Source organism: Streptomyces sp. CNQ329 (assembly GCF_000482585.1).
This window is the reverse complement of record NZ_AXVU01000024.1, coordinates 56,527-112,112: the sequence shown is the minus strand read 5'-3', so window position 1 is coordinate 112,112 and position 55,586 is coordinate 56,527. Positions and strand designations below refer to the sequence as shown.

Annotated in this window: 51 protein-coding genes, 1 tRNA gene and 1 pseudogene (1 of these 53 running past the window's edge); 24 read left to right on the top strand and 29 right to left on the bottom strand. The window is 72.9% G+C overall.

Going from position 1 to position 55,586, the window contains the following annotated elements:
- From I003_RS0118040 to I003_RS0118030, 3 genes are all read left to right on the top strand, one after another.
- A partial coding sequence (locus tag I003_RS0118040) for an FGGY-family carbohydrate kinase (protein WP_027772783.1) occupies positions 1-616 on the top strand: 616 nt, incomplete at its 5' end.
- A gap of 5 nt (positions 617-621) precedes the next feature.
- Positions 622-2,244 (top strand): glycerol-3-phosphate dehydrogenase/oxidase, encoded by a 1,623-nt coding sequence (locus I003_RS0118035; protein WP_027772782.1) that lies wholly within the window; start codon positions 622-624, stop codon positions 2,242-2,244.
- Positions 2,245-2,414: 170 nt separating this feature from the next.
- Positions 2,415-3,086 (top strand): FadR/GntR family transcriptional regulator, encoded by a 672-nt coding sequence (locus I003_RS0118030; protein ID WP_027772781.1) that lies wholly within the window; start codon positions 2,415-2,417, stop codon positions 3,084-3,086.
- 48 nt (positions 3,087-3,134) lie between these two features.
- Here I003_RS0118030 and I003_RS0118025 read toward each other — a convergent pair whose 3' ends face one another.
- The 6 genes from I003_RS0118025 to I003_RS0118000 all read right to left on the bottom strand — a co-directional run bounded on the left by I003_RS0118025 (position 3,135) and on the right by I003_RS0118000 (position 10,112).
- Positions 3,135-3,962, bottom strand: a complete 828-nt coding sequence (locus I003_RS0118025) for an amidohydrolase family protein (protein ID WP_027772780.1) — start codon at positions 3,960-3,962, stop codon at positions 3,135-3,137.
- Positions 3,963-3,964: 2 nt separating this feature from the next.
- Positions 3,965-4,930, bottom strand: coding sequence for an aldo/keto reductase (locus I003_RS0118020; RefSeq protein ID WP_027772779.1), 966 nt, complete (start codon positions 4,928-4,930; stop codon positions 3,965-3,967).
- Between the two features lie 10 nt (positions 4,931-4,940).
- Positions 4,941-5,990, bottom strand: coding sequence for an ABC transporter permease (locus I003_RS0118015; RefSeq protein ID WP_486584269.1), 1,050 nt, complete (start codon positions 5,988-5,990; stop codon positions 4,941-4,943).
- A gap of 8 nt (positions 5,991-5,998) precedes the next feature.
- The gene (locus I003_RS0118010; RefSeq protein WP_027772777.1) at positions 5,999-7,621 is read right to left on the bottom strand and encodes a sugar ABC transporter ATP-binding protein; all 1,623 of its coding nucleotides are present in this window, start codon (positions 7,619-7,621) and stop codon (positions 5,999-6,001) included.
- Positions 7,622-7,624: 3 nt separating this feature from the next.
- Positions 7,625-8,671, bottom strand: coding sequence for a sugar ABC transporter substrate-binding protein (locus I003_RS0118005; RefSeq protein WP_027772776.1), 1,047 nt, complete (start codon positions 8,669-8,671; stop codon positions 7,625-7,627).
- Positions 8,672-8,792: 121 nt separating this feature from the next.
- Positions 8,793-10,112, bottom strand: coding sequence for an enolase C-terminal domain-like protein (locus I003_RS0118000; protein WP_027772775.1), 1,320 nt, complete (start codon positions 10,110-10,112; stop codon positions 8,793-8,795).
- A gap of 261 nt (positions 10,113-10,373) precedes the next feature.
- Here I003_RS0118000 and I003_RS32585 point away from each other — a divergent pair, with 261 nt between their 5' ends.
- Positions 10,374-11,543 carry a PAC2 family protein gene (locus tag I003_RS32585; RefSeq protein WP_078564138.1) on the top strand — a complete coding sequence of 390 codons (1,170 nt, stop codon included), beginning with the start codon at positions 10,374-10,376 and terminating at the stop codon, positions 11,541-11,543.
- 18 nt (positions 11,544-11,561) lie between these two features.
- On the opposite strand, the gene mshC is transcribed toward I003_RS32585, so the two are convergent.
- The 4 genes from mshC to I003_RS0117975 all read right to left on the bottom strand — a co-directional run bounded on the left by mshC (position 11,562) and on the right by I003_RS0117975 (position 15,167).
- Positions 11,562-12,791, bottom strand: coding sequence for a cysteine--1-D-myo-inosityl 2-amino-2-deoxy-alpha-D-glucopyranoside ligase (mshC, locus tag I003_RS0117990; RefSeq protein WP_027772774.1), 1,230 nt, complete (start codon positions 12,789-12,791; stop codon positions 11,562-11,564).
- Positions 12,792-12,914: 123 nt separating this feature from the next.
- Positions 12,915-13,805 carry an SCO1664 family protein gene (locus I003_RS0117985; RefSeq protein ID WP_051368314.1) on the bottom strand — a complete coding sequence of 297 codons (891 nt, stop codon included), beginning with the start codon at positions 13,803-13,805 and terminating at the stop codon, positions 12,915-12,917.
- The gene (locus I003_RS0117980; RefSeq protein WP_027772772.1) at positions 13,769-14,359 is read right to left on the bottom strand and encodes a DUF3090 domain-containing protein; all 591 of its coding nucleotides are present in this window, start codon (positions 14,357-14,359) and stop codon (positions 13,769-13,771) included. Before I003_RS0117980 ends, I003_RS0117985 begins: the two co-directional genes overlap by 37 nt.
- An 85-nt stretch (positions 14,360-14,444) precedes the next feature.
- Positions 14,445-15,167: a histidine phosphatase family protein gene (locus tag I003_RS0117975; RefSeq protein ID WP_027772771.1), complete on the bottom strand. Its 723-nt coding sequence runs from the start codon at positions 15,165-15,167 to the stop codon at positions 14,445-14,447.
- Positions 15,168-15,223: 56 nt separating this feature from the next.
- Between I003_RS0117975 and corA the strand changes: the two genes are divergently transcribed.
- Positions 15,224-16,219 (top strand): magnesium/cobalt transporter CorA, encoded by a 996-nt coding sequence (corA, locus tag I003_RS0117970; RefSeq protein WP_027772770.1) that lies wholly within the window; start codon positions 15,224-15,226, stop codon positions 16,217-16,219.
- Between the two features lie 33 nt (positions 16,220-16,252).
- On the opposite strand, the gene I003_RS0117965 is transcribed toward corA, so the two are convergent.
- Together I003_RS0117965 and I003_RS0117960 are read right to left on the bottom strand one after the other, a co-directional pair.
- Complete coding sequence (locus tag I003_RS0117965) at positions 16,253-17,044, bottom strand: hypothetical protein (protein ID WP_027772769.1); 792 nt, start codon at positions 17,042-17,044, stop codon at positions 16,253-16,255.
- Between the two features lie 225 nt (positions 17,045-17,269).
- The gene (locus I003_RS0117960; RefSeq protein WP_027772768.1) at positions 17,270-18,349 is read right to left on the bottom strand and encodes an LLM class F420-dependent oxidoreductase; all 1,080 of its coding nucleotides are present in this window, start codon (positions 18,347-18,349) and stop codon (positions 17,270-17,272) included.
- Between the two features lie 124 nt (positions 18,350-18,473).
- Here I003_RS0117960 and I003_RS0117955 point away from each other — a divergent pair, with 124 nt between their 5' ends.
- Both I003_RS0117955 and I003_RS0117950 read left to right on the top strand, forming a co-directional pair.
- Entirely contained in the window at positions 18,474-19,481 is a 1,008-nt protein-coding gene (locus I003_RS0117955; RefSeq protein WP_027772767.1) for an aldo/keto reductase, read from the top strand.
- Positions 19,478-21,952, top strand: coding sequence for a helix-hairpin-helix domain-containing protein (locus I003_RS0117950; protein ID WP_027772766.1), 2,475 nt, complete (start codon positions 19,478-19,480; stop codon positions 21,950-21,952). Before I003_RS0117955 ends, I003_RS0117950 begins: the two co-directional genes overlap by 4 nt.
- A gap of 82 nt (positions 21,953-22,034) precedes the next feature.
- Here I003_RS0117950 and I003_RS0117945 read toward each other — a convergent pair whose 3' ends face one another.
- Entirely contained in the window at positions 22,035-22,805 is a 771-nt protein-coding gene (locus I003_RS0117945; protein ID WP_199784317.1) for a hypothetical protein, read from the bottom strand.
- Between the two features lie 47 nt (positions 22,806-22,852).
- On the opposite strand from I003_RS0117945, the gene I003_RS0117940 reads away from it, so the two are divergent.
- Positions 22,853-23,041 (top strand): DUF5703 family protein, encoded by a 189-nt coding sequence (locus I003_RS0117940; protein WP_027772764.1) that lies wholly within the window; start codon positions 22,853-22,855, stop codon positions 23,039-23,041.
- Between the two features lie 171 nt (positions 23,042-23,212).
- On the opposite strand, the gene I003_RS0117935 is transcribed toward I003_RS0117940, so the two are convergent.
- The 3 genes from I003_RS0117935 to I003_RS0117925 form a co-directional block, all read right to left on the bottom strand.
- Complete coding sequence (locus tag I003_RS0117935; protein WP_027772763.1) at positions 23,213-24,031, bottom strand: chaplin family protein; 819 nt, start codon at positions 24,029-24,031, stop codon at positions 23,213-23,215.
- A gap of 141 nt (positions 24,032-24,172) precedes the next feature.
- Positions 24,173-24,406, bottom strand: coding sequence for a chaplin (locus I003_RS0117930; RefSeq protein ID WP_027772762.1), 234 nt, complete (start codon positions 24,404-24,406; stop codon positions 24,173-24,175).
- 183 nt (positions 24,407-24,589) lie between these two features.
- Positions 24,590-25,924, bottom strand: coding sequence for a M20/M25/M40 family metallo-hydrolase (locus I003_RS0117925; RefSeq protein ID WP_027772761.1), 1,335 nt, complete (start codon positions 25,922-25,924; stop codon positions 24,590-24,592).
- A gap of 143 nt (positions 25,925-26,067) precedes the next feature.
- Between I003_RS0117925 and I003_RS0117920 the strand changes: the two genes are divergently transcribed.
- Positions 26,068-26,155, top strand: a tRNA-Leu gene (locus tag I003_RS0117920).
- 343 nt (positions 26,156-26,498) lie between these two features.
- Here I003_RS0117920 and I003_RS34925 read toward each other — a convergent pair.
- From I003_RS34925 to I003_RS32580, 3 genes and pseudogenes are all read right to left on the bottom strand, one after another.
- Positions 26,499-26,855: pseudogene (locus I003_RS34925) on the bottom strand (FMN-binding glutamate synthase family protein); the annotation flags it as partial.
- 217 nt (positions 26,856-27,072) lie between these two features.
- Positions 27,073-28,296, bottom strand: coding sequence for a SpoIIE family protein phosphatase (locus I003_RS0117910; RefSeq protein WP_027772759.1), 1,224 nt, complete (start codon positions 28,294-28,296; stop codon positions 27,073-27,075).
- Positions 28,297-28,522: 226 nt separating this feature from the next.
- The gene (locus tag I003_RS32580) at positions 28,523-28,849 is read right to left on the bottom strand and encodes a TetR/AcrR family transcriptional regulator (RefSeq protein WP_486584268.1); all 327 of its coding nucleotides are present in this window, start codon (positions 28,847-28,849) and stop codon (positions 28,523-28,525) included.
- Here I003_RS32580 and I003_RS32575 point away from each other — a divergent pair.
- On the top strand, positions 28,834-29,073 hold the full coding sequence (locus tag I003_RS32575) for a hypothetical protein (protein WP_486584267.1): 240 nt from the start codon (positions 28,834-28,836) through the stop codon (positions 29,071-29,073). The genes I003_RS32580 and I003_RS32575 overlap by 16 nt on opposite strands.
- A gap of 37 nt (positions 29,074-29,110) precedes the next feature.
- Here the strand turns inward: I003_RS32575 and I003_RS0117895 are convergent, their stop codons facing one another.
- Together I003_RS0117895 and I003_RS0117890 are read right to left on the bottom strand one after the other, a co-directional pair.
- A complete protein-coding gene (locus I003_RS0117895; protein WP_027772758.1) occupies positions 29,111-30,100 on the bottom strand; it encodes a zinc-binding dehydrogenase in 990 nt (329 codons plus the stop codon).
- Between the two features lie 186 nt (positions 30,101-30,286).
- A complete protein-coding gene (locus tag I003_RS0117890) occupies positions 30,287-30,631 on the bottom strand; it encodes a DUF8129 domain-containing protein (RefSeq protein WP_027772757.1) in 345 nt (114 codons plus the stop codon).
- A gap of 263 nt (positions 30,632-30,894) precedes the next feature.
- Here I003_RS0117890 and I003_RS0117885 point away from each other — a divergent pair, with 263 nt between their 5' ends.
- Together I003_RS0117885 and I003_RS36485 are read left to right on the top strand one after the other, a co-directional pair.
- On the top strand, positions 30,895-31,305 hold the full coding sequence (locus tag I003_RS0117885) for a DUF2795 domain-containing protein (RefSeq protein ID WP_027772756.1): 411 nt from the start codon (positions 30,895-30,897) through the stop codon (positions 31,303-31,305).
- Between the two features lie 30 nt (positions 31,306-31,335).
- Positions 31,336-31,482: a hypothetical protein gene (locus I003_RS36485; RefSeq protein ID WP_199784316.1), complete on the top strand. Its 147-nt coding sequence runs from the start codon at positions 31,336-31,338 to the stop codon at positions 31,480-31,482.
- A 28-nt stretch (positions 31,483-31,510) separates the two neighbouring features.
- On the opposite strand, the gene I003_RS0117875 is transcribed toward I003_RS36485, so the two are convergent.
- A complete protein-coding gene (locus I003_RS0117875; protein WP_027772755.1) occupies positions 31,511-32,053 on the bottom strand; it encodes a cysteine hydrolase family protein in 543 nt (180 codons plus the stop codon).
- Between the two features lie 175 nt (positions 32,054-32,228).
- Between I003_RS0117875 and I003_RS36125 the strand changes: the two genes are divergently transcribed.
- Both I003_RS36125 and I003_RS0117865 read left to right on the top strand, forming a co-directional pair.
- Positions 32,229-32,384 carry a hypothetical protein gene (locus tag I003_RS36125; protein ID WP_158689005.1) on the top strand — a complete coding sequence of 52 codons (156 nt, stop codon included), beginning with the start codon at positions 32,229-32,231 and terminating at the stop codon, positions 32,382-32,384.
- A gap of 146 nt (positions 32,385-32,530) precedes the next feature.
- Positions 32,531-34,048 carry an FAD-dependent oxidoreductase gene (locus I003_RS0117865; protein ID WP_027772754.1) on the top strand — a complete coding sequence of 506 codons (1,518 nt, stop codon included), beginning with the start codon at positions 32,531-32,533 and terminating at the stop codon, positions 34,046-34,048.
- A 77-nt stretch (positions 34,049-34,125) separates the two neighbouring features.
- Here I003_RS0117865 and I003_RS0117860 read toward each other — a convergent pair whose 3' ends face one another.
- The 4 genes from I003_RS0117860 to I003_RS0117845 all read right to left on the bottom strand — a co-directional run bounded on the left by I003_RS0117860 (position 34,126) and on the right by I003_RS0117845 (position 39,256).
- Positions 34,126-34,359, bottom strand: coding sequence for a DUF6480 family protein (locus tag I003_RS0117860; protein ID WP_027772753.1), 234 nt, complete (start codon positions 34,357-34,359; stop codon positions 34,126-34,128).
- A 320-nt stretch (positions 34,360-34,679) separates the two neighbouring features.
- On the bottom strand, positions 34,680-35,993 hold the full coding sequence (locus tag I003_RS0117855) for an NAD(P)/FAD-dependent oxidoreductase (protein WP_027772752.1): 1,314 nt from the start codon (positions 35,991-35,993) through the stop codon (positions 34,680-34,682).
- Between the two features lie 356 nt (positions 35,994-36,349).
- Positions 36,350-38,194 (bottom strand): glycoside hydrolase family 15 protein, encoded by a 1,845-nt coding sequence (locus I003_RS0117850; protein ID WP_051368313.1) that lies wholly within the window; start codon positions 38,192-38,194, stop codon positions 36,350-36,352.
- Positions 38,195-38,656: 462 nt separating this feature from the next.
- Positions 38,657-39,256: a DUF1349 domain-containing protein gene (locus I003_RS0117845; RefSeq protein ID WP_027772750.1), complete on the bottom strand. Its 600-nt coding sequence runs from the start codon at positions 39,254-39,256 to the stop codon at positions 38,657-38,659.
- Between the two features lie 222 nt (positions 39,257-39,478).
- Here I003_RS0117845 and grpE point away from each other — a divergent pair, with 222 nt between their 5' ends.
- The 7 genes from grpE (at position 39,479) to I003_RS0117810 (ending at position 46,686) form a co-directional block, all read left to right on the top strand.
- A complete protein-coding gene (gene grpE, locus I003_RS0117840; protein WP_158689004.1) occupies positions 39,479-40,006 on the top strand; it encodes a nucleotide exchange factor GrpE in 528 nt (175 codons plus the stop codon).
- Positions 40,006-41,616 (top strand): Hsp70 family protein, encoded by a 1,611-nt coding sequence (locus I003_RS0117835; RefSeq protein WP_027772748.1) that lies wholly within the window; start codon positions 40,006-40,008, stop codon positions 41,614-41,616. Before grpE ends, I003_RS0117835 begins: the two co-directional genes overlap by 1 nt.
- A 22-nt stretch (positions 41,617-41,638) precedes the next feature.
- Entirely contained in the window at positions 41,639-41,851 is a 213-nt protein-coding gene (locus I003_RS0117830; protein ID WP_027772747.1) for a DUF2997 domain-containing protein, read from the top strand.
- Positions 41,848-42,417: a 4Fe-4S single cluster domain-containing protein gene (locus I003_RS32570; protein ID WP_051368312.1), complete on the top strand. Its 570-nt coding sequence runs from the start codon at positions 41,848-41,850 to the stop codon at positions 42,415-42,417. The genes I003_RS0117830 and I003_RS32570 overlap by 4 nt, the downstream gene beginning before the upstream one ends.
- A 6-nt stretch (positions 42,418-42,423) precedes the next feature.
- Positions 42,424-44,622: a hypothetical protein gene (locus I003_RS0117820; protein WP_027772746.1), complete on the top strand. Its 2,199-nt coding sequence runs from the start codon at positions 42,424-42,426 to the stop codon at positions 44,620-44,622.
- A 93-nt stretch (positions 44,623-44,715) separates the two neighbouring features.
- Positions 44,716-46,266, top strand: coding sequence for an AAA family ATPase (locus I003_RS0117815; RefSeq protein WP_027772745.1), 1,551 nt, complete (start codon positions 44,716-44,718; stop codon positions 46,264-46,266).
- Between the two features lie 12 nt (positions 46,267-46,278).
- Positions 46,279-46,686, top strand: a complete 408-nt coding sequence (locus tag I003_RS0117810; RefSeq protein WP_027772744.1) for a DUF1257 domain-containing protein — start codon at positions 46,279-46,281, stop codon at positions 46,684-46,686.
- 106 nt (positions 46,687-46,792) lie between these two features.
- On the opposite strand, the gene I003_RS32565 is transcribed toward I003_RS0117810, so the two are convergent.
- Entirely contained in the window at positions 46,793-50,767 is a 3,975-nt protein-coding gene (locus I003_RS32565; protein WP_027772743.1) for a glycoside hydrolase domain-containing protein, read from the bottom strand.
- A gap of 583 nt (positions 50,768-51,350) precedes the next feature.
- Here I003_RS32565 and I003_RS0117800 point away from each other — a divergent pair.
- From I003_RS0117800 to I003_RS0117790, 3 genes are all read left to right on the top strand, one after another.
- Positions 51,351-52,346: a LacI family DNA-binding transcriptional regulator gene (locus I003_RS0117800; protein WP_051368311.1), complete on the top strand. Its 996-nt coding sequence runs from the start codon at positions 51,351-51,353 to the stop codon at positions 52,344-52,346.
- Between the two features lie 70 nt (positions 52,347-52,416).
- Positions 52,417-53,337, top strand: a complete 921-nt coding sequence (locus I003_RS0117795) for an ornithine cyclodeaminase family protein (protein ID WP_027772741.1) — start codon at positions 52,417-52,419, stop codon at positions 53,335-53,337.
- Positions 53,338-53,492: 155 nt separating this feature from the next.
- Entirely contained in the window at positions 53,493-53,894 is a 402-nt protein-coding gene (locus I003_RS0117790; RefSeq protein ID WP_027772740.1) for an SseB family protein, read from the top strand.
- A gap of 84 nt (positions 53,895-53,978) precedes the next feature.
- Here I003_RS0117790 and I003_RS0117785 read toward each other — a convergent pair whose 3' ends face one another.
- Complete coding sequence (locus I003_RS0117785; protein ID WP_027772739.1) at positions 53,979-54,632, bottom strand: endonuclease; 654 nt, start codon at positions 54,630-54,632, stop codon at positions 53,979-53,981.
- 88 nt (positions 54,633-54,720) lie between these two features.
- A protein-coding gene (locus I003_RS0117780; RefSeq protein ID WP_051368310.1) for a transketolase crosses the window boundary here: on the bottom strand, positions 54,721-55,586 show its end. The gene runs 1,006 nt beyond the window's last position; the window shows 866 of its 1,872 coding nt (coding positions 1,007-1,872); its start codon lies beyond the right edge, outside the window — the gene reads right to left on this strand; the stop codon is at positions 54,721-54,723.

Here is a 55,586-nt window from a genome sequence, read left to right as displayed (position 1 = left end):
GGCCGTCTACGCCCTGGAAGGATCCATCGCCATCACCGGCGCCCTGGTGCAGTGGATGCGCGACCAGATGGGCATCATCTCCACCGCCGCGGAAATCGAAACCCTCGCGCTGAGCGTCGAGGACAACGGCGGCGCCTACTTCGTACCCGCCTTCTCCGGGCTCTTCGCGCCCTACTGGCGCGATGACGCCCGCGGCGTCATCGCCGGCCTGACCCGCTACGTCACCAAAGCCCACCTGGCCCGCGCCGTCCTGGAAGCCACCGCCTGGCAGACCCGCGAAATCGTCGACGCCATGACCAAGGACTCCGGTGTCGAGCTGACCTCCCTGAAAGTCGACGGCGGCATGACCGCCAACAACCTGCTGATGCAAACCCTCGCCGACGTCCTCGACGCCCCCGTCGTACGGCCCCTGGTGGCCGAGACCACCTGCCTGGGCGCCGCCTACGCCGCCGGCCTGGCCGTCGGCTACTGGCCCGACACCGACGCCCTGCGCGCCAACTGGCGCCGCGCCGCCGAATGGACCCCCCGCATGGACGCCGAAACCCGCGAACGCGAATACAAAGACTGGCTCAAAGCAGTCCAGCGCACCATGGGCTGGGTCGAAGACAAGGAGTAGGGACGATGACTCTCCCGCAGACCGTCCCGGGGGCGATACCCGCGCTCGGGACACACCCGACGGCCGGCCGCACCCTGGGCCGAGCAGAGACCCGGGACCTGCTCGACCGGGCGACCTACGACCTCCTGGTCATCGGCGGCGGGATCCTGGGCACCTCGGTGGCCTGGCACGCCGCGCAGTCGGGGCTGCGGGTGGCGATGGTGGACGCCGGCGACTTCGCCGGCGCCACCTCGTCGGCGTCCTCCAAGCTCGTCCACGGCGGCATCCGCTACCTGCAGACCGGCGCGGTGAAGCTGGTGGCCGAGAACCACCATGAGCGCCGGGTGCTGGCCCGCGACGTGGCGCCGCACCTGGTCAACCCGCTCCCCTTCTACCTGCCGCTCTACAAGGGGGGCCCGCACGGCGCCGCCAAGCTCGGCGCCGGCGTCCTCGCCTACTCCGCGCTGTCCGCCTTCCGCGACGGCGTCGGGCACCTCATCACTCCCAGCCGGGCGGCCCGGAGCATCCCCGCGCTGCGTACCGAGGGGCTGAAGGCCGTCGCGGTCTTCGGCGACCACCAGATGAACGACTCGCGGATGGCGGTGATGACGGTGCGGGCCGCGGTCGGCGCCGGCGCCGTCGTCCTCAACCACGCCGAGGTCACCGGGCTGCGGTTCACCCAGGGCCAGGTGACGGGCGCGGACCTGCGGGACCGGCTCGGGGGCGCCGAGTTCGGCGTCAACGCCCGGCTGGTGCTCAACGCGACCGGGCCGTGGGTGGACCACCTGCGGCGCATGGAGGATCCCGCCGCCGCCCCCTCCATCCGGCTCTCCAAGGGCGCGCACATCGTGCTCAAGCGGCGGTCCCCGTGGCGCGCGGCGATGTCGACGTGGGTGGACAAGTACCGCGTCACCTTCGCGCTGCCCTGGGAGGACCAGCTTCTGCTGGGCACCACGGACGAGTCGTACGAGGGCGATCCCGCCGCCGTGCGCCCGACCGAGGCCGACATCGCGCAGATCCTCGACGAGGCGTCGCTGTCGGTGCGCGACGACGACCTGTCGCCCGACCTCGTGACCTACGCCTACGCCGGGCTGCGGGTGCTGCCGGGCGGTCCCGGCGGTACGGAGCAGGCCAAGCGGGAGACGGTCGTCACCGAGGGCGCCGGCGGGATGCTGTCGGTCGCCGGCGGCAAGTGGACGACGTACCGGCACATCGGCCGGATGGTGCTCGGCAAGCTCGCCAGGGAACACGGCGGAGCGATCGCCGAGGACATGCAGCCGGTGAAGGCCCTGGTACGGCACGCGCCGCTGCCGGGCGTGGCGAACCCCCACGCGGTCGCGCACCGGCTCCTCGTCGACCGCGACCCGGGTCACCGGATGGCCCCCGACACCGCCCGCCAGCTCGCCACGCACTACGGCTCGCTCTCTTTCGACATCGCCCGCCTGGTCAACGAGAACCCGGACCTGGGCGAGCGCATCCACCCCGACGGGCCCGAGATCTGGGCGCAGGTGGTCTACGCCCGCGACCACGAGTGGGCCGAGACGGAGGACGACGTGCTGCGCCGCCGTACGACGGTGACGATCCGCGGTCTGGACACCGCTGATGTACGGGCCCGGGTGCGGGAACTGCTCGCGCGCAAGCGGGACTGAGCGCCCGCGGCGTGCCGGCTGACCGAGGGGAGAGGCACCATGGGGGGCCTCTCCCCTCGTCCTTTTCCGCGCCCCAGGGGATTCACCGCCCTCCCCGGCTCCCCTCGCTCCGTACGCAGGCATAATGGAAGCGCGCAGACATCGGATGTCTGTGTCAGGGAGGGCACGAGATGGCGGTCACGGACGAGGCGATCGAGAAGATCAAGGGGATGATCGTCTCCGGCAAGCTGCGGCCGGGCGACCGGCTGCCCAAGGAGAGCGAGCTGGCGGCCGAACTCGGCCTGTCCCGCAACTCGCTGCGCGAGGCGGTGCGCGCCCTGGCGCTGATACGCATCCTCGACGTACGGCAGGGCGACGGCACCTACGTCACCAGCCTGGACTCCCAGCTCCTGCTGGAGGCCATGAGCTTCGTCGTCGACTTCCACCGCGACGACACCGTGCTGGAGCTGCTCGCCGTACGCCGCATCCTGGAACCCGCCGCGACCGCGCTGGCCTGCACCGGCATCGAGGAGCCGGAGCTGGACGCACTGGAGGAGGAGCTGGCGGAGCTGGGCCAGGACCCGTCGGTGGAGGAACTGGTCCGGGCCGACCTGGAGTTCCACCGCCGGATCGTGCAGGCGTCGGGGAACTCCGTGCTCAGCTCGCTGCTGGAAGGGCTGTCGGGGCCGACGGCCCGCGCCCGCATCTGGCGCGGCCTGACCCAGGAGGACGCGGTCCGGCGCACGCTCACGGAGCACCGGGCGATCCTCGACGCGATGCGCAGCCGGGACGCCGAGGCGGCGAGGTCGTGGGCGACGGTGCACATCGCGAGCGTGGAGCAGTGGCTGCGCCGGACGCTGTGACGCCGGGGTGCCGGCGCGTCACCGCTGGCACGGCCTGAGGCCCCGGTGTCAGTCCGGGAGGTACATCCGGCGGGCGTTGCCCCCGAAGAACGCCTCCCGCTCGTCCCCGGTCAGGTCCGCCACCGCCTCCTCGGCCAGTTCGACCACCCGCCCGTAGCCCGCCGCCAGCGTGCACACCGGCCAGTCCGAGCCGAACAGGATCCGCCCGGGACCGAACACGTCGATGACGTGCCGGGCGTACGGCAGCACGTCCGCCGGCCGCCAGTGCTCCCAGTCCGCCTGCGTGACCAGGCCGGACAGCTTGCAGCTCACGTTGGGCAGCCGCGCCAGCTCCGCGACGAGGTCCGCCCACGGCTGCCACTCCCCCGCCGCGATCTGCGGCTTGCCCGCGTGGTCGAGCACGAACCGGGTGTGCGGCACCGCGCGGGCCGCGGCGATCGCCGCCGGCAGCTCCCGCGGCGTCACCAGCAGGTCGTACACCAGGCCGCACTCCCCGGCCAGCCCCAGCGCACGCAGCACGTCCGGGCGCACCAGCCACCGCGGGTCGGGCTCGTCCTCCGCCTGGTGGCGCAGCGCCCCGAGCCGCGCGGGGGTACGGCGCAGGGTGTCCGCGTCCAGCCCGGGCGCGGTCAGGTCGAGCCAGCCGCAGACCAGCTCCACCGGCGGGCCCGGCTCCTCGCACAGCTCCAGCGTCTCCTCGTACGACGCCGAACTCTGCACCAGCACCGTGCCGTCGATGCGGTGCTCCGCCAGATGCGGCCCGAGATCGGCCAGCGTGAAGGTGCGCCGCAGCGGGTCGGCCCAGGAGCCGTCCATCCACGGCTGCGGGCGGCGGGTGATGTCCCACAGGTGGTGGTGGGCGTCGATGCGCGGCATGCTCAGCCTCCCGCGGCCGCGGGCAGCGGCAGGTCGGCGTCCAGCAGCCCGAGTTCGACGAGCGCCGGCCAGAGCGCGTCGGGGATGTCGTACGCGAACATCTCCGCGTTCTCCCGGACGTCCTCCGGCCGGGACGCGCCCGGGATGACGGAGACGACCGCCGGGTGCGCGAACGGGTAGCGCAGCGCCGCGGCCTTCAGCGGCACCCCGAACTCGCGGCACACCTCGCCGATCCCGCGCGCCCGCTCCACCACCTCGGCCGGCGCCTCGCGGTAGTGGAACCGGCCGCCGGGCCGCGGGTCGGCGAGCAGCCCGGTGTTGTAGACGCCGCCGACGACGACGGAGGTGCCGCGCCGTGCGCAGACGGGCAGCAGGTCGTCGTACGCGCTGCGCTCCAGCAGCGTCCAGCGGCCGGCGCACAGCACCACGTCGACGTCGAGGTCGGCGACGAGCCGGCCCAGGTGGTCGCTGAAGTTCATGCCGAAGCCGATGGCGCCGACGACCTTCTCCGCCTTCAGCTCCGCGAGCGCGGCGAAGGCGGTCTCGTACACCTGCGGCAGGTGGTTCTCGACATCGTGGAGGTAGGCGATCTCCACGCGGTCGAGCCCCAGCCGCTCCAGCGAGGACTCCAGCGTCGCCCGGATGCCGTCCCGGCCCAGGTCCCACACCCGGCCGCGCGCGGGGGTGTCGACGAAGTCGTGGGCGGGCTCGGTCTCGCCCGGGCCGAGGGGCCGGAGCCGCCGGCCGACCTTGGTAGAGACGGTGTAGGAGTCCCGCGGCCGGCCCGCGAGCGCACGGCCGAGGCGTTCCTCCGACAGCCCGACGCCGTAGTGCGGTGCGGTGTCGAAGTAGCCGTAGCCGTGCGCGAACGCGGTCTCGACGATCTCCGCCGCCGTGTCGTCCGGCATCGCCCGGTAGAGGTTGCCGAGGTTGGCGCAGCCGAGGCCGAGCCTGGGTATGGGGGGCATCCGCCGCCTCTCAGTCCTGTTTCTCGCCGCTGACGAACCGGGAAATGACCAGGGCCACGATGATGATCGCCCCGTTGAGGAACTTCGTCCACTCCGCGGGCACCCCCGCGAGCGTCATCACGTTGATGACGAGCTGGAGGGTCAGCACGCCGGTCAGGGCCCCGAAGAGGGTGCCGCGCCCGCCGCGCAGGCTGATGCCGCCGATGACCGCGGCGGCGAACACCTGGAAGATCATGTCCTTGCCCTGGCCGGCGGAGACCGAGCCGTAGTGGCCGGTGTAGAGCACGCCGGCGAAGGCCGCGAGCATGCCGCCGATGGCCAGGACGATCCAGGTGATGCGGTCGACGCGGATGCCCGCGGCGCGCGCGGCCTCGGGGTTGCCGCCGATGGCGTACAGCGCGCGCCCGTGCCGCAGGTAGCCGAGCACCAGGCCGCCGACGGCGTACAGGCCGAGGCAGACGTAGACGGCGGCGGGGACGCCGAGCCAGCTCTCCTTGCCGAGGTAGGCGAAGGACTCGGGCACCTCGATGATGGACTTGCCGCCCGTGATGCCCTCGTGCAGGCCGCGCAGCATGACCAGCATGCCGAGGGTGGCGATGAAGCCGTTGACTCTGAGCTTGAGGATGAGGAAGCCGTTGAAGAGGCCGATGGCGGCGCCGACGAGGAGGCACAGGAAGATCGACGTGCTGGACGGCAGCAGCTCGATGCCGGTGAACCGGCCGCCCTCGGCGGGCAGCACCAGCCAGAGCGCGATCACCGGCGCGACGCCGATCGTCGACTCCAGCGACAGGTCCATCCGGCCGCTGATGAGGATGAGGGCCTGGGCGAGGACCAGCAGCCCGAGTTCGGTGGACTGCTGGACGACGCCGATGAGGTTGTCGGACGTCAAGAACGCCGGCGAGACGATGAAGCCGATCACGCCGAGCACGAAGATGACGGGTACGAGCGAGAAGTCGCGCCAGCGGCCGAGGTCGATCTCCACCCCGCCGAGCTGCCACTGCGGCTTCTTCTCCACCGCCGCTCCGTCCTCGGCCGCCGCGGCCGGCGGCGCTGTCGACATAGGCCGTGTCATGCTTGCCGCCCCTCTTCCCACCGGTCCTGCCGGTCGGGCTCGTCTGGGTGGTCCGGCCGTTCCGGCCGGCCGCCCGGCTTGTCGCTCTGCTCGTGCTGCCCGGAGTGTCCGGGGGCAATGCCCTCCATGGCGGCCACCAGTTCCCGGTCGCTCCAGCCGCCGGCGAACTCCGCCACCACCCGCCCGTGGAAGAGCGCGAGCACGCGGTCGCAGACCCGCAGGTCGTCCAGTTCGTCCGAGACGATGACGGCGCCGCTGCCGCCTTCCGCCACCCGCCGGACGACGCCGAGCAGGGCGTCCTTGGACTTCACGTCGACGCCCGCGGTCGGCTTGATCGCCACCAGCACGCCGGGGTCCCGGGCGAGCGCGCGGGCGATCACGACCTTCTGCTGGTTGCCGCCGGACAGCCCGCCGACGTCCTGGCCGGGCCCGGAGGTCTTGATGTCCAGCGAGTCGATCATGCGCTGCGCGAACCGGCGGGTGCGCGAGGGCAGCACGGTGCCGTACGGGCCCAGTTGGTCGGCGACGGTGAGCGTGGCGTTCTCCGCGACGCTGCGGCCGGGCACCAGGCCCTGTTCGTGCCGGTCCTCCGGTACGTAGCCGATGCCGGCCTCCAGCGCGTGCGGCACGCTGCCCGTGCGGACGGCGGTGCCGCGTACCTCGACCCGGCCGCTGTCGGGCGCCCGCATGCCGACGAGGGTCTCGCCGATGGCCGTGTTGCCGCTCGCGGCGGCACCGGCCAGGCCGACGACCTCGCCGGCGCGCACGGCGAGGTCCAGTGGCTCGTACGCGCCGGCCACGGCCAGCGCATGCGCCCGCAGCACGGGCCCGGCGCCGCCGGCGTCCGTCGCCTGCCGCGGGAGCGCGGCCTGCCCCGCGGCGACGGGTCTCGCGCCCTCGCCGGTCATCGCCGCGACCAGGTCCTCCTTCGGCAGCCCGGAGACCGGCGCGGTGAGGATGTGCCGGGCGTCCCGGAAGACGGTGACCGTGTCACAGAGTTCGTAGACCTCCTGCAGGTGGTGGGAGATGAAGAGGAAGGCGACCCCCTGCCGCTGGAGTTCGCGCAGCTTGCCGAAGAGCCGGTCGATGCCGCCGGCGTCGAGCCGGGCGGTCGGCTCGTCGAGGATGATCAGCCGGGCGCCGAAGCTCAGCGCCCGCGCGATCTCCACGAACTGGCGCTGCTCGACGCCGAGGTCCTTCGCCCGCACGGCGGGGTCCACCTCCACGCCGTACGCCGCCAGCAGCTCGCGGGCGCGCGAGCGCAGCCGGCGCCAGTTGATGGCCCCGGTGCCGGTGAAGCGGTTGAGGAAAAGGTTCTCGGCGACCGTGAGATCGGGCACGATCATGAGCTTCTGGTAGACGCAGGCGACCTTGGTGCGCCACGCAGCCGTGTCGCCGAACGGCGGCGCGGGCTCGCCGGAGAAGGTGACCGTGCCCGCGTCGGGGCGCTCCATGCCGGTGAGCGCGGAGACCAGGGTCGACTTCCCGGCGCCGTTGCGGCCGACGAGGGCGTGCGCTTCGCCGGCCGCGACCTCCAGGCGCACGCCGTCGAGCGCGAGCGTGGGTCCGAAGCGTTTGACGACGCCGTCGGCGCGTACGACAGGGAGCGCCTCGGGCACGGCTCAGCCCTGCTTTTCGAGCTGGTTGGCCCACAGCTCGGGGTCGTCGACGTTCTCCTTGGTGACCAGCGGTGCGGGCAACTGGTCCTCCAGGCCGTTCGGGATCTTGACGATCTCCGACCCGTGGTCGGTCTTGCCCGGCTTGAACTCCTTGCCCTTCAGCGCCTGCTGGGCGTAGAAGAGGGCGTACTCGGCGTAGAGGTCGGCGGGCTGGGAGACGGTGGCGTCGATCTTCCCGGAGCGGATGGCGTCCAGTTCCTCGGGGATGCCGTCGTTGGAGACGATCGTGATGTGGCCCTCCTCGCCGGCGGGCTTGAGGAGGTTCTTCTGCTCCAGCAGAGCGAGGGTGGGCTGCAGGAAGGCGCCGCCGGCCTGCATGTAGATGCCGTCGATGTTCTTCTCCTTGGCCAGGACGCCCTGCAGCTTGGCGGAGGCGACGTCGCCCTTCCACTCGGTGGGCAGCTCGAAGACCTCGACGTCGGGGTACTTCTGGTCCATGCACTTCTTGAACGCCACCGAGCGGTCGCGGCCGTTGATGGAGGCCAGGTCGCCCTGGAACTCCACGACCTTGCCCTTGCCCTTCAGCTGCTCGCCCAGGTACTCGCACGCCTTGATGCCGTACGCCTCGTTGTCGGCCCGTACGACCATGTAGACCTCGCCCTTGTCGGGGCGGGTGTCGACGCTGACGACGGGGATGTCCTCCTCCGCCAGCCGCTCCAGGGTGGAGGCGACCGCGCCGGTGTCCTGGGGGGCCATGACGACGGCGTCGGCGCCCTGGTCGGTGAACGCCTGCACGTTGGCGACCAGCTTGCCGATGTCGTTCTGGGAATTGGAGATCGGCAGGGCGTCCACCACGCCGTCCGAGACACCCTTCTTCAGGTACTGGTGGTAGGAGTTCCAGAAGTCGGTGTCGGTGCGCGGCATGTCGATGCCGACCTGGCCGTCGGCGCCGGCCGCGTCGTTGCCGCGGTTGCAGGCGGCGAGCGGGGCGATGGCGAGGAGTGTGGTGCAGGCCGCGACGGCGGTCGTGCGGAGTCTGCGAGTCAGCATGGGAGTCCCGTCCCGTCGTTCGTCTCGGTGATGCGGCTGGGGGGTTCGGCTCGGGCCGCGGCGTGCCGGAGGGCCGGCCGCGCGGCGTGGGGTGTGGCGTGCGGTGCACCGGGCATGGGGCTCAGCTCCCCTGGTCCCGCTCGGCCACGGCCCGCCAGACGGGGCCGTCCGGGTAGCGGTGTGCGGCCAGCGACTCGGGGTGCATCCGCGCGGAGAAGCCGGGGGCCTCGGGCGCGCGGTAGCGGCCGTCCACGACGACGACCGGGTCTGTGAAGTGCTCGTGGAGGTGGTCGACGTACTCGATGACGCGGTCCTCGCGGGTGGCGGAGACGGCGACGTAGTCGAACATGGCCAGGTGCTGCACCAGTTCGCACAGGCCGACGCCGCCGGCGTGCGGGCAGACCGGGACGCCGTGCTTGGCGGCGAGCAGCAGGATGGCCAGGTTCTCGTTGACGCCGGCCACGCGGGCGGCGTCGATCTGCACGAAGTCGACGGCGCCGGCCTGGAGCAGTTGCTTGAACATCACGCGGTTGGCGACGTGTTCGCCGGTGGCGACCTTCACGGGCTGCCCGGCGCGCACGGCGGCGTGGCCGAGCACGTCGTCGGGGCTGGTGGGCTCCTCGATCCAGTGCGGCGCGTACGGAGCCAGGGCGGTCATCCAGCGCACGGCGTCGGCGACGTCCCAGCGCTGGTTGGCGTCCACGGCGATGCGTACGTCCGCACCGACGGCCTCGCGGGCGAGCCGCATGCGCCGTACGTCGGCGTCGAGGTCGTCGCCGACCTTCAGCTTGATCTGGCCGAAGCCCTCGGCGACCGCGGCCTTGGAGAGCTGCACGAGCTTGTCGTCGGAGTAGCCCAGCCAGCCGGGGGTGGTGGTGTACGCGGGGTAGCCCTCGGCGCGCAGCCGGGCGGCCCGCTCGGCGCGGCCGGGCTCGGCGGCGCGCAGCAGGGCCAGCGCGTCGTCGGGGGTGAGGGCGTCGGAGAGGTAGCGGAAGTCGACGAGGGAGACCAGTTCCTCGGGGGTCATGCGGGACAGGAACTCCCACACCGGCAGCCCGGCCTGCCGGGCGGCCAGGTCCCAGGCGGCGTTGACCACGGCACCCGCGGCCATGTGGATCACGCCCTTCTCCGGGCCGAGCCAGCGCAGTTGGGAGTCGCGGGTCAGGGCGTTGCACAGCTCGGCCAGCTCGGCGGCGGTGCCCGGTGCGGGGCGGCCCACGACGTACGGGGCGAGCGAGCGGATGGCGGCGGCGGTGACGTCGTTGCCGCGGCCGATGGTGAAGCAGAAGCCGTGCCCCTCGACGCCGGGGGTGTCGGTGCGGATCACCACGTACGCGGCGGAGTAGTCGGGGTCGGGGTGCATGGCATCCGACCCGTCGAGCTCCAGGGAGGTGGGGAAGCGGATGTCGGAGACGTCCACATCGGTGACAGTCGGTCGCATGCAGGCTTCCCTCACGTCTGGAACATCGGATCTTTCATCAGTCATCCGATGTATAGCCGGGTGGGCTTGCCAACGTCCAGAGGCAGTGAGTGATTTATCCGCATCGACGGGCCGCCAACCCTCCTCAAGGTGCACACCTCGGATGAATCGGTACTCGTGCCGTACGGGATACGGCTCGTCGGCGGGGAAGCCTTAGGCTGGGGGCCGCATGTCTCGGAGCATGGGGCCGCACGGGCCGTAACCGCCGGAAGGAGGCGCTGGGTGATCGAGCTGGAGGGGCTGCCCGAGCTGGTCGACCCGGTGATGATCTGCGCCTTCGAAGGCTGGAACGACGCCGGGGACGCCGCCTCCTCCGCGGTCGGCCATCTCGACCGGGAGTGGAAGGGCGACGTCTTCGCGTCGCTCGACGCCGAGGAGTACTACGACTTCCAGGTCAACCGGCCCACCGTCACCCTGCACGGCGGCGTGCGGAAGGTCACCTGGCCCACGACGCAGCTCTCCGCGGTACGGGTCGCGGACGCGGACGGCAAGGGCCACCCGCGGGACCTGGTGCTCGTCCGCGGCATCGAGCCCAGCATGCGCTGGCGCTCGTTCTGCAACGAGATCCTGGGCTTCGCCCACGAGTTGGGCGTCGAACTGGTCGTGCTGCTCGGGGCGCTCCTCGGCGACACGCCGCACACCCGGCCCGTACCGGTGACGGGAGTGACCTCGGATCCGGAGCTGGCCGAGTCGATGGACCTGGAGGAGACCCGCTACGAGGGTCCGACGGGGATCGTCGGCATCCTCCAGGAGGCGTGCACGCACGCGGGCCTGCCGACCGCCAGCCTGTGGGCCGCGGTGCCGCACTACGTCTCCCAGCCGCCGAACCCGAAGGCCACGCTGGCGCTGCTCAACCGGCTCGACGACCTGATCGGCGTGCGCATCCCGCTCGGCGAGCTGTCCGAGGACGCGCGGGCCTGGCAGGTGGGCGTGGACCAGTTGGCGGCGGAGGACAGCGAAGTCGCCGAGTACGTGCAGACGCTGGAGGAGGCGCGCGACACGGCGGAACTGCCCGAGGCGACGGGCGAGGCGATCGCCCGCGAGTTCGAGCGCTATCTGCGGCGCCGCGACCCGGGCGCGGGACCGTACCTGCGCGATCTGTCCGGCCCTCAGCCGCTCGCGGAGCGGGACGAGCCGCGCGGGCCGCGGGCGCCGGAGGAGGGCGACGAGGACCACGGGGCCGGCGACGGCACGGACGCGGGACGGGACGCCGCGGAGCCGAAGGACGACGCCACCGGCGAGGGCGACACCGGCTCCGCCGAGGACGCCCAGGACTCCGAGGACACGGACCGGGCCGCCGGCGACGACGGCGCCCCCGGCGGCAGTGCCCCGGACGGCGACGGGCGCCCCGGACGCGACGACACCGACGGCGGGGCCGGCGACACGCACTGACGCCCGCCGTCGGTTCGGCTACAGCGCCACGCCCAGCAGCGCGTCCACCGCCCGCGAGACCACCCCGGGCGCGCCTGTGTCCGTACCGCCTCCGGAGCGCTGCAGCGCCACCCAGCGGTCCACCGCGGCCAGCGCCGCGGGTGAGTCCAGGTCCTCCGCCAGCGCGTCGCGGATCTCCTCCACGAGCCCTTCCGCGGGCGGCCCCTCCGGCCGGGAGACGGCGTCCCGCCAGCGCGCCAGCCGCTCCTCCGCCTCCGCCAGCCCGTGAGCGGTCCACTCCCAGTCCGTGCGGTAGTGGTGGGCGAGCAGCGCGAGCCGTACGGCCACGGAGTCGACGCCGTCGCGGCGCAACTGGGAGACGAAGACGAGGTTGCCCCTGGACTTCGACATCTTCTCGCCGTCGAGGGCGACGAGCCCGGAGTGCACGTACGCGCGGGCGAAGGGGAACGCGCCGGTCAGCACCTGGGCGTGGGAGGCGCCCATCTCGTGGTGCGGGAAGATCAGGTCGCTGCCGCCGCCCTGCACGTCGAAGGTCATGCCGAGGTGGTCCAGCGAGATGGCGACGCACTCGATGTGCCAGCCGGGCCGGCCGCGGCCCAGGGAACCGCCGTCCCAGCTCGGCTCGTTCTCCCGCTCGGCGCTCCACAGCATCGGGTCGAGCGGGTTCTTCTTGCCTGGACGGCCGGGGTCACCGCCGCGCTCGGCCGACAGCTCCCGCATGGTGGCGGCGTCGAATCCGGAGACGGAGCCGAAGCGGGGGTCGGATTCGACCGAGAAGTAGACATCGCCGTCGAGGTCGTAGGCCGCGCCGGCGCCGAGCAGCCGCTCCACGAGGGGCACGATGCGCGGTATCGCCTCCACCGCGCCGACGAACTCGCGCGGCGGCAGATTCCGCAGGGCCGTCATGTCGTCGCGGTACAGATCCGTCTCGCGGTCGGCGAGCTCGGTCCACTCCTCGCCCGTCTCGGCGGCCCGGACGAGCAGCGGGTCGTCCACGTCCGTGACGTTCTGGACGTAGTGGACCTGCCGCTTGTTGTCCAGCCAGACGCGCTGCACGAGGTCGAACGCGGTGTAGGTGGCCGCGTGACCCATGTGGGTGGCGTCGTAGGGAGTGATGCCGCAGACGTAGATGCGGGCCTCCGGGCCGGGATCGAGGGTGACGAGCCCTCCGGTCGCGGTGTCGTGGAGGCGGAGGTCGCGGCCGGTGCCGGGTAGCACCGGGACCTCGGGGGCGGGCCAGGCATGCATGTAAACGAGCGTAACCGCCGGTTGCCTGGTGAAACGACCGGGGCGGTACCGGCTCGCGGTTTCGGACGGGGGTGGGAGGATTCGTACGCAATACGCCCCGGGGGGAGCCGGACGCGGCCGGGCTCAGACCGGTGGCCAGGGGATGGCCGGCCACTCGCCGCTGGGTTCCGGGTGCCGCCCGGCGGCCAGCAGCGCGGCCGTACGGGCGCGCAGCGCGGCCACCTCCGCCGGGGTGATCAGCGGCGCCAGCCGGGCGGCCAGCGGGCCGCCGGCGGCGAGGCCGTCCGCGAGCCGGCGCAGCACGGCGACGGCCTCGGCGGGCAGCGGCTCGCCGGCCCAGCCCCAGAGCAGGGTGCGCAGCTTGTCGTCGGTGTGGAACGTCACACCGTGGTCGATGGCGTAGAGCCGGCCGGCGGGGGCGGGGAGCAGATGACCGCCCTTGCGGTCGCCGTTGTTGATCACGGCGTCGAGGACGGCGAGCCGGCGCAGCCGGGCGTCGTCGGCGTGCACGAGCAGCGCGGGGCGGCCCTCGCCGGTCTCGGCGAAGCCGACGGCCTTCCAGCCGGGTCCCGGTTCGTCACCCTCGACGAGGGCGAGCAGATCGGCCCCGGCCGGCGCCGCGCCGTCCGGATCGCCGGCGCCGTCCGGGTCCGCCTCGTCCGCGGAGGGGATCCAGAGCTGGCACATGCCCTCGCCGAACGGCCCGTCGCGCAGCACCGTCGGGGGCACCAGCCCCCAGCCGGTGGCCTCGGAGACCTCGTACGCCGCGACCTCGCGCTGGGCCAGCGTGCCGTCCGGGAAGTCCCACAGCGGCCGCTCCCCCGCGACCGGCTTGTACACGCACTCCGCCGTGCGCCCGGCGTGCGCGACGGTGCAGAACAGGACCGCGTTCGACGCACCCCGGATGCGCCCGGCGACGGTCAGCTCGCCGCGGGTGAGCAGCGCGCGGGCCTCGTCGGGCGCCAGGGCGAGCGGGCTCACTCCCCCCGGCGGTATCCGTTCTGGCGCGGACATACGTGTCCCTCCGGGTCGAGCGGCAGACTGCACAGCGGGCAGGGCGGCCGGCCGGCGTTCACCACGTCGTTCGCCCGCTTGGCGAAGGCACGCGCCATCTGCCCGGTGAGGCGGACGCGCAGCATCGGCGGGCCGTTCTCGTCGTCCTGCAGCAGCGCCTCCTCGGCCGCCGCCAGGTCCTCGTCGGAGTCCGCGTCCAACTCGACCAGGGCCTGCGCCTCGACGACCATGCGCTCGCTCTCCGCGTCCCACGCCAGCGCCATCGTGCCGACCCGGAACTCCTCCTCGATGGGGGCGTCCAGAGGCGCGGTGTCCGACAGCTCGGCGGGGGCGACGGCGGGCACGTCGCTGGTGCCGCCGCTGCGCCGCACCACCTCGTCGAGAAGTTCGTCGATCCGCTGGGCCAGGGCGGACACCTGCGCCTTCTCCAGCGCGACGCTGGTGGTGCGGCCGGCCTTGGACGCCTGGAGGAAGAAGGTGCGGCGTCCCGGCAGCCCGACCGTGCCGGCCACGAAGCGGTCCGGCGGGTCGTAGAAGTAAACCTCACGCGGCACGTGCTGCTCCGATTACTCGACTCCTGAACGGGATCCTCTGCGGGCCCGATCCGACCACCCTACTGCGCGAGCTGATCATCGGGGATCAACCGGCTCCAGCACCGCCGCCCACCTCCGCGGCGGACGCGCCGGCCGCCGTGTCCGTCCCCGCGTCCGCCTCCGGCCCGGCCGGTGGCGGGGGCGCGAGGCCGTCGAGCCCGCCGGTGTCGCCGAGGCGCAGCAGGAAGGGCCGCAGCGGGGTGTAGCGGATCGCGGTGACGGAGGCGGGGCCGACGGCGATGCGCTGGAAGAGGTCCAGATGCATCCCGAGGGCGTCCGCCACCACGGACTTGATGACGTCGCCGTGACTGCACATCACGTACAGCGCCTCCGGGCCGTGCTCGGCGGTCACGGTGGCGTTCCACTCCCGGACCGCCTCGACGGCGCGCGCCTGCATCGCGCGCATCGTCTCGCCGCCGGGGAACCCGGCCGCCGACGGGTGCTGCTGCACGGTGGCCATCAGCGGGTCCTCCGCCAGCTCGGCCAGCTTGCTGCCGGTCCACTCGCCGTAGTCGCACTCGTTCAGCCGCTCGTCCACGTGCACCGGCAGGTGGGGGCGGCCGGCGAGCAGCGGCTTCAGCGTCTCGCGGCAGCGTTCGAGCGGGCTGGTGACGACGGCGGCCGGCGCCAGGGCGGCCAGCCGGGCGGGCAGCGCGGCGGCCTGCTCGGCGCCGCGCTCGTCCAGCCCGACGCCCGGGCTGCGGCCGGCGAGCACCCCGTCCACGTTGGCCGTGGACCGTGCGTGCCGGAGCAGGAGGAGGGTGGCCATGCCAGCCAGCGTACGTCCTGCGCGACAGCCGCCACGGTTCGGGAAAGAATGGCGGTGTGATCGTCGACTCCGCGCTGTACCGGCACGGCCGGCGCGTCCCCGCGCCCGCGGACGTCCCGGCCCTGCTGGCGCAGGCCCGTGCGGACGAGGACACCTTCTGCTGGATCGGGCTCTTCGAGCCGTCACGCGAGGAGTTCGACGCCCTCACCCACGGGCTCGGCCTGCATCCGCTCGCGGCGGAGGACGCGGTCACGGCGCACCAGCGGCCGAAGCTGGAGGTGTACGACGCGGCGCTGTTCCTCGTCCTCAAGCCCGTGCTCTACGACGACCGCACGGACACCATCACCGTGAGCGAGATCAACACCTTCGTGGGTGACTCGTTCGTGGTCACCGTGCGGCACGGCGAGACGAACCCGCTCGGCCAGGTGCGGGCCCGGCTGGAGCGGCAGCCGGACGTGCTGGCGCACGGGCCGACGGCGGTGGTGTACGCGGTCTGCGACTCCGTCGTCGACCACTACCTCGACGTCGCCGACGACTTCCACACCGACCTGGAGGAACTGGAGGCGGAGGTCTTCCGGCCGAGCGGCCGCGACCCCGGCCGCTCGGCGGGGCGCATCTACGACCGCAAGCGGCAGGCGCTGGAGTTCCGCCGCGTCACCGGTCCGCTGGCCGAGCCCGTCAGCCGGCTGGCGGGGGCCGGGCTGCCGTTCGTCAACGAAAAGGCGCGGCCCTTCTTCCGCGACGTCGCCGACCATCTCACCCGCGTCAACGAGCATGTCGAGAACATCGACCGGCTGCTGTCCGACATCCTCGCCGCGCATCTGGCGCGGGTGGGGGTGCAGCAGAACGACGACATGCGCAAGATCTCCGCGTACGCCGCGATGGCCGCGGCACCGACCGTCATCGGCAGCATCTACGGGATGAACTTCGACCACATGCCTGAGCTGCACTGGACGCTGGGGTATCCGGCGGTGCTGCTGCTGATGGCGTCGGTGGTGCTGTCGCTGTACGTGTTCTTCCGCCGGCGCGGCTGGCTGGGCAACGGGCGCTGAGGGCCGCGGTCTCCCCCGCGCCTGCCGTTCGCGTCAGGCGAACTCGGCCGCGGCGCGCGGCGGGGGCCCGCCGAGGGCGTCCCGGCGCTCCGGCATCCGCAGCGAGACCATCCGCCGCCAGCCGCCGGCGCGTTCGTACGCGTACACGCACTCGATGCCCGCGGACAGCAGCGCGCGTCTGCCGCGCGACCACTTCAGGATCCGCCCCATGTGCCCCATCACCGCGTGGCTGACGTCCCGGTAGACCCGGATCTCCGCGAGCGCCGCCTCGCGCAGCGCGGCCTTCACCCGCCTGCCGTGGCCCCGCGCGGCCATGCCGAGCAGCTCCTCGTGGCAGTACGCGAGATGGTTGTCCTCGTCGTGGGAGATCATCCGCACCGCACGGCCGATGCCCGGATGGTCGCCGAAGTACTTGAGGAGCATCCGCATCTGGTCCGACGCCCGCTGCTCGGTGACCCTGCTGTGCGCGAGGTAGGTGATGATGTCGGACTCGGTGAGCTGACGGTCGCGGCGCAGCTGGTCGTGGGCGAGGCCGATGCCGATGCCCTCCAGCAGCATCGTGTAGTCGGTCTCCCCGGGGACCTCCACCGCCTCCAGGCCGCGCTTCTTCATCAGGGCGTGGAAGATGCGGCCGTGCTTGTCCTCGTCGGCGCCGTGCCGGGCCACCTTGGGGGCCAGCTCCCGGTAGGAGTCCGGGACGAGGACGGAGATCCGGGCGTTCTCCCAGCCTCCCTGGGCCTCCCCGGCGGCGGCGATGGAGCAGAACAGCCGGAAGCTGTCGTCGTTGTCGAGGATCTCCTGGTACAGGTCCTTGGCCGAAAGCATGTCACCGTCGCCTTTCACCGCCGGAATACACCCGTATCCGAGTGAATGACGGCAATGCGCATGACGCAACACCCGCGGTGCGCACCCTCCGCCATGTGGGCGATCCCGTAACCGATGCGGGCGCGGCGCGTTGGGTGGAGTGGCGGCCGTGGCGGGGAGGGTCCCGAGCCCCCGTCACGGCCGCGGAGCCGCCCGTTCCCTGCTCAGCGGTGTTGCACCGCGGGCTCAGGCGAGGCCCGCGCGCTCCAGCGCCTCCACCCCGGCCCGTACGCCGGCGATGCGTTCCTCCCGCGTGAACCCGGAGGGCGCCAGCGACAGGGACGTCACCCCCGCCTCGGCGTACGCGCGCATCCGGTCCGCGATCCGCTCCACCGGGCCGATCAGCGTGGTGGCGTCGATCAGCTCCTGCGGCACGGCGGCGGCAGCGGCGGCCTTGTCGCCGGAGAGGTAGGCGGACTGAATCTCGGCGGCCTCGCGCTCGTACCCCATCCGCCCGGCGAGCCGGTTGTAGAAGTTCTGCTTGGCGCTGCCCATGCCGCCGACGTACAGGGCCGTGTACGGGCGGAAGACGTCGGCGAGAGCGGCCACGTCGTCCCCCACGGCCATGGGGACCGTGGGCACGATGTCGAAGCCCTCCAGGGCCTTGCCGGCCTTCGCGCGCCCGGCGCGCAGGTGGCGCAGGGTGGTCTCCTCGGCGTGCTCCGGCGAGTAGAAGACGAGCAGGGCGCCCTCGGCGATCTCGCCGGTCTGCTCCAGGTTCTTCGGCCCGATGGCGGCGATGTAGACGGGGATGTGCTCGCGGACGGGGTGCACGGTCAGCTTGAGCGGCTTGCCGGGGCCTCCCCCGGAGCCTCCGTCCTGGGTGGTACCCCCGGGCAGCGGCAGCGTCCAGTGCTCGCCCGCGTACGACAGCCGCTCGCGCGAGAGCGCCTTGCGCACGATCTCCACGTACTCGCGGGTGCGGGCGAGCGGCTTGCCGAACTCCACCCCGTACCAGCCCTCGGAGACCTGCGGCCCGGAGACGCCGATGCCGAGGCGGAAGCGGCCCTCGGTGAGGGCGTCGAGGGTGGCCGCGGTCATCGCGGTCATGGCGGGGGCGCGGGCCGGGATCTGGAAGATCGCCGAGCCGACGTCGATGCGCTCGGTCCTGGCGGCGACCCAGCTCAGCACGGTGGCCGCGTCGGAGCCGTACGCCTCGGCCGCCCAGCACACCTCGTAGCCGAGGCGGTCGGCCTCCTGCGCGACGGCGAGGTTGTCGGCGTCCATGCCGGCGCCCCAGTAGCCGAGGTTGATCCCGAGCCGCATGCGGGCCTCCCTGCTCTCCGGCGTCACGCGCCGAGGTGTCGTACCGGTGGGTAATATTTCTCTGCGACTCTAGCGTGACCGTCCCCCACCGCGCAGCGCGCCGTCCCCAGTAACCTCAACGCCCATGGAGCACAGGCAACTCGGCCGCACCGGCCTTCGCGTCTCCCGCATGGGACTGGGCACCCTCACCTGGGGGCGGGACACCGGAGAGCCCGAGGCGGCCGGACTGCTGAAGACGTTCTGGGAGGCCGGCGGGACCCTCGTCGACACCGCGGACGTGTACGCCGACGGCGGCGCGGAGTACCTGCTGGGGCGCCTGCTGGGGAGCCTCGTACCGAGGCGGGACATCGTCGTCGCCACGAAGGCGGGCAGCGTGCCCGACCCCGAGCGCCGCTTCGACGCCTCCCGGCGGCACCTGCTCGGCGCGCTCGACGCCTCCCTGGAGCGGCTCGGCACCGACTACGTCGACCTGTGGCAGGTGCACGCCTTCGACCCGTACACGCCGCTGGACGAGACCCTGCAGGCCCTCGACACCGCCATAGCGAGCGGCCGGGCGCGCTACGCGGGGGTGAGCAACTTCAGCGGCTGGCAGCTCGCCAAGGCCGCGACCTGGCAGCTCGCCGGCGCCGCGGGCGGCGGCGCGGGCGCGGTGGGCGGCCGGAGCCGGCTGGCGTCGACGCAGATGGAGTACTCGCTGCTGCAGCGCGGGGTGGAGCGGGAGGTGCTGCCGGCGGCGCTGGACCTGGGCGTGGGGCTGCTGCCGTCGTCGCCGCTCGGCCGCGGCGTCCTGACCGGCAAGTACCGCGACGCCACGCCCCCGGGCTCGCGCGGCGCCTCGGAGCACCTGGCGCCGTTCGTCGCGCCGTACCTGGACGAGGAGGCGAGCCGGGTGGTCGACGCGGTCGCCACGGCGGCGGACGGCCTGGCGGTGACGCCGCTGGAGGTGTCGCTCGCGTGGGTACGGGACCGGCCGGGGGTGGCCGCGCCGCTGGTGGGGGCGCGCAACGCCGAGCAGTTGTCGGCCGCGTTGTCGGTGGAGGGTCTTACGCTTCCTGACGAGATCTGCCAGGCGCTGGACGACGTGTCGGCGCCCGTGCACCGCTATCCCGATCAGGACTGGAGCACGCTGTGAACGACGCACGGGAATCCGCGGAACCGGCGGCCGGGGAGGGCACGGGACCGGGGACGACGGGTGCGGGTCCCGGCGCGTCCGGGGGACGCGCCGGGACCGGCGGCGGCGCACGGCCCGGTGGGAGCGCGGAGCCGGGCGGGACCGCCCCGGACGCGGGGACCCGCGGATCCGGTGAGCAGCCGGAGGACCCGGCGCGCACCGGGACCGGGGGCCCGGAGGACGGCGGCGGGGGCGGGGAGGACGGCGGCGGGGGCGGGAAGCGGTCACGTCGGGCCTCCGTGCCCGTCGCGAGCGGGGCGGCGCTGACCGGAAAGGCGGCGGAGCTGCTGGCCGCCGTACGGGCCGTGGAGAGCGGCGAGCGTGACGCCGCCGCGTTCTTCCCCGCTCCCGCGCGGACGCCCGCCCCCCGGCCCGTGCGGAGCGCTCCGGCGGCGGAGACGAGCGCGGCGCCAAAGGCCCCGGCCGGGGCCGGGCTCACGGACGGCCCCGGGCAGGGGCAGCCGGTTCGTCCGGCGGAGCCGAGCGCGGAGGCGGTGGCCGCCGTACGGCAGTTGCTCGCCGGCGCGGGCGCGCCAGAAGAGCCGGCGGCCCGCGTCGCGGGGTATGTCGGCGAGGGCGCGGCGGAGTTGCTCCGTACGGACCCGTGGCAGTTGCTCGCGGTGCCGGGCGTACGGCCCTCGCAGGCGGACGAGTTCGCCCGCGGGCTGCTGGAGTCCGCGGAGCCCGGCGACGAGCGCCGGGTGGAGGCGCTGGTGGGCTGGCTGCTGGCGCAGGCGGCCCTCAGGGGGCACACGGCGCTGGAGTTCCCTGCGCTGGCGAAGGCCCTGTCCGGATACGGGGTGCCGGACGCCGAGGAGGCGCTGCGCGAGGCGGCGTCGGCGGGCGGCGTGCTGGTCTTCGAGGAGCGCGAGGAGCCGCCCGCGGCGGCACCCGGCCCGCAGGACCCGCAGGAGGGCGAGGAGGAGGTCCCCGTACGCCTCCTGCTCGGCCTGGAGCGGTACGCGATGGCGGAGGAAAGTCTCGCGGACGGCCTGTCCCGGCTCGTCAACACGTTCACGCCGCCGGCGGGCCCGGCCGCGGACGGCGGCGACGCGGACGGCCCGGCGAGCGGCGGGGCCGGAGCGGAGGGCCCCGGGACGCCGGCCGGCCCGTACGGCGCCCCGGGCGGTCCCGGCGGCAGCGGCGCCCCGTACGGCCCGCCGGACGGGGACACGGGCGGCCTCCGGGCCGTGGCCGCAGACGCGTGGGAGGCCGCGGCGGGCGCCGCGCCCTCACCCTCCGCCGCCGAGCTGATCCGTGCCGCCGCGGGCAGCGGGCTCGTGCTGCACAGCGGCGGCGAGGCCGCCCGCGCGGAACCGGCGGCGCTGGTCGCCGCGGCCCGCGCCCTGGGGCTGCGTGCGTACGCGGCGGCCCACACCGACGACGGCCGCACCCGCCTGGCCGCCCTGCTCGCCGCGGTGGCCCCCGGGCCGGATGCGCTCGCCGTGGCGGACAGCTCCGTACCCGGCACGGACCCGGCCGCCGGAGCCGTGACCGTGCGCGGGCTGCTCGCGGGGAGGGAGGGCCCCGGGCGCGACGCGGACGGGCTGCTCGGGGTGGACGTGCTGGCGGTGCTGGATGCGCCGCAGCTCGACGCCGAAGCCGCCGCCGCCCTCGTCGAGGCGTTGCCCGACGGCGCGCGGCTGGTCCTCAGCGGAGACCCGGGACTGCTGGAGTCCGCCGGCCCCGGCCGGGTCTTCGCCGACGTCGCCGCCGCGCGGGTCTGCCCGCGGGTGACGTCCCGCACACCCGACCCCGGTCCGATCGGCGAGCTGGTCTCCGGCGTCGGCGCCGGCGAGCTGCAGGCCGTGGCGGCCCCGGGCAAGGAGGTGGTGATCGTCCCGGTGCAGGACCCCGGCGAGGCGGTCCACCGCACCGTGCAGCTCGTCGCCGACTCCGTCCCGCGCGCTCTCGGGGTGCCCGCCGCGGACACGCAGGTGATCGCCGTGGGCCACGGCGGCGCCGCCGGCACCCGGGTGCTGAACGCGGCGCTCAAGGAACGGCTGAACCCCGGCCCCGGCGCGTTCGGCGGCTTCGACGCGGGCGACCGCGTCGTCTACGTCCCCGCCCCCGGCACCGCCGTGCCCGGCCTGGTCACCTCCGGTGACGACGCCGGGCTGCACCTCGACTGCGGCGGCACCGCGGTCGTCGTCCGGCCGGACCGGGTCGCCGAGGCCGTGCGGCACGGGTGGGCCCTGACCGCGCACCAGGCGGCGGGACGGCGCTGGCCCGCCGCGGTGGTCGTCGTGCCAGGGGACGCGGAGGCGGCGCTGAGCCGCGCGTGGGCGTACACGGCGTTCAGCCGGGGCGAGCGGCACCTGTCCGTCGTGCACGGCGCGGGCCCCGCGCTGGCCCGGCGCCTCGCGGAGGTGCCGGCCCCGCGGCGCACGACGCGGCTGCGGGGCCTGCTGGAGGCCCAGACCCGCGCCTGACGCGGCACGGACGGCGGGGCGGACGGGAGCTACCCCGGAACGGACGAAGGCCCGGCGCTTCGGCGCCGGGCCTTCGGTCCGATCAGCGGCCGGTGTCCACCGGCTCCAGTTCGTCGTCGCCGTCATCGAGATCGTCGAGGTCGTCGAGCACGTCGCGCCCGGCCCGCTGCCGCACCTCGGCGTCCGGGGCCTCGTCGTCGATGTCCGCGTCGTCCTCCGCGTCGAAGTCCAGCTCGTCGTCGAACGACGCGCTGACGTCGAAGCGGCAGATGACCAGCTCGGGGTCGACCTGGTCGAACGGCGCCGAGAGCCACTCCCCCGGCTCCGCCGGCTCCTCCGCCGCGGCGACCCACACCGCGGAGTCGCCCTCGGAGAGGCCGAACTCCCGGTGCCGGGAGGCGATCTCGTCGGGTTCGAACTCACCGAAGAGCACCCCGACGGCCGCCGTCAGGCTGCTGCCCACGGCTTCCCCGTCGTCGGCGTCCTCCACGCCCGCGACATCCGGGTCGAGGTCGGCGATGCGCTGTGCCTGAGCCAGCAGCCGGTGCGGCTCCGCCACGGTGTAGTCCCGGCGGATGAGGACGCTGAGCGCCCCCGGCTCGTCGGGCCCGGTGTAGGCGGGCAGCGTGTCGCTGCTGGGGATCTCGAAGGGGGTCACTTCGTCGTGGACCTCGTACAACACCTCGTCGTACGCCTCGGCTGCCGCTGCCAGCTCCTCGAAGGCGGCATAGACGGCGGAGCCCTCCTCGCCCGACCGGCGCTCGACCGCTTCGAGGTGGCGGTCGATCGCGGCTTTCAGCACCGACGCGGCGGCGCGTACCTCGGCAGCCGTAGGCTGCGCAGCATCAGACATAGTGCAGACGCTATCCGGAGCGAGGCACTTTCCGCACAATGGATGCGATGCCGGAATACGAGTTTCGTGATGTCTATGTGCCGCGGGGCGTCTCCCGGACCGCTGCGGCAAGGCTGCTGACCGACCAAGCCGAGTACGGGCACTGGGAGTTGCACCGGCTCAGGCTGTATCCCGACGGCAGTCGCAGGGCGCGGCTGCGACGCCGGATCATCAGACAGGTACGAGCGACGTGGTGAGCCCGGCGGATCTCTGTCCGCCACCGATAACAGGCCGCTGACCTGCGGTTTCTCTATGCCCCGCCCGGGCCGGCACCGAAGGTGCCGGGCGGGGCGGGGACGGCGAAGGGGCGGGTCCGCCTCACGGACCCGCCCCCTGCCGTCGGCTACCGCTTCAGGCCGCCGCGGTGATCATGCCGCGGACGCGCGAGCGCGGCGGTAGAGGACCGCGCCGCCCAGCAGCAAGCCGCCGCTGATCGGGATGATCGCTCCCATCGGGATGTCGGAACCGGTCTCCGCGAGCTGCTCCGTGACCGGCGCGGCCTGCGTCTCGTGGTTCGGCGTGTGCGGCCGTACCTCGGGCCGGTCCACCGGCTTTTCGGGGGTGTCCGGCACGTCGGGCCGATCCGGCTTGTCCGGCGTCGGCTCGTCGTGCTTGGGCGGCGTGGGGGTGCTGTCGTTGGCGCACTCGTTGCCGAACGCGGCGTTGCCGAGGCCGACGACGTTGGCGGAGTTGCCGCACAGGTTCACCGGCACGTCCACGGGCACCTGCACGGCGTTGCCCGAGAGCACGCCCGGGGACTGCACCGCGGCGCCCTGGGCCTGGGCGCCGCCGCCGGTGTCGTTGCCCCCGGTCCGGCCGTCCGTCCGGTCATCGGTCCGGCCGGAGGCGGGCTGACCGCCGGTGGCCTGACCACCGGTCCGGTCGCCGGCCTGGTCGGCGGTCCGGTCGCCGGTGGCGTAGCCGCCGCCGGTCCCCGTGCCGCCGCCGTTGACGCACTTGTTGCCGAACGCGGGGTTGAGCGCCCCGCCGACGTTCACCGTGTTGCCGCACGCGTTCACCGGTACGTGCACCGGCACCTGCACCGTGTTGCCGGAGGCGACGCCGGGGGAGTTCGTCGCGACGCCCTCGGCGCCCGCGTCCGCCTGCGCGGCCGCAGCACCTGCGGCGACCAGCATTCCGCCTGCGGCGGCGATGGTGAACAGGCCCTTCCTTGCGACATGTCGCATGGGTCTTTCCTGCCTTCTGAGCTCTGAGTACACGAGCGGCCGGGCCGTCCCCGTCCCGCTCGTCCAAAAGCCCGTCCGGCCCCGGAGCGCTGCTCCGCGCTCCGGGGCCGTACGGTCACAACCCTTACTGGAGGTTCAACGTCACTTGTTGACGCAGGTGTTGCCGAACGCCGGGTTCAGCAGACCGATCACGTTGACGGTGTTGCCGCAGGCATTCACGGGGACGTGAATGGGGGCCTGCACGACGTTGCCGGAGAGCACCCCCGGGGACTGCACCGCAGCCCCCTGGGCGCCCGCGTCAGCGGCGGCGACGCCTGCGCCGGCAAGCACGAGACCGCCCGTGGCGGCCGCCGCGGCGACAACCTTCTTGATCATTCTTCCTCCTCGTTGACGGTGCGGCCCCAGCAGCGGACCGCACCCAATGCAACGACGAGGCAGGTATCGAGCCACGCGCCGCTCGCGCCATTCACCCTATTCAGTCCCATGAGCACGGATGACCGATTCGGCGGCGTACGCCCTCCGCCCGCGACCGCGCCTCCGTCGCGGAGAACCCCCAGCTCAGCAGGCGTCGAGGAACCGGTCCAGAACCCGGACACCGAACTGCAGGCCCGCGACCGGCACCCGCTCGTCGACGCCGTGGAACATCCCGGCGAAGTCCAGCTCCGGCGGCAACTGCAGCGGCGCGAAGCCGAAGCAGCGGATGCCGAGGTCGTCGAAGGACTTGGCGTCGGTGCCGCCGGAGAGGCAGTACGGCACGGCGCGCGCGATCGGATCCTCGGCCTTCAGCGCCGTCGACATGGCCTCGACCAGCGCCCCGTCGAAGGTGGTCTCCAGCGCCCTGTCCGCGTGCACGTCCTCGCGCGTGACCCGCGGGCCGAGGATGCGGTCGAGGTCCGCGAGGAACTCCTCCTCGTGCCCCGGCAGGAAGCGGCCGTCGACGTGCGCGGTCGCCTGCCCGGGGATCACGTTCACCTTGTAGCCGGAGCCGAGCATGGTGGGGTTGGCCGTGTTGCGCAGGGTGGCGCCGATGATCTTCGCGATGCCGCCGAGCCGGGCGAGGGTGGCGTCCATGTCCTCGGGGTCCAGCTCGACGCCGAGGGCGTCGCCGAGCTCGTCGAGGAAGCCGCGTACGGACTTGGTCAGCCGCACCGGGAACTCGTGCCGCCCCAGCCTGGCCACCGCCTCGGACAGCTCGGTGATGGCGTTGTCACGGTTGGTCATCGAGCCGTGCCCGGCGGTCCCGTCGACCGTCAGGCGCATCCAGTGCATGCCCTTCTGCGCGGTCTCGATGAGATACAGCCGCACGTCCTCGTTCACAGTGAACGAGAAGCCGCCGACCTCCCCGATGGCCTCGCTCACCCCCTCGAACAGCTCCGGCTTCGTGTCCACCAGGTGCCGGGCCCCGAAGAGCCCGCCGGCCTCCTCGTCGGCGAGGAAGGCCAGCACGACGTCCCGCGGGGGCTTACGCCCGGCGCGCAGCCGCTCACGTACGACGGCGAGGGTCATGGCGTCCATGTCCTTCATGTCCACCGCCCCCCGCCCCCAGACGCAGCCGTCGGCGATCTCGCCGGAGAAGGGGTCGTGGGTCCAGTCGGCGGCGTTGGCGGGCACGACGTCGAGGTGCCCGTGGATGAGCAGCGCGGGCCGCGAGGAGTCCTCGCCCTCGATCCGCGCCACGGTCGACGCCCGCCCCGGGTGCGACTCGAAGATCTCCGGCTCCAGCCCCACCTCGGCCAGCTTCTCCGCCACGTACTCCGCGGCGGCCCGCTCCCCCGGCCCGGAGTGATCGCCGTAGTTGCTGGTGTCTATCCGGATCAGCTCGCGGCAGAGGTCGACGACCTCGCTCTCCGCGCGCTCGACGGTGCTGCCACGGGCGTTCTCCGGCTGGCTCACGATGCCTCCCTGGCACGTTCGGGGTCCACGCCCCATCCTGCCCCGCCGGGCCCCCCGACCCAACCCGGAGGGTGATCGCGGCGGTCCCCGGGTTTGCTAGGGTGTACCCGTCGCGGCGGGCCACACCCGCGCGGCGCCCACTGGTCCAGGTGGCGGAATGGCAGACGCGCTAGCTTGAGGTGCTAGTGCCCGTATTAGGGCGTGGGGGTTCAAGTCCCCCCCTGGACACCAGCCTTCTCCCCAGGTCGAGGTCCTTCGGGACGTGGCCTTCGCTTCCAGCTCACCATGACGAGGACTTCTCCGGGAGAGTCCGGCGTTGTGATCACGGCGTGGTTCTCCTCCCGGCCATCGCGCACGCCGGAACTCCGGGCGTCCTGAGCGACTGCCTCGGCACTCCGCGCCTGGAGCGACGGTGCCTCTCGCGACGAGAAGCGGGGCGGCGCCGGCTTCCAGCGCCTTCCGGTACGGAGAGCTGCGGGCGGGCCGGGGCCTTCAGACAGTGAAGCGGTCCGGGTCGGCCGCCGCCCAGTCCGCGGCCCAGGCCCGGGGCGGGTCGGCCAGGAGCTGCCCGGGAGCCGGGGGCCTCCACGTCGCGCTCCGTGCCGAAGGGCTCCTCGGCGTCCGTGCCCTTGGCCCGCTCGTAGACGATGCTGCGAACGTTGCGGTCGAAGGGGCGGCCGTCGAAGTTCCGCTCGATGAAGTACTGCTGCATCTCGGGACGGAGCTTTTCCAGCAGGAAGCGCAGATGGCCCACCAGCGGGTAGTTCCGCAGCACCGAGTGGCGGCGCTGGAGCACGTCCCACACGCCGAGCGCCGTGAGCGCCAGCAGTACGCCCGCGGCCGGCCACCACCCGCCCGAGACCAGCGTCGCGGCGAAGGTGCACCCGATGGCGGCCACGACGACGGCGGCGAAGAAGCTCGTCCTCTTCATACGCGGTCCATAGGACCACGGCCGCGAGCCGGCGGAGACGCGGGCACGCCAGCGGCGGCGGCAATGCAGGGGGATGACCCGGATAGCCAGAAACCCCCCATGAGATGATCTTTAAGTCCGACAGGCATCCGGAGAGTCGCGTCACCGCGGTCCGGATGCGCGCGACGAAGACGGTCATCCGACCTCGGCCACTCCGAGCTCGCCGGGAGGTTCCAGCTCACAGGCGGAGGACGACCAGGGCGATGTCGTCGGTGGCACCGGCAGGTGGGGTCAGGTCGTCCAGCAGGCCGTCGGCGAGGGCTTCGGGGTCGGCGCCCCGGTGTCGGGTGAGGGAGGCGGCAAGCCGGTTCAGGCCGACGTCGATGTCCTCACGGCGCCGTTCGATCAGCCCATCGGTATACAGCACGAGCGTGGCTCCCTCGGTGAACGGCACCTTGCTCTGGGGACGAGGGCTGTGCTCGAGGCGGGCACCGAGCGGGGGGTCGGTGGCCCGGTCGAGGAACTCCACGGTGCCGTCGGGGTGCAGCAGTGCCGGTGGAGGGTGGCCCGCGCTGCTGTAGGCGATGACGCGGTGGGCGCCGTCGATGACGCAGAGGACCGTCGTCGTCGATTCCGCACCGTTGACGGACCGGGCGTACTGACCGAAGACGTCAAGGGCCCGGGCGGGGCCGTCATCGGAGATGCGGAAGGCGGCGCTCAGGGCGCTGCGCAGTTGGCCCATGACGCAGGCGGCTGCCAGGCCGTAGCCCACGACGTCCCCGACTGCCACGGCCGTACGGCCGTCGGGCAGTTCGACGAGGTCGTACCAGTCCCCGCACACGTTCAGTGCTGCGGCAGCCGGACGGTAACGCACCGCGGCAAGGTGGTCCCGCAAGGGCGTGAGTGTGGGAAGCATCGCGTCCTGCAGCCTCAGAACGACTTCATGTTCGCGGGCGTGCGCCTCGCGCAGCCGTACGTTGGCTTCCTGCAACTCCAGGGCCTCGTGGTACAGCATGGCTTCCAGCGCTGTCGCCCGGTTGTCGCCGTCCTGGGCGTGGACGATGTCGGTGATGTCCTCCTCCAGGTGCAGCAGCAGCGCCACCCGCCCGTCCGCGTCGAAGACAGGGACGTTGACCGGGCTCCAGTAACGCTCCTGCCAGACCCCGGGCCGGTCCAGGTCCTCCACGTCGTAGCGGTGAAGCGTCATGGCGTCGCGCTCCCCGGTGGCGGCCACCCACCGCAATGACCCCTGCAGCTTGCGCATGCCGGTTACCGCACGGTTCTCCGGATCATCCGGAAAGGCGTCGGACAGGTGACGGCCCACCACCTGGTCACGCGTACGCCCCATGCTGCGCAGAAAGGCCTCATTGACATCGGCGTACACCAGGTCCGTGGTGAACAAGGCCACTGGACTCGGCAACGCCTGAAAGACAGCCTCGAAGTCGATGTCGGATTCGTTCACTGTGCCACCTGACAGCCGCCGTTTCGATGACCTGCTTCGTCACGATATGTCCGGTGTGATCCCGGAGCGGGCAGCACACTTGCACGCGCGGCATGCGGAAGGCGTCGACCGCTGCCGGCGAGCCTTCCTCCGGCGCAACCGGACGGGCGTACGCACTCGCCCGACCACCCCGGCGAACCTTCCCGGTCACAGCAGTGGGCGCGGATCGAGCCGTTGCTTCCGGACCTCACTCGGCGTGGAGGATCGAGTGGAACGGCCGGCGCAGCAATGCCGTGATCTGCTCCGGCGGCGCGTCCCGTAGCCCGTCCAGGCTCAGCAGGTGCCGCCCGATGACGGTCCCCAGTGTCAGCGCCCCGATCAGCGCGGTCCGCAGGTCCGCATCCTGCCCCGGCATCGTCCCGGTGGCCTGGCGTTGTTCGGTGAGCATGGCGTCGCGCACCGCCTTGGCCGCCTCGGGATGGGTGAACATCGACCTGACGGCCGCGAGCGCTCCCGCCGGCTCGGCCGTGCACTTCTCCCCCAGCGACGCCAGCAGCAGTGCTCGGCAGTTCACCCCTGCGCAACGCGCTTGCCGGCCTGACCGGAGTCCTGCTGACCGCCCTCTTCGCGCTCTGGGCCGGCATACCCGGCCACCCGTGGGCCGCCGCCCCTGCCATCGCCGCCGGCGCCTACGCAAGGGCGGTCTTCCACGGCCTGCGCGGCGCGTTCCGGCTGAGCGCCGCCGCCGGCCGCCCCACCCCGGCCACGCCGGCAAGCCAGGACGTACGGGACGGCTGATGCGGCCTTCCGCCGGCAGCCTGGAGAGACGGGCCGATCACACGCCACGGGCAGGGACGCCGAGCACGAGCTTGCCGGTGGTCCTGCCCGACTCGATGCGGCGGTGCGCCTCGCCGGCCTGCTCCAGCGGCAGGGACTCGACCTGCACCCGCAGGTCTCCGGCGGCCGCCGCCGCCACCGCGCGGCGCAGGGCCCGGCCGGTGTCCTCGGGGAAAGCGGCGGAGAAGGCGGCCAGGTTGAAGCCGGAGACCGTCTTGTTGGTGAACCACAGCTCGTTGGCCGGGATACCGACGTCGTCGGCACCCGACGCGTTGCCCATCACCACCAGGCGTCCCATCGGGGCCAGCCGGTCCAGACTCGCGCGTCGGGCCGGCCCGCCCACCATGTCGACCACGACGTCGAACTCACCGGCGTCGGCGATCCGGTCACGCAGGATCACCTCGTCGTAGCCGAAGCCCAGGGCTGTCTCGGTCTTGTCCGCGCTGCCGACGGTGCCGACCACCCGACCCGCACCCAACTGCCGGGCGGCCTGTCCGAGTTGACTGCCCACGCCACCGGCCGCCGCGTGCACCAGTGCACTCTGCCCAGGCTCCAGGCGGGCCACCCGGTCCAGTACGAGGAACGCGGTGGTGCTGTTGGACGGCAGCGCCGCAGCAACGTCCATGCCCATGCCGAGATCGTCCAGCGGGGCGACCAGGTCCGCGGAGGTGACCACCACCTCGGCGTAGCCGCCGCTGTCGACGATCGTCAGCGCGGCCACCGGCTGCCCGACCACCAGGTTCCCGACACCCTCGCCCACGGCGCGGATCCGCCCCGCGACCTCGATGCCGGGCACAAAGGGCAGCGCGACATCGACCACGCCGCGCCGGTAGAGAACCTCGGCGAAATTGGCGCCCGCGAAGGCGACGTCGATGGCGACCTGCCCCGCCCCGGGTTCGGGCACCGGCACGGTGGCGAGGCGGAGCACCTCGGCTTCGCCGAACTCGGGGATGACCACTGCCTTCATCTGCGTATCGCTGCGGTTCATGACGCCCATTCTGGATATCCGGCAGCCGGTCACCCGCCGGACGCGGGCCCCCGGAAAGGGTAACCGCGCCCTCGGGATGTCGAGCTCACGGCCTCCGCCGGCTCCCCGCCCCGGTCCAGAGCCCGGGAGGGGAGCCGCTGTCTGCGGACCGTACCGCGAACTCGCCGGCGGTGACGGAGGGCCGCTTCAGGAAGGGTCGCCTTTCGGGCGGCCGGGGTGCTGCGGGGTGCCGTGGGGCGGCGGGTGGATCGGCGGGGCGGCGGTGTCCGGGGTGACGGGCGAGCCGGCCTGCGGGGGCGGGGCCACCGAGGCGCCCCCGAGCCCGCCGGAACTGGGCCTGGCCCCCGCCTCGACCTGCCGCAGCCGGAAGCGGAGCATCTCCACCACCTGCCGGCGGTCGGCGTGTTCCCGTTCGTACGCCAGCAACCGCTCCAGCTCCTGCCGGCCCAGTGAACGGATGCGGTCCTCCAGATCGCCGGGCTGCAGCCCGTCGTAGTCGGGAAGGGGCAGATCCCGGTGTCCCCCTGCCATGGGTCTTCCTCTCTCGCTGGGTGTCGACGGTCTCGACGATGCGCCGGGTGCCCGCGGCACGGTGGTTCACACGTGCGGTATGCGGGAAATGCGGCGTTCGATGGCGGGAGACCGGCGGGGCCGGGGTCCGGTTCCGTACCGGCTCCGCGGCGGTCGTCGTTCCACGTGGCCGTCCCGTTCCGGAATTCCCGGTTCACCCGCGCACTTCCGGGAACCCGCCTGACATGGCTAGCGCCTCAAGCACGCAGGGAGGCGAGGCAGACATGGCCGAGCATGGCAGGAACAAGACCAGCGCGATGCGCGACGACGTCTTCGCCAAGGAGATGAGCGGCGAGCTGCGCGCGAACCGGTCCACCCGTGCGGAGGAAGAGCGCGAGCTGCAGCCGCCGGGCGAAGACCAGCCGGAAACGGACCGCGCACCCGGCACCACGCTCGTCGGCGGCGCTCCCCCGGGGATCACCCCGGAAGGCGTCGAGCTCCGCAGTGAGCTGGGCCGGAACCTCGGCCGGGCGGTCTATCCCGCCGACCGGGAGGCGGTGCTGGCGACGCTGCACAGCAACAACGCCCCGGACCGGCTGGTGGAGCTGGCCGAGCGGCTCCCCGACGGGGAGTACGGCAACCTCCAGGCGATCGCCGACGCCCTCGGCCTCGGCGGGGAGGACCGCCGCACGTGACGTGAGCGGCCCGGAAGGGACGGAACCATCATGCTGATGCTCGCGGTGCTGCTGCCGCTCCTCATGCTGGGCGTGGTCGTGGCACTGGGCCGCTACGAAGAGCACATGCTCTCCCCCCGGCAGCAACTGCCGTCCGCACCCGCGGAGGACCGCGGGCGGGCCCGGGAGCCGGGCTGACGCCCGGCAGGGCGTGGCCCTGCTCCGGTCAGAACGGGAGGTCCGGGTCCGCCGAGGTGCGGATGGCGGCGCTCATGTTGCGTTCCATCATGCGCAGCGCGGCATCGGCGAGATCAGGGTGGATGTGCGCGACGGCATCCCTGACCACCGTGATGCCGAAGTGGCGGATGTGGGCGTCGAGCGCCGAGTAGAGGATGCACTGCTCGGTGACCTGGCCGCACAGGACGATGCCGCCGATGCCGTGCTGGCGCAGCAGGTACTCCAGCGGGGTCTGGTAGAACGCCGAGTGGCGGGCCTTGACCACGAACAGCGAGTCGTCGTCGGGGCGGATCGGCTCGACGACGTCGCCGTGCGGGCCGCGCAGCGCCGCTGCCAGCAGCTCGTCGTGGTGGGAGCGCCAGCGGCCGAAGTTGTCGTTGACGTAGATCACCTCGGTGCCGCCGCGGCGCGCCCGTCCGATGAGCCGCGTCATGCCGGGCAGGGCCTCGCGCACCGAGGGCAGGAGCAGGTGGGCGTCCTCGTGCTCGTAGGTGTTGACCATGTCGGTGACGATGAGTGCGGTGCGGGTCATGACGCCCCGCCGATGGCGCTGTCGACAGCGGCCCGGGTCTCGGGCATGGCGCCTCCTCCGTTGGCGGAGGTGTGTGTACCCGCACGGGACCGGGTCAAGCGCCGGTTGCTCCAGGTGGCCGTGTACCGGCGAGGGCCGCGACCCGCGGACACCGCCTGCGAAGGAGTGACCATGCGTGCGTCACGCCACACGGCAGGTGACGATGGGCCGGGACGGCAGGTGCCACGGACGGTGGACGGGTCACCCGGCGGACGGACCGGCCCTCGCGGTGCGGATTCACGGCGCGGGCACCGCGCACGTCGGCTTCCGCGCGGAGGCCGGCGGCTGGTGACCGGCGGCCCGTGTCGTATCGCCCGGCCCTCGCCGAGGGCCGGGCCGTCTTCGTACGGCACGACCGGCATGCGGCACCGACGGCGGGCGACCCACCTCGCCCTCCGGCGGGCGCAGCGCCCGGAATCGGAGAGGTGAGCGACGCGTATGACGAGTCACTGGATCGAGACGGCGCCCGGTGCACCCCGGGCTCCGCTGCGCGACGGGGTCGACGTCGACCTCGCGGTGATCGGCGGCGGCGTGGCGGGGCTGTCCACCGCGTGGGAGGCGGCCGCGGCCGGTCTTTCCGTCGCCGTGGTGGAGGCCGGGCGGATCGCCGCCGGGGTCACCGGGCACACCACGGCCAAGCTGTCGGCGCTGCACGGACAGACGTACCGGAACGTACGCGCCACGCGCGGCCGGACCGCTGCGCGGCACTTCGCCGAGTCGCAGACCGACGCGGTCCGCCGCGTCGCCTACCTCTGCGCGGAGCTGGGCATCGACAGCGAGCTGGAGCGGGTGCCGGCGTTCACGTACGCGCAGAGCGGCGAGACGGTGGACGACGTACGCGAAGAGGCCGAGGCGGCGGCCGAGGCCGGGCTGCCCGCGGAGCTGGTCGACCGCGACGGCACCACGGGCCCGCCGTTTCCGGTCACCACCGCCGTCCGGCTCGACGACCAGATCCAGTTCCACCCCCGCAAGTACCTGCTGGGTCTGGCGGGCGACCTGGAGGCGAGGGGCGGGCTGCTCTTCGAGCACTCGCCGGTCACCGGCGTCTCGGACGGCGACCCGTGTGTCCTGACCACGGCGGACGGCACCGAGCTGCGGGCCCGCGACGTCGTCGTCGCCACCCACTACCCGACCCTGGACCGGGCACTGCTCTTCGCCCGGCTCAAGCCCCAGCGCGAACTGGTCGTCACCCGGGTGATCCCCGAGGCCCACGACCCGGGCGGCATGTACCTCACGCAGGAGCAGGGCACCCGCTCGGTGCGTACCGCGCCGTATGGCGCGGGCCGACGGCTGCTGATCATCACCGGGGAGAAGTTCACGCCCGGCGCCGGGGACGTCTCCGCGCGGCGGCAGCGGTTGAACCGCTGGGCGGACGAGCACTTCCCCGGCACGAAGGCCGCGGCCGGCTGGGCCGCCCAGGACAACTGGCCCAGCGACCACGTCCCCTTCGTCGGCCCGCTGCATCCCGGCGCCCGTCACCTGTACGTCGCCACCGGCTTCGCCGGCTGGGGCATCAGCGGCGGCGTGATGGCGGGCCGCCTCCTCACCGGGCTGCTGACCGGCGGCGAGCCCTCGTGGGCCGGCCTGTACGACCCACGCCGGCTCCATCCGCTCCGCGAGGCCCCGCGGTTGCTGGGCAACCAGGCATTCGTGGTCCGGCACTTCGTCGGTGACCGGCTCCCGGCCGCGACGGTATCCTCCGCCGACGACGTGCCGCCGGGCGGCGGCGCCGTGGTCCGCCACGGCACCGGCCACCTCGCCGTGCACCGCGACGCGGACGGCAACCTGCACCGCGTCCAGGCCCGCTGCACCCATCTGGGCTGCCTGGTGCGCTTCAACGACGACGAGACGGCCTGGGAGTGTCCCTGCCACGGGTCGCGCTTCGACGTCGACGGCACCGTGCTGCAGGGACCCGCGACCCGGCCGCTGCGGCCCGCCGACGACCGGGAGCCGTAGCCGCGCCGCACCGGCCTGCCGTGCACGCCGCCATGCGTCCGGGCACCGTCGCCCCGCCCGGCCGGAGCCGGGTCCGCTCAGCGGGTGAGGGCGACCATATACCCGATGTACCCGGCGACGAACAGCACGACCACCAGTGCGATCAGGATCAACGGCGCCTTCGCCCAGCCCTTCGTCGGGTTGTGCGCCTCGTCCGGTCCCGTCCCGGACATGCTGTCCTCGGCAGGCGGAGTCTCACCCGGCGGCACCGACCCGCCGGGCTCCAGGCCGGTCGTGTGCTCGGGGTCGGGATCAGGGGTCGAAGCGGGCATGCACCCCGGGTACCCGGGTCCCGGGTCCGTGAACTCCGCCGTACGGGTGACCGGGCGCGGCGGCGTCTCCGGGAGGACTGCCGGCGGACCGCCTCGGCCGCGGCCGGGCGAGCACGGAGGCCCGTCTCCGTGCGGTTCACCGGCACGGTGATCCGGCGTGCGGCTGCTCGACGGTGAGGTGACGAAGCGAGAGGGCCCTCGCCGGGTTTACGGAGGGCCGCCGAGGACAGGGTGCCCGGGAATCATGTCGGAGGGCGGCGGTAACCGCGGGTGTGGCCGCTGCCGCGGAGGGGTACGGTGCGGGGTCCGTCCGGCGCTGCTCACTCCCCGCGGGGGATGCGTGGCGTCTCCGGCGAGGCGGTGTCCAGGGGCACCGACCAGGGGCCGACGAGCCCGAGCTGCACCGCCTGCCGCGGCAGCAGCGCGTCCATCATCCAGTCGATCGCCACCCGGGTGCGGCCGGAGGGCATGGCCAGCAGGTGGTAGCCACGGGTGAGGGCGGCGGCGAGCGGGCCCCTGATCTGGACGCCGAAGGGGTCGGCCGCGGCCTTGACGCCACCGAGGTCGACGGCGAATCCGCGCGGATGGTGCCGGTAGGGCTGCTGCCGCCCGCCGGTGAGGGAGGCGGCGACGTTGCGGCCGGCGAGCCGGCCCTGGGGCTCCGCGTGCTGCGCGGTCATCGTCGTGTATCCGCCGGGCCCGTTCGGGTCCGGTACGGCGGCGGCGTCGCCGCAGGCGTACACCTCCGGATGACCGGGCACGTTCAGGTACTCGTCGACGATCAGCCGGCCCTTCTCCAGCGCCAGGCCCACGGACTCCACCAGCGGGTCCGGCCGCACGCCCACGCACCAGATCAGCGAGCGGGTGCCGACGAACTCGCCGTCGTCGAGCAGCACACCGGCGCTCGTCGCCTCCTTCACCGACCTCCCGGTGCGCACGTCGACGCCGCGCCGGCGCAGCACGTCGGTGGCGGAGCGGGACATGCGCTCGTCCATCTCCGGCATGATGCGCGGCGCGATGTCGAGCAGCATCCAGCGCGGGCGCGGGCCGCCGCGCGGGTCGTCGTAGCGGCGGGTCAGCGCCCTGGTGAACAGCGCGCCGTGCGCCGCCACCTCGGTGCCCGTGTAGCCGGCGCCGACGACGACGAAGGTGCGGCGTGCCGCGCACTCCTCCTCGTCCCCGGTGCTTGCGGCCAGCTCGATCTGCCGGGTGACGTGATCGCGCAGGTAGAGCGCTTCGGGGATGCCGCGGAAGCCGTGCGCGTGCTCGGCGACGCCGGGGACGGGCAGCAGTTTGCTGACGCTGCCGACGGTGATCACCAGCCGGTCGAACGACGTTTCGCCGCGGTCGCCCTCGGGCCCGGTCCACCGCACCCGTCCCGCGTCGAGGTCGACGGTGTCCACCTCGCCGAGCACCGGCTGCACGCGCGGCCGGAGCCCGGCCAGCGGAACGCAGATGTGACGCGCTTCGAGCACGCCGGTGGCGACGTAGGGGAGCATGGGGACGTACAGAAAGTAGTCGTTCGGATTGATGAGCACGATCTCGGCGCTGTCCGGCGCTCGTCGGGCCAGGGTGCGAGCAGCCTGGTAGCCGGCGAAACCGGCGCCTACGACCACGATCCGTTCGCGCGGCATAGAATCCGCCACCTCCACGGAAGACGACGAGTCCGACGCCCGGGTTTCCCCGCGGCACCCGGCCAAACATCCGGGTGGTGGAGGGCACGGGGTCAGCCGACCACACGGCGGACACGGATCGGCGCTCTCGTCCGCCCCGTGCAAGCCGGGAGAATCGAGGTCTTCGGACCGGTGGCCCCCTCACGGCATATCCGGCCGTGCTCCCGGACGGTGCCGCCCTGAAGCCGGTCGTTCCCCCACCCGCCCACGACCGCGCGGCATCGCCACCCGCTGCGAGAAGGCCGCGGCCGTCTTCGGCCGGACTCCACATCGCAGGCGTCTTCCTCCGGTCCGCCCGCTGATCCGCACGAGACCGCCTAGCTCAGCCTGCGGTCGAGGTTGAACGCGGCGCTGATCAGGGCGAGGTGCGTGAACGCCTGGGGGAAGTTGCCGAGTTGCTCGCCCGTGTGGCCGATCTCCTCCGCGTAGAGGCCGAGGTGGTTGGCGTAGGTGAGCATCTTCTCGAACGCGAGCCGCGCATCGTCCAGGCGGCCTGCCCTGGTCAGCGCCTCGACGTACCAGAACGAGCAGATCGAGAACGTGCCCTCCTCGCCCGGCAGTCCGTCCGCACTGAGCCGCGGGTCGTAGCGGTAGACCAGCGAGTCGGACACCAGGTCCTCGCCCAGGGCGTCCAGTGTGGCAAGCCACTTCGGGTCCGTGGGCGAGATGAACTTCGAAAGCGGCATCATCAGAAGGGACGCGTCGAGGTAGTCGCCGCCCTCGCACTGGACGAAGGCGTGTCGTTCGGCGGACCAGCCGCGGTCCATGATCCGGCGGTAGATGTCGTCCCGGCAGCGTCCCCACCGCACCAGGTCGGCGGGGAGTCCGCGGCGCCGGGCCATGCGCATCGCCCGTTCGATCGCCACCCAGCACATCAGCCGTGAGTAGAGGAAGTTCTTGGGTCCGCTGCGGCTCTCCCACACCCCCTGGTCGGGCTGGTCCCAGTGGGCGCACACCCAATCGACGAGCGCGGTGATGCCGTCCCAGTAGGAGCTGGAGACGGGCTGTCCCCACTTGTCGTACAGGTAGAGGGAGTCGACGAGCGCGCCGTAGATGTCCAGTTGCAGTTGGTGGACGGCACCGTTGCCGATGCGTACGGGAGCCGAGCACTGGTAGCCCTCCAGGTGCGGAAGCTCGCGTTCGGGCAGTTCGTGGCGCCCGTCGATGCCGTACATGATCTGCAGGGGGCCGGGGGCGTCGGTTGCTTCGAGGCGGACGTGCTCGGCGAGGAAACCCATGAACGCCTCGGCCTCATCGGTGAAGCCGAGCCTGAGCAGCGCGTACACGCAGAAGGCCGCGTCACGGATCCATACGTAGCGGTAGTCCCAGTTGCGCCTTCCGCCGATGTGCTCGGGCAGGCTGGTGGTCGGCGCGGCGATGATGGCGCCGGTGGGGGCGTAGGTCAGAAGCTTCAGGGTGAGAGCGGAGCGGTGCACCACCTCCCGCCAGCGCCCCCGGTAGCGCGACTGGGAGAGCCACCGCCGCCAGTAGCGGACCGTGTCGTTGAACTGCGCCTCCGCCTCCGCCTCGGGGCAGTGGCGCGGGAGGACGTCGTCGCCGACCCGGTCGAGCGCGAAGACGGCCGTCTGGCCCTCGTGCAGCTTGAACAGGGCCCATGCGTCCCGGCCGGCGACCTCAAGCGGCACGCTCGACGTCAGTGCAAGGGTCAGCGAGGGCGATGCGAAGACCACCTGACGTTCCTGTGCGTGCACCGTGTGCGGCTCCGCCCCGTACGCGAAGCGGGGAGCCACGCGGGCGCGGAACGGCAGTGATCCGCGGACACACACCACCCGGCGGATCAGCCGGTGCCGGTTGGCCTCGCGCGAGTCGTCCACGATCGGCATGAAGTCCTGGATCTCCCCGACCCCGCCGTCCGAGGAGAAACGGGTGATCAGCACGTTGGTGTCGGGGAAGTAGAACTGTTTCCTCCGCGCCGGAACGTCCGCCGCCAGTTCGAACGACCCGCCTCGCTCGGCATCGAGCAGCGAGGCGAAAACACTGGGGGCATCGAAGCGCCGGGGGCAGTACCAGTCGATCGTGCCGTTCGTGCCCACCAGCGCAGCGCTGCGCAGATCACCGATCAGCCCGTGGTCGGCGACCGGAAGGTAACGGGGTGGACCGGTGCCGGGCTCTCCCACGACCGCTTCGGTCTCCGTGCCCATCGTCCGACCTCCTCGGTCGGTGTTTCCCGAGCCGCGGACAGGCCGCATCACCGGACTCGGGTCCACGCACTCGTCTTCCACTTCAACGTAATCCGGTCAAACTCCGCCCGCAACCTGAGGTACCCGCACATACGGCACACAGTCGGCACCAGGACCGTCCTGCGGCTCGGGTGGGTGCCGTGGGACGACGACCCCGAGCGGGCCGCCGCCGCGTTCCGCCACGCCATCGGACTCGATCACGGCGACCCTGGCCGAGTACGGGTACCGCCTCGCGCAGGCAGGTGAGGTCTCACGGGCCGCGGCGGAGCTGCGCAGGATCTACGTCACGTGTGGGGAGGCCGTATCGAGTCGCTGAGGGACGCGAACGGCAGCCGTGTGCCGCGCCCTGTGTGCGCGAGGCGTCGCGGCCCCCGCCTCGCGCAGCAACGCGCATGCGGCGATGTCCTCTCCTGCCGAACACGCTCAGGCGGGCCCCTCGTGCACGGCGCGGTCGGCTGGTCCGGTCGTGAAGCGTGTGAACCGTACCTGCAGCCCCTCGCGCTCCGGCGAACAGCAGTAAGGACCCGCTTGCGCCCATGCGTTGGCGGACAGCGGTGCAAGACGTACGAGCCGCCAGGCTTCGTCGTCGCAACGAGCCCGGATGACGAGGGCGTCGGCGATGCGGCTGGCGCGGACCGTGACACGCCGGCCGGCCCACTCGGGTACCGGGGCGGCCGACCAGTCGGACTGTCCGTGCGTGACGACCGCGCCGAGCTGAGGCAGTCCGTCGCTCAGCTCGACGCCGGCCTTGATCCACGTCTCGTCGTCCACGCGGACCAGCAGACCTGCCTGATCGAACTGCGTGTCGAATCGGTTGACGAAAGTGACCTCGACGGCCCGCCCGTGGGCGATATCGGTGAGCAGAGCGTGACCGCTGTCGTGCACGATTCCGTAGGCGGTGTGCCGCCAGAAGTCGCTGCGCTGCCGGGTGGTGATGACCAGTGAGTCACCGTCGACCTCGGCGGCGAGCGGCGGGTTCAGCCAGGTCGGCTCGTCCCACTGCACGGTGCGTTGTTCGTCCATCAGCTCAGCTCCTCGCATGCGAAACGGGTCATTGCCGTATCGGTCAGGCACCGCTCGTCCGGCGGTGGGCAACCTCGGGTGCCGCGGACCGATCCTCTCGCGTACCGCGTCGCGGACGCCTCCCTCGTCAGGAATGGCGGAATGGGTATCAGGGCGTGCGCAGGCGCCGGGCGGGCACGGTTTCCCTGGTTCCCGCCGGGCCCGTTCTGTATGTTCTGTCGCATGTGGGCAGAGTTCCGCCGACGGTGGAGGGCCGGGGGGCGGGGGGCCGGGCGGGAGCTGGAGGTGGGGCGGCAGCTCCAGGAGTGCCGGCTGGCCCTGGCGGAGCGCGATCAGTCGGTGCGGCGGCTGCGCGCGGATCTGGAACGGGCCCGGGAGGCGCTGGGCGACGAGGCCGAACGGCAGGGGCGGGCTCGGGTCGAGCAGTTGGTGGAGGCCATGGGAGCCTCGCTCGTGCACCTGGGGACGCAGGCCCAGTTGCATCGCGACGGCACCGTACAGGTGCGTACGGACGACGTGATCGCGGTCGGCGCACGGCTGCTGCGGTCCCTGCGGGCGGCCGGTGTGGAGACCTTCGGCACGCTCGGCGAGGAGGTCGCCTTCGATCCGGACCGGCACGACCCCCTGAGCATGGCCGGCACACCGGGAGCAGGGACGCGGGTGCGGATCCGGGTGGTCGGCCTGCGCTACGGGGACCGCGTGCTGCGCCGGGCCGGAGTCGACCAGGCCGCCGCGGAGGGGGAATCCTGATGGCGGGCCGCCTGGGCGTCGACTTCGGCACCAGCAACACCGTGGTCGCGCTCTGGGACGAAGCCGCCGGGCAGGGATCGGCCGTGCGTCTGACCGACTACGGACGGGAGTTCGGGCAGGGCGGTGACCGGGTGCCCGTGGTGCCCTCCCTGATCCACTACGCGCAGGACCGGCGCCGGCTTCTCGGCGAGCAGGTGCTGGCCCGCAACCTCTACCACGCCGCCGGCACGTTCCGGTGGATGAAGCGCTATATCGGCAACCGCAGCCCGTTGACGATGGCGCTGAACGGGCGGCAGGTCTCCCCTGCCGAAGCCGGGCGCGACTTTCTGTCCGCGGTGCTGGCGTTCGCCGCGGTCGAGACGGGAGCGGAGGGCGAGGAGGTCGCCCTGACCGCGCCGGTGGAGTCGTTCGAGCACTACGAGAACTGGCTGGGCGAGGTCGCCGAGACCGCCGGGCTCGGCCGGTACCGGCTGATCGACGAGCCGTCCGCGGCGGCGCTGGGCTACGGCGCCCGCGTCCGGCCCGGGCACGTCTACTTGATGTTCGACTTCGGCGGCGGAACGGTGCAGGCCGCCGTGGTGCGCGTGCAGGACGAGGAGGAGCGCGCGGCGACCGGGCGTACGTGCCGGGTGCTCGGCAAGGCCGGGGACGAGTTGGGTGGCGCCACCGTCGATCAGTGGATCTTCGAAGAGCTGCTGGCGCGCAACGACCGCCACGACAGCGACGACGAGGTGCGGCGGATCAGCCGCGCGCTGCTGGTGGAGTGCGAGCGCGCGAAGGAGACGCTGTCCGCGCAGGAGCAGGCCGAGATCAGCGTGCTGGACCCGGACACCGGTGCCGTACTCGGCCTCGAACTCGTCCGGGACGGCGCCGCACGGGGCGACCGCCGCCTCGTGTCGTTCGAGGAACTGCTGGACCGCCGGGACCTGTTCTCCCGCATCGACCGCGTGGTGCGCAGAGCGGTACGGGACGCCTCGAACCGGGGATACGACGAAGACGACCTGGCGGCCGTGCTGATGGTCGGCGGAAGCAGCCTGATCCCCTCGGTCCGGCGGACGCTGGAGCGGATCTTCGGACGGGACCGGGTGCTCTCCGACCGCCCGCTGGACGCGGTCGCGCGCGGCGCGGCGGCGTTCGCCGCCGGCAGCGACTTCTACGACCACATCCAGCACGACTACGCGGTGCGCTGGTTCGACCGGCGGGCCGGGCGCTACGAGTACCGCACGTGCGTCACCGCGGGCACCCCCTACCCGAGCACCGGGCCGGTGCACACCCTCACGGTGAACGCCACCCACGACGGCCAGACCGAGCTGGGCATCGCGATCTACGAGCTGAGCCGGCACAGCGGCGGCGAGAGCACGGAGCTGGTCTGCGACCCGTCCGGGGCGTGGCGGGTGCGTACGGTGCCGGCCGACGAGGACCGCCACCGCTTCTGGGTGAACGAGAACAGCCCGACGTTTCTGCGCGCCGATCCCCCCGCGACGGCGGGACAGGCCCGGTTCCGGGTCGAGTTCGGCATCGACGGCAACAAACGGTTGCTGCTGACCGCCTACGATCTCGTCGGTGGGCGGCTGACACACCGGGACTTCCCGGTGGTGAAGCTGACCTGACAGCGGGGTGAGGAGAGCAACCGTGGAGTTCGAGGAGATCGAGGTGACGATCGGGCCGGACGGCGCGACCCGGATCGAGGTGCGCGGTGTGGCCGGCCGCGGCTGCCTCGACCTGACGGCCGCCCTGGAAGAGGCGCTCGGCGGCGAGATCGTCAGCCGCGAACTCACCGCGGACGCCTACGCGGTGGTGGACGAACAGGTGCCGGAACACCTCCGGCGCGGATTGCGGCCGTGACCGTGCCCGCACGGCTGCGGCTGCACGGGTTCGAACCCTTCAGCAGCGCCAACGGACCGGGCACCAGGGCCGTCGTCTGGGTGCAGGGCTGCACCCTCGGCTGCCCCGGGTGCTTCAACCCGGAGACCCACGCCCGGGCGGGCGAGGAGGTCGAGGTGGCCGAGGTGTACCGCCGCGTGGCAGGGCTCGCGGACCGCGTGGAGGGGGTGACCATCACCGGCGGCGAGCCGTTGCAGCAGCGCGGAGCCGTACTGGACCTGCTGCGGCGGATACGGGCCGGCACGGACCTGTCGGCGATTCTGTTCACCGGCTACGACTGGCCCGACGTGCAGCGGATGCGCGAGTTCGACGAGCTGCGCCGCTGCGTCGACGTGCTGCTGGCCGGCCGGTACCGGCGGGACCTGCGGGTCGCGAGCGGACTGCGGGGCTCGGCCGACAAGGCCGTCCGGTTGTTCTCGGACCGCTACACCCGCGCCGATCTCGACGCCGTGCCCGAGGCCGAGGTCATCGTGCACCCCGACGGCCACGTGACCCTCACCGGCATCGACCCGCCCACGCGGTGGTGAGGCGCGATGCGCGAGGACAAGGTCGACAGGCTCGCCCGCGTGCTCAGATCCCGCGGGTCGGCGCTCGTCCCGCCGCGGCGTGCGGCGAGAGCGCTGGCCCGGGCGGGAACGCCGGACGCCGTCCGCGCCCTGGCCGAGGAACTCGCCAGGTGGCGCGGCGACCCCGACGCGCAGGTGATCGCGAGGCAGGCGCTGGAGCGGCTGACCGACCAGGGCGCGATCGACGCGGTGTGTCAGGTGTCGAGCTATCTGACCAGTGAGGAACTCGACCGGCTGATCGAGCGGAAGGGCTGGGTCGCCTCGCACCCGGCGCATGTGCGGGTCCGCACCGCCTTGCTGGCCGGCCGCCCGGACCTGCTGGGCGGCGATGAGCCGACCGTGCGGTCGATGGTCGACTTCGCCGACGGCAGCGGTGCGGAGGACCTGCGCGCCCGTGCCGCCACCGCGCTGGCCGGGCTGACCACCGAGGAGGCCCGCGAGCACGTGTGTGCGGCGGCCGTCGACGGCGGGAGCGCGGCGGCACTCGACGCAGCGGTCGCCGGCGGGTTCGCGCCGAAGGACCCCGGCCGCCGCGCCGTGTTCCTGTTTCTCACCGAACAGATGGACGCCTACGGGCGGCTGGACTTCGACGGGCGCCTGCTGCGCACCGCGCACGAGGCCGCGGGGCCGAACCTGCGCGCCCGGCTGGCCGCGGTTGCGCGCAGGAGCGGCCGGCTGGACTGGGTGCGCTCGACGACGCTCGACCGCTCCGACGAGCGGCTCGCGGCGCTGTCCGACGACGAGTGGGACACCGCACGGTCCACCCTCGTCCACGCCGGGCGGTGGGCGGACCTGTGGCGGCTGGCCCTCGCCGCGCCCCCGCTCTGGGCGGTACGGCTGCTGCGGGACCTCGGCCCGTCCGGCTGGCGCCCGCAGCCGGCCGCGGAGCGGGCCGACTGCGACGCGCTCGTGGGGCTCGCCGAACGCTGCGACCTGCATCCGGTGGACCGCCTGCTGCTCGATCCCGGAGGGGCCCGTGCCGTACGCGCCCTCGCCGCGTCCGAGGACGGCGAGGTGCTCGCCGCCGGCGACGACAGCGGCGTGATCACGGTGTGGGCGCTGCCCGAGGTGCGGCGGCTCCACCGGATCGACGCGAGCCCCGGCACCGTCACATCGATCATCGTCGACAACGGCGCGCTGGTCGCGGCGGGTTCGGCCGCGATGACGTCCTGGCGGCTGCGGGACGGCGCGGAGCTGAAGCGGGCGCATGAAACGCGGGCCAACCTCGTGCTGTCGCCGGACGGCGCCACGCTGTTCTCCATGAGCTACGACGGCAAGCCGAACGTGTGGGCGTGGCCCGCACTGCGCAAGGTCCGTACCGCCGAGGACCTCCACGGGTCCATGGGCGTCGTCGTGGCCACCCCGGGCCGAGAGCTCGCGGCGGGCCTGGACCGGTGGGGCATCAGGGTGTGGGAACTGCCGTCCGGCCGGCTCTCGGAGCGGATCCCCGGCAACGGCCCGCTGGCGCTGGCACCGGACGGCGGACTGCTGGCCGGCACCCCGGGGCGGCAGCCGCCGCCCCCGGCACAGCACGGCGCCATCGCGCTGTGGCGCCTGCCGTCCGGCGAGGCCGCGGGCACCCTCACCGGACACGCCGGAAACGTCACGGGCCTGACGATCACCCCGGACGGCAGTCTGCTGGCCAGTGCGGGCCGCGAGGGAACGGTGCGCCTGTGGCGGTTGCCGTCCGGCGATCCGGCGGGAGTGCTCGACGTCCACGAACGCCCGGTCTCCTGGGATCTGGGGAACAGGGACGAGATCTGCCGCCTCACGGTCACCCCGGACGGCCGCTTCCTGATCGCCGGCAGCCGCAACGGGCGGCTGCGGACCTGGCGGCTGCCCTCCGGAGAGCCCGCCGACGCGCCGGCGGGACTCGGGGCCGAGGTCACCTCGCTGACGGTGACGCCCGGCGGATACGCCGTCGCGGCGAGCGGCGCCGGTGCGGTCCGGCTGTGGCAGCCGGCGATCCTGTCATCGGCGCGTACCCCGGCGGGCCGGCTCGGGCCCGCCGAGGTCGAGCAGGTGCGGGCGTCCGCGGGCGCAGCGGGGCAGCCGTGGGCGGATCTGATGGCACGGACGGCCTCGCGCCGGCACCGGCACGACGTGGAGATCGGCGACGCTCCGACGGCGGCGGGCGTGACCGACATCGAACTGGGCGACGGTTGAGTGAGGGCCTGACCGGCGGCACCGCGATCGACCGGTGACCGTGCGGTCGGCTACGGTCATCGGGCTGGTCAGCGACGGCTGGGGGATATTGCGGTGGGATTCCGGACCGACCTCGACTTGTACCTGCGCGCGCGCTACACCCTGATCGTGGCGGTCACGGTGGAGGAGGAACGGGCGTTGGAGGCGGTTCGTGCCGTGTGCGAACGCGGACACCGCCGCTGCCTGGCGTGGGATCTCGCCGAGGGGTTCGAGGCCCTGCACGGCCACGGCGGCGCCCCGCCCACCGCGCGTGACCCGATATCCGTGATCGAGCAGGTGGAGAAGGCGGAGGACGGCGCCGTCTTCGTCCTCAAGGACTTCCATGACTGCTGGAGCAACCCGCAGGTGAAACGCAAGCTGCGCAGCGCGGTGCAGCGGCTGAAGTTCACCCGCAAGTCGGTCATCGTCCTCTCGCCGAACCGCACGGTCCCCGAGGAACTGCGGGACGAGGCCGTCGTGGTGGAACTGCCGCTGCCGGATCGCGAGCAGCTCGACGAGGTGCTGGGCGGGCTGGCGGCGACACCGGGCGTGAAGGTCGACCTCACCCCGGCCGGCCGGGAGAAGCTCGGGCAGGCGGCGCTCGGGATGACGGCCGCGCAGGCACGCCGCGCCTACGCCAAGGCCATCGTCCGGGACAACGCCCTGGACGACCGGCACATCGAGGCCGTGGTGCAGGAGAAGAAGGACGTCATCAGGGAGAGCGAGGCGCTGGAGTTCCATCCGGTGCACGAAACCCCCGACGACGTGGGCGGGCTGGACGTGCTCAAGCAGTGGCTGCGGCTGCGGGAGCGGGCGTTCACCCAGGAGGCCCGCGACTACGGGCTGCCCGCGCCGAAGGGCATCGCGCTGATCGGGATTCCGGGCACCGGCAAGAGCCTGACGGCCAAGATGATCGGCGGGCTGTGGCGGCTTCCCCTGCTGCGGCTGGACGTCGGTGCCCTCTTCGGTTCGCTGATCGGAGAGGCCGAGGAACGCACCCGGCGGGCGCTGCGGCTCGCGGAGACGGTCGCCCCGTGCGTGGTGTGGATCGACGAGATGGAAAAGGCCCTCGCGCACGGCGGTCACGACGCCGGCACCAGCACCAGGGTGTTCGGCACCCTCCTGACGTGGATGCAGGAGAAGACCGCGCCGTGTTTCGTCGTCGGCACCGCGAACGACGTCGCCAGCCTGCCCCCCGAGGTCCTGCGCAAGGGCCGGTTCGACGAGATCTTCTTCCTCGACCTGCCGACCGCCGACGAGCGCGCGGAGATCGTCGAGGTGCACCTGCGCAAGCGCCGCAGGCTGCCGGCGGATTTCGACGTCGCGGCCCTGGCCCGCAGGTCGGAGGGGTACGTGGGATCGGAGATCGAGCAGGCCGTCGTGGACGCCATGTACGTGGGATTCAACGACGGGCGCGAGTTCACCACCGACGACATCCTCACCGCGCTCGCCCGGCAGGTGCCGCTGTCGGTGTCGCAGCGCGAGACGATCGGCGCGCTGCGCACCTGGCTGCGGGAGGGCCGGGCGCAGTCGGCGTCGTTCACCGAGACGACGGAAGCCGAAAGCCAGTTCGTCGTACCCCTCGATCCGCTCGAACCTTACGAACCCGGTGAACACGGGAAGTGACGGAGTCGCCGTATGTCCCATTTCACCTCGCTCACCACGGCCCTGACCGACACCGAGGCGCTCTGCGCGGCACTCGCGGACGTCGGGTACCGCGACGTCGAGGTGCACGACGTCGCGCAGCCCCTCCACGGCTATCGCGGCGACCGGCGGGAGGACACCGCACATGTGATCGTCCGGCGCACCCACGTCGGCCCTCTGTCGAACGACATCGGGTTCTTCCACCGGGAGGACGGCCGCTTCACCGCCGTGATCAGCGACTTCGACCGCCGCACCCACGACGCGGCCTGGATGGACAGACTCACCGCCCGGCACGCTTACCACGTCACCGCGGCCCGGCTCACCGATGAGGGCTTCCACGTCGCCGAGGAGACCACGGAGCGGGACGGCACCGTGCGCATGGTCCTGCGCCGGGTGCGGTGAGCGGTGTGCGTGGGCCCGCGGGGCGGGTGCACCACGGACCGTGGAGGGGTGTGACGCGGGCACCGGCCCGCGCCCGGCTCGGTGGGCGCGGGCCGGTCGGCCACCGTTAGGACCGTTCCCGGACGGCGACGGCGTCGTAGACCATCCAGGAGCCGCCCGTGCTGGTGAGGGTGAGGGTGTTCCGGCCGGCGCGGACGTCGTCGGCGGGGAGGGGGACGTCGAGGACGCTCGGGCGGATGGCCGCGTCGGTGTCGTCGCCCCAGTGGTAGCCCTGGCCGCCGCCCTTGGGGAGGGTGACGGTGGTCGCCGGGCCGTCGTTGAGGGAGACGTCCACGGTCGGCGGTCCGGATTCGTGGGTGTCGATCAGCCAGGCGGTGAGGGCCAGGCCGGTGGAAGACGGCTGGTCGAGGTCGAAGCGGAGGGTGAAGGTGTGCGGCTTGGTGCCGGCCCAGCCGTCGCTGGGGCCGGGGTGGATGTAGCTCCACCCGGTGGCGGGGTCGCCGTCCCCGATGGTGAAGTCGACGTCGTCGGGGAAGGCCGTGGGGTAGTCGCCGAAGCGGTCCGGCGACAGCGCGTACTCCCCTGTGGCCAGGTCGGCGGTGCCGATCATGGCCACCTTCCGGCTCACGGTCGCGGACAGTTCGCGGTCGGTGCTCCCGTCGTCCCACCGGGCGGCGAGCGTCAGGGCCTGCTCACCGGACGCCTCCGCCGGCGGGGTGAGGGTGAAGGCGGCGCCGACCGTGGCACCGGCGGGCACGTCGATTGACCGGGTCGCCGGCTCGGCGGTCCAGCCCTCCGGCACCTTGAGGCTGACGTCGCAGGCGTATTCCCGTTCCACGTCGTTGCTCTTCACGTCCACCCGGACGGTCGACGGCGTGTCCTGAAGCAGGATCAGCCGCTCCGGGACCGTCTCGACGGCCAGTGCGGGCGCGATGAGGAGGTAGACGATGGCGTCGGGCAGTTCGGTGCCGTCGGCGGCCTGCCCCGTGAACACGATGCGGTGCAGTCCGGCGGGGGCGTCGGCGTCGACGCGGACGGTGAGGTCCTGGTCCGCCGTGTCGCCGGCGGGTGCGGTGAGGCTTCCGGTGGCGGGCCGGACCTCGATGCCGGCGGGGGCGTGGGCGCGCCAGGAGGCGGCGACGGGCCGGCCGGTGAGGTTGCGTGCGGCGAGGGTGAGGGGGCCGCTCTCACCGGAGTCGAGGCGTACGGTGTCGCGGTCGGTGTGGAGCACCGCGGGTGCCTCCGGCGACTTCGACGGCGGCAGCTCGGCCACGCCCCAGTCCTTGTTGGGCTCCGGGCCCATCCACAGTTCCAGGGTGCCGCCTGCGGCGAGCCGGTCGTGGTGGAACCAGGCGTTGTCCTGCCGGCTCCCGTTGAGCGTGGCCCGCTGGATGTACATGTGCTCGGCCGAGTTGTCGTGGGTGACGATCCGGAACCGCCGCCCCGAGTAGTAGTCCGGGTGGAGCTGGATCGTGATCGCGTCGAACACCGGCGAGGTGATGTCGTACACCGGACGGGTCAGACTCGCTCCCGTCACCTCGAAGAGCCCCATGGCCATCAGCGCGCTCATCGACCCCATCTGGCCCTGGTCCTCGTCGAAGTGGCCGTAGCCGTCCGTGGTCGAGGTCGCGCCGTAGGTCTTCTCCTTCACCTGGCGCACCCAGTACTGGGTCAGCCACGGGTGTCCGACGTAGTTGAACAGGTGCGCCACCTGCAGGCCGGGCTGGTTGCCGTAGCTGACGTGGCCCTTCCCGTACTCGGCGATGAAGTTCGCGTCCGCGGACTGCTCGAAGGCGTGGTTGAGCTTGTCGGCGTACGCCTTCCGGCCGCCCAGCCGGTTGGCCAGGGCGATGACGTCGTGGGAGGTGAACCAGGACGCCTGCCAGGCGTTCGCCTCGACGAAGTCCTCGTGCGACAGCGGGTCGAAGGGCTCCTGCCAGTGGCCGTTCATGGCGCGGGGCCGGATGAAGCCGGTGGACCGGTCGAACAGGTTGCGCCAGTTCCCGGAGCGCTCGATCAGGAACGCACCCGTGTCGGTGTCGTCCCACACCTCGATCTCGTCGAGCCCCACGTTCTCGCCCGTCCCGCCGGTGGCCTCGAACGTCACCCAGCTCACCCGCCTGGGCCGGAAGGCCACCGCTTTGGTCCGGCCTCCGGCCGGAATGCCGCGCACCTCCACCGACGACCCGTCACTGAAGAGCAGGACACCGGAGTTCACCCGCGATTTCCCCTCGGTGCGGTCACTGAGCACCACCTTGTGCACGCGCCTCGGCTCCGCCCAGCTCAGCTTGATCCACGGCTTCTGCTCCCGTGAGGCCCACCCCACGTTCACCGGCTCGGTGACGCTCGAACGCGGCGGCCGGCCGTCCACCGCTCGCACACCGGCCAGGTTCGCGTCGTTCACCTGCGAGGACACCGACACCTCGGCGAACTGCGCGACATTGAGACCCGACTTGCCCAGCCGTCGCGCGAGCTGGCCCAGCGTCCAGTCCTGGAACGCGTACTCCAGGGTCTGTCCGGCGCCGCCCTCCAGCGGTCCCCCGCACACCTCGTTCGGGACGTATCCGAGATCGAAGTAGTGACGGGCACCGCCGCAGCTTCCCCAGCTCCCGTACTCGAACGAGCCGGCCTCGAAGAGCCCGCCGAGCGAGTGGGCGTCGAGCATGGCCTCGTACGCGAGATCGATGTCGAAGTCCCGGATGCCCTTGTTCCAGGCGCCGGTGATGAACGACGTCACCGGCGATCCGGTCATCACCCAGGAGTAGTCGCCGGCCACGGGGCCCCGCGGCAGCAGCCCGCCGTCCTCGTACATCCGTAGCTGCGACTGCACGAGGGCGGAGTAGATCTCCGGATAGGCCAGCCCGAGCACGGTGTTGAGATTCCACTGCGTCAGCCACAGCGCGTCGTAGTTGTACATCGCGAACCGCGGCCGGCCCTTGGCGTCCGTGGGGATCTTCTTGATGATGCGGTGCTGCCAGGTGTTGTCGAGGTACGTGCCGTCGGCGTCGCTGATCACGCTGCGTCCGCACAGGACGTGGAACATGTCGGTGTAGAACTTCACCCGCTGCTGTTCGGTGCCGCCCTCGACGTCGATCCGGCCCAGCATCCGGTTCCAGTGTTCCTGCGACGCGGCTTTGACCGCGTCGAAGTCCCAGCCCGGCAGCTCCGCCTCCAGGTTCTTGCGCGCCCCGGCCACCCCGGTGAAGGACAGCGCGACCTTCATCTGCAGCCGGTCACCCGCCTCAAGACCGTCGTAGCGGACGTAGAAGCCCGCGTCGTCGCCGTCGACCTCGTCGACCGCGGCCCCGCCGTCGACCAGCTCACCGTCCGCCCACCCGTGCAGGGAGTCGAAGTCCCTGTCGAACCGGATGCTGAAGAACAGCCGGTTGTTGTGTGCGGGGTATCCGCTGCCGTGCTGGAGGACATGGCCCTCCACCTCGCGGTTGCTTCGCCTGGTGATCCGGGCGCTCTCCATGACCGCCTCGCCCAGCATCCCGCCGAGGTTGACGATGATCTCGCCGGGGCCGGCGTCGTCGTACGTGTAGCGGTGCATCCCGACCCTGTCGGTGCAGGTCAGCTCGGCGGTGATGCCGTACCGGTCCAGATGCAGCCGGTGGTAGCCGGGTTGTGCCACCTCACCGGCCTCGTGGTCCACGTGCGACTGCCAGCCGGTGTCGCCGTCGAGCTTCGGCACCTCCTCGCCCGACGTGGGCATCACCTGCACGCCGGCGATCTGCCAGCAGTGCAGATGGCTGAAGCCCTTGACCTCGTTCTCCTTGTGCAGATAGCCCGTCCCCCACGCCGCGTGGGTGCTGGTGTCCGGGCGCAGCTTCACCATGCCGAAGGGGTTGCTGGCCGACTGGAAGAAGAAGAACCGGCCCCGGTCGGCCTCCACCCACGGGTTGACCAGGCCGATGTAGTCGGGGGCGGAGCCGGCTGCGGGCGCGTTCCCCGGCACGGCCGCGGCGGCGCCCGCGGAGGACGCGCCTGCCGCGAGGGTGCTCACGGCCAGCAGCCCGCTGGTGGAGGCCAGGAAGCGGCGGCGGGAGGTGGCCTGGGGGGACGTATCGGACTGCGACATGTCTCTGCCTTGTCTTCGAGGTGACGTACGGACAGGAGAAGCGCGGGAACGCCGGGAGAAGCACGACCGTGGGAGGTGAGGCGGTGGGAGCGGCCCGCACGTGCGAGGGGCCGGGGGTGCGCCGTTCGGTCGGGTAAGGAAGCGGAAGTTATCGTTACCATGCTGCGGTGCGGTTGGACCGTAGAGGCCGGACCCACCGCCGTCAAGGGGGTGCGTTCCTCCGGATGGATGCCCACCCCTCTGAACTGGCCCTCAGCAGCCCGGGGTTGCCACACCGGCCGACACCTGAGCGCTCCGGCGGGGATACACGGCGCAGGGGTATCGCGTCCTCCGCGACGATATCGATACCATCACCCCGAAGTCCTGGCCTATGACGCCCTCGGCGTCGTGCCCGGCCGCGCCGGGGACGCTGCCCTCGCGCCGCGCCGGTACGTTCCGCGCTCCCGTGGTCGCTCTCCGGCCCGGGACGCCGGTTCGGTGCTAGCGTGCAACGACGCAGCTACCATCGGCGCGCGCCTCGACGTGACGCAGCGGGGGAGAGAAAACGGTGACCGAGGATTCTCCTTCTCGTCGGCCGCCGACCATGCGGGATGTCGCCGGCCACGCCTCGGTCAGCCCCATGACGGTCTCCCGCGTCCTGCACGGCGACCCCGGGGTGAGCCAGGCGACCCGGGAACGGGTCCTCGCCGCTGTCGACTCCCTCGGCTACCGCCGCAACGAGGTCGCCCGCAATCTCCGGCTGGGGCGGACCAGCGGACTGGTCGGCCTCGTCGTCACCAACCTCGCGAACCCCTTCTACTCGCAGTTCGCCCTGGGCGTCGAGTCGGGCGTGAGCCCGCACGGCCTGAAGGTCGTCCTCACGAACACCGACGAGGACGTCGAACGGGAGCGCCGGCTCGTGGAGGAGCTGACCGCCCGCCGGGTCGACGGCGTGATCGTCGTCCCGGCCGGCAACGACCACTCCCACCTCGCCCCCCAGCCGGGCTCGGTGCCCGTCGTCCTGGGTGCCCGCCCCCCGTCCGGCGTGCCGCTGGACTGCGTACTGGTGGACGACTTCGGCGGCGCCCGCGAGGCGACGGCCGGCCTGCTCGCGGCCGGCCACACCCGGCTCGGGTTCCTCGGCCTGCCGCTGTCCGTCTGGACCAGCTCGGAGCGGTTCCGCGGCTTCTGCGTCGCACTGGAGGAGGCGGGGGTCACGCTGGACGAGCGGTACGTGCGGCTGCGGCAGCGCACCATCCCGGCCGCCGAGGCCGCCGCCCGTGAGCTGCTGGAACTCCCCCGGCCCCCGACGGCGCTCTTCTGCGCCAACAGCCGCAACACTCTGGGCGCGTTCCGCGCCGCGAGCCGGCTCGGCCGCACCGTCAGTCTGGCGGGTTTCGACGACTTCGAACTGGCCGACGTGCTCGGGGTGCCGCTGATCGTGGCGTACGATCCGCGGGAGCTCGGCCGGCGGGCCGCGGAACTGCTCCTGCGCCGGCTCAACGAGTCGGACGCCGATGCCGGCACCCCCGCGCCGCTGCGTATCGTCGTACCCACGAAGGTCGTCCGCTACGGCGACCCCGGCTCCGGCCATGACTGACATCCCTGCCGAGCGCGGGGCCGCCGGGCCGCACACGGCGGAAGGCTTTCACCTACCATGCGGAGGTCCCGTGCAGACCGTCACCGTCGGTCCCCGTGAGATCCGCGAGGCCCTCACCATGCGCGAGGCCATCGACGCCGTGCGCGGCGGATTCGCCGAACTGGCCGCGGGCGCCTTCGAGATGCCTGCCCGCACCGTGCTGCGCGACGGCGGGTTCCTGGTGATGTCCGCCCATCACCGTGCCACCGCTTCCGCCATGATCAAGACGCTGAGCCTCAACTTCGACCGCACCCCCGCCATCGCCGGCACCGTGGTGTGGACCGAGACCGGCCGCGCCGACAGCCTGGTCGCCCACGCGGGGGAGGTCACCACGCTGCGCACCGGTGCCGCCGTCGGCGTCGCCACCGACCTCCTCGCCCCCGCGGACGCCGGCCGGCTGACCGTCATCGGCGCGGGTGGCCAGGCTCCCGACCAGGTCCGCGCCGTCCACACCGTACGGCCCCTGCGTGAGGTGACCGTGGTGGACACCGCCCCCGGCCGCGCGGCGGCCCTCGCCGAGACGCTGGCCGCGGAGCTGACCGGGGTGCGGATCCGCACCGCCGCCGACGCCGAAGCCGCCGTCGGCGACGCGGACATCGTCTGCTGCGCCACCCCCGCGACCAGCCCGCTCTTCCGCGAGCAGGCCCTGCCCGCCCGGGTCCACGTCAACGCCATCGGCGCCTTCCGCCCCACCATGCGCGAGCTGCCCGACGGACTCCTGTCCACCGGGACCGTGATCGTCGACGAGCTTCAGGCCGTGCTGGAGGAATCCGGTGAGATCCTCCACGCGCTGCGGGGCGGCGCCCTGACGGAAGGCGATCTCACCGAACTCGGCGTCGCCCTGGCCGCCCCGGAAGCCCCCCGGGGCGAGCGGACGGTCTTCAAGACCGTCGGCGTCGCCATGCAGGACTGGGCCATCGCCCGTCTGCTCGCCGACAAGTTCCTTCCCTGAGAACGGGCGTCGGACGGTCCCGTCCCCGGTCTCAGCGACCGGGGAATCCCTGGCAAACGGACAAAGCAGTCGGCTGTGTGCTCCCGTTTCGGGCCACCGGCCGGGGGAACCCGGGCGGTGACCGGCCTGCGGCACCGCACAGCGAAGGGAGACCCATGACGAACCACCCCGACGGCCAGCGCTCTGCAGTCCAGCAGGCGCTGCACACCGTCGCCGAGATCGGTCCGGACCAGGAAGCACTGCACACTCTCGCCGAGAGCCGGGTGCTGCTGCCCGACCCGGAACCGGCCGGGGAGCCGGCCGGGCCCGAGCCGGCGCAGGCGCTGAGCCTGCCGGTGGTGGAGCAGGGCGACGGCACCCGGCTGGTGCCCGTCTTCACCTCCGCCGACCGGCTGGAACAGGTCTTCCCGGAGATCCGGCGCTACAACGCGGTGGGGCTCGGCGACCTCGCCCGCGGCTGGCCCTCGGACGGCCCGTCGCTGGTCGTGGACGCGGGCACCCCGGAGGAGATGGCCCTGACGGCCGAGGGAGTGATCGAGCTGCTGGCCACGGCCTGAGCCCACGGTCAGCCCTGAGCGAGGAGGCCGGCGGCGCCCACGGTGGTGGGCGCCGCCGGCCGACTCCTGCCGGGCGGTCCGGGTTCAGGCGTGGGCGTGTTCCCTGACCTGCTCCGCCACGCCCTTGTCCAGCGCGCAGCGCACCAGCGCCGCCGTGAACGGCGCGAGTTGCGCTTCGCTCACCAGCCGGGCCAGCCGGGCCGGATCCTCGGGCAGGTCCACCCGGCCGGCGCCCTGCACGACCTTGGGGTCGATGGACGGGGCGGCCTCCGGCCAGATCCCCTGGACCTCGCGCAGGAAGATGGCCGCGCCCACGGGCCCCAGGCCGGGGATCCGCTGGAGCAGCTCCTTGAGCCTGCCGACGTCGCCGCCCGCCTCACGGCGCAGCTCGCGCAGGTCACCGCCGTACGTGTCCAGCAGCAGCCGGGCACCGTCGCCGAGCCGGGTGGCGGTGCTCTCGTCGTAGCGCCGGTAGCCGCCCTCGCCGAGGGCGTCGACCCGCTGCTGCCAGGTGGCGTCGGCCATCTTGCGGGCGTCGCGCATCCCGGCGTCGAACAGCGCGCGGGCGGCGGCCACCGCCACGCTCGCCCGGATCCGGGCGCTGAGCAGGAACGAGAGGACGAGCAACTGGTAGAGGGGCTGCGGGGTGTTCCGCAGCCGGATGCCCGCGTCCTCGGCGTACGTGCGCCCGTACTCGTCCAGGAGCGTGTGGACCGTTTGCTTCTCGATTGTCGTCACGGTTCCGTCCTCCACCGGTTCTGAGCCGTTCGTGGGTCGGATGTCCTCCGGGCGGGCCCTGCCGGGCCGGGCCGCGGCTGCCGCCGGGTCAGACGGGCCGGGCGCCGTCCGCCGCGACCAGATCGCGCGCCGCCGCCGCGATCGCCTCGGCGTCGATGCCCGCCGCGGCGAGTTGCTGGGTCTCCGTGGCGGAGCCGGGCATGGTGCGGACCGCCAGCCGGGCGAGCCGCGGGACGGGACGGCCGTCGGCGAACACCTCGGCCACCGCGTCGCCCAGACCGCCCTCCGGACGGTGGTCCTCGACCGTGAGCACCCGGCCGGTCAGCTCCGCGGCGGCACGCAGGGCGGCGACGTCCACGGGCTTGACGGAGTAGAGATCCAGGACACGTGCCCCGATGCCCTCCGCGGCGAGCAACTCGGCGGCGGCAAGCGCCTCGTGGACGGTGATTCCGGCCGCGGCGATCGTCACGCGGTCGCCGCGCACGGCGCGCAGCAGCTTGCTGCCGCCGATGGGGAACTCCTCCTCGGGTCCGTAGAGGACGGGCCGGGGGCCGCGCATGGTGCGCAGGTAGCGCAGGCCCGTCAGCGTGTCGTCCGCCATGGCGGTGACGAGCCGCGCGGCCTGGTTGGCGTCGCAGGGGTGCAGCACCGTGCTGCCGTGCACGGAGCGGAGCATCGCCAGATCCTCCAGCCCCATCTGCGACGGGCCGTCCTCGCCGATGGCGACACCGGCGTGCGAGCCGACCAGGCTGAAGTTCGCGCGGCTGATGGCGGCCATGCGCACGAAGTCGTGCGCGCGGGTCAGGAACGCGGCGAAGGTCGCGGCGAACGGCACCCAGCCGACTGCCTGCATGCCGACGGCCGCCGCGACGAGTTGCTGCTCGGCGATGTAGCACTCGAAGTACCGGTCCGGGTGCTCCTTGGCGAAGAACTCGGTCCGCGTGGAGTCGCCGA

Coding starts and splice junctions, on each gene's coding strand:
- I003_RS0117790 (WP_027772740.1), top strand. CDS start 53,493: ATGACGAACCACCCCGACGGCCAGCGCTCTGCAGTCCAGCAGGCGCTG.
- I003_RS0117965 (WP_027772769.1), bottom strand. CDS start 17,044: ATGCTTTCGGCCAAGGACCTGTACCAGGAGATCCTCGACAACGACGAC.
- I003_RS0117960 (WP_027772768.1), bottom strand. CDS start 18,349: ATGCGGCTCGGGATCAACCTCGGCTACTGGGGCGCCGGCATGGACGCC.
- I003_RS0117800 (WP_051368311.1), top strand. CDS start 51,351: ATGCGGGATGTCGCCGGCCACGCCTCGGTCAGCCCCATGACGGTCTCC.
- I003_RS0118015 (WP_486584269.1), bottom strand. CDS start 5,990: ATGTCGACAGCGCCGCCGGCCGCGGCGGCCGAGGACGGAGCGGCGGTG.
- I003_RS0117845 (WP_027772750.1), bottom strand. CDS start 39,256: ATGGACGAACAACGCACCGTGCAGTGGGACGAGCCGACCTGGCTGAAC.
- I003_RS0117810 (WP_027772744.1), top strand. CDS start 46,279: ATGTCCCATTTCACCTCGCTCACCACGGCCCTGACCGACACCGAGGCG.
- mshC (WP_027772774.1), bottom strand. CDS start 12,791: ATGCATGCCTGGCCCGCCCCCGAGGTCCCGGTGCTACCCGGCACCGGC.
- I003_RS0117875 (WP_027772755.1), bottom strand. CDS start 32,053: ATGACCCGCACCGCACTCATCGTCACCGACATGGTCAACACCTACGAG.
- I003_RS0118035 (WP_027772782.1), top strand. CDS start 622: ATGACTCTCCCGCAGACCGTCCCGGGGGCGATACCCGCGCTCGGGACA.
- I003_RS0118000 (WP_027772775.1), bottom strand. CDS start 10,112: ATGCGACCGACTGTCACCGATGTGGACGTCTCCGACATCCGCTTCCCC.
- I003_RS0117975 (WP_027772771.1), bottom strand. CDS start 15,167: ATGGCCACCCTCCTCCTGCTCCGGCACGCACGGTCCACGGCCAACGTG.
- I003_RS0117865 (WP_027772754.1), top strand. CDS start 32,531: ATGACGAGTCACTGGATCGAGACGGCGCCCGGTGCACCCCGGGCTCCG.
- I003_RS0118030 (WP_027772781.1), top strand. CDS start 2,415: ATGGCGGTCACGGACGAGGCGATCGAGAAGATCAAGGGGATGATCGTC.
- I003_RS0117955 (WP_027772767.1), top strand. CDS start 18,474: ATGGAGCACAGGCAACTCGGCCGCACCGGCCTTCGCGTCTCCCGCATG.
- I003_RS0117895 (WP_027772758.1), bottom strand. CDS start 30,100: ATGAACCGCAGCGATACGCAGATGAAGGCAGTGGTCATCCCCGAGTTC.
- I003_RS0117935 (WP_027772763.1), bottom strand. CDS start 24,031: ATGCGACATGTCGCAAGGAAGGGCCTGTTCACCATCGCCGCCGCAGGC.
- I003_RS0117945 (WP_199784317.1), bottom strand. CDS start 22,805: ATGTCTGATGCTGCGCAGCCTACGGCTGCCGAGGTACGCGCCGCCGCG.
- I003_RS0117985 (WP_051368314.1), bottom strand. CDS start 13,805: ATGTCCGCGCCAGAACGGATACCGCCGGGGGGAGTGAGCCCGCTCGCC.
- I003_RS0118020 (WP_027772779.1), bottom strand. CDS start 4,930: ATGCCCCCCATACCCAGGCTCGGCCTCGGCTGCGCCAACCTCGGCAAC.
- I003_RS32565 (WP_027772743.1), bottom strand. CDS start 50,767: ATGTCGCAGTCCGATACGTCCCCCCAGGCCACCTCCCGCCGCCGCTTC.
- I003_RS0118025 (WP_027772780.1), bottom strand. CDS start 3,962: ATGCCGCGCATCGACGCCCACCACCACCTGTGGGACATCACCCGCCGC.
- I003_RS0117860 (WP_027772753.1), bottom strand. CDS start 34,359: ATGCCCGCTTCGACCCCTGATCCCGACCCCGAGCACACGACCGGCCTG.
- grpE (WP_158689004.1), top strand. CDS start 39,479: ATGTGGGCAGAGTTCCGCCGACGGTGGAGGGCCGGGGGGCGGGGGGCC.
- I003_RS36485 (WP_199784316.1), top strand. CDS start 31,336: ATGCTGATGCTCGCGGTGCTGCTGCCGCTCCTCATGCTGGGCGTGGTC.
- I003_RS0117940 (WP_027772764.1), top strand. CDS start 22,853: ATGCCGGAATACGAGTTTCGTGATGTCTATGTGCCGCGGGGCGTCTCC.
- I003_RS0117890 (WP_027772757.1), bottom strand. CDS start 30,631: ATGGCAGGGGGACACCGGGATCTGCCCCTTCCCGACTACGACGGGCTG.
- I003_RS0118005 (WP_027772776.1), bottom strand. CDS start 8,671: ATGCTGACTCGCAGACTCCGCACGACCGCCGTCGCGGCCTGCACCACA.
- I003_RS0117835 (WP_027772748.1), top strand. CDS start 40,006: ATGGCGGGCCGCCTGGGCGTCGACTTCGGCACCAGCAACACCGTGGTC.
- I003_RS0117930 (WP_027772762.1), bottom strand. CDS start 24,406: ATGATCAAGAAGGTTGTCGCCGCGGCGGCCGCCACGGGCGGTCTCGTG.
- I003_RS0117850 (WP_051368313.1), bottom strand. CDS start 38,194: ATGGGCACGGAGACCGAAGCGGTCGTGGGAGAGCCCGGCACCGGTCCA.
- I003_RS0117885 (WP_027772756.1), top strand. CDS start 30,895: ATGGCCGAGCATGGCAGGAACAAGACCAGCGCGATGCGCGACGACGTC.
- I003_RS0117820 (WP_027772746.1), top strand. CDS start 42,424: ATGCGCGAGGACAAGGTCGACAGGCTCGCCCGCGTGCTCAGATCCCGC.
- I003_RS0117855 (WP_027772752.1), bottom strand. CDS start 35,993: ATGCCGCGCGAACGGATCGTGGTCGTAGGCGCCGGTTTCGCCGGCTAC.